We start from the raw sequence: 56,431 nt of genomic DNA on the forward strand, positions 1-56,431 counted from the left end.
TTTTAAATTTATATATATAATTATTCCAAGCTAACGCTTAAATTCGTAATTTTGCGATTGAGATAGTTAATCTTTCATAATTAATTAACAGAACCTCCTTCGTTACTATATTTTTATCATAATTTGGCATAACTTTCAACGGCAAATTTTTACAAATATAAAAAAAGCGTCCTTTATTTGGATGCTTTTTTTAAAATAATCTTAATTTTAATTTAAATTCTTACATCAAAGAGTCTATATACTGCTTTGCTTCTATTAAATTTGCCCCTGAAAATTCTCTATAAGTTTTAATGGCCTGAACTTTTTTACCTGCTTTTATAAGTTCTCTTAATTCATCATCTATATTTTCAAATTCTACATCTAGTTTTTCTGCAATTTTATCTATTTTTGAATTCATACGCTTAATTTGTTTTGAAAAAGTACTAATAGCACTATTTACAGTAAAGTAAATACTTAAATTCATTAAAATTAAAATAGCTATATAAATATACATGTTGTCCATCTCATTTTCCCCTTATGATAATTAATATTGTAATTTGATAAAATAAGCTATGTATTTTTTACTTATTTATAAAATTATTTCCTTCATAGTATATATTACTTTTAACTATTTCTCAATATTTTCTTTATAATGACTCTTTTTAAATTTTAGTTTCTTTATAAACCTTTTATTTTCATTTTCTCGATTATTTTTCTTGACCTTTCTTCTACAAAGTTATCCATTTCTTCCTTACTTAGATATACAAAATTATCTTTATTTTCATTATTTTCTCCTAAATAAAATTCTGTTATGTATTTTACTTGTCTAGTAAATGCACCTTTAGGAAAATAGTCTAGATAATCTGGAACTTCTTTTACATGTTGAAATACTTTATAAAATAAAGATTGGTACACCAGAATCAGGGCCAACATTTCCAAGTAAAAATGATTCAACTTCAAAGTCCTTTCTAGTATTCAATATCTTTTCTGCTACTCTCATATGAGCAATCCATGTAGCCATATTTATATCCCCCTAAAGTTATAAAATTATTTTTGGAATTTTCTAAATTTTATATACTATACATATAAAGTATTCAACAAAAATTAAAGAGCACTTAAGTAACCTAAGCACTCTTTATTACTATAAAATATTTACTTTTTAATACATCTATATAAATAAATCCTTTTTCTAATAAAATTAATCATAGTCATAAAAATCTTCATCATAATAAAAATATTGCTCTTGATTTATGTTACATGACTCTTCACATCTTCTAACCAAAACTTGAATTATTGAGCTATTATCCAAAGTACCATTTAAATATTTACTTTTTTCAGTTTCATTCAAATTTTCCAATAACTTTCCTTCTTCATATACCTTAACCTCTTCATTTTTAATGCAACTTTCATATTCTTTTAATACATCATTTAATTTTTGATCCTTACTATCTAAAATCCCTTTTATATTATTATTTTGTACTATAATATATTTTTCCATATTTTTGCTGCACCTCTCGTTGTTAAAATATTATTTATATTAATATTATCATAAATTTTCTAAAAACAATACAATTTTTATAGTATTTCTTTATATCAATATAAAATTCTTAACAAAATTAATACTTTTAATATTTCCTAAAAATCTACTATTATTAATTTTTTTCTTCCTTTTATCCTTTATTTATATTTAATGATTTATGAATACGTCTTATTTTTCTTTCAATTAACTTTTAAAACTGTTTTAAAAGTTTTTATAATACTAAAAAGAGACTATCTCTAAATAAAAACTTTATTTTTATTTAAGATAATCTCTTTTATATGAATTCTATTATTTTTTAATTTCTTATTTAACTTATATTTACATAATTCTTAATAAGCCAATTCTTATTAAATGTTTTCCTATATGTAAAATCGCACTACTAAATACTCTAAATTAATCTCATTATGATTTACTATATGTTTTAAAATACTATTTTTGCCCTATCAAGAAAACCTTTTCTTTTTGTTGTAAAACTTTATCCCCTATAAACACAATTTTATCCTTTTTATTAATTATATATTATAACTGATCTTTTAATTGCTTACACATATTCATTAGCTGATATATTATTAATTTTACTGTATTGCTATTAAATATTAACTGTATATATTTTTTAAATTCTCTTTCATTTTCTACACTTATATAGTTAAATGTTTTATATTGTATATAATTGAATTGAGGATCTATTGTTAATATCTCATTGAGTAATACATTTTTCATTGTTATTTTTAATGGGTAAATGGAAGTACCATAACTTATTGAAAAAAGCCAGTATGCACAATCCTTAAAATCCCGACTAGTTACCTTAAAAGAATAAGCACATTCAGTATTATTACAAAATGGATTTATTATGTCATTTTCAGATTTATAATCATATTCAGGCAAAACTTTTGCATATAATAAATTATTAGTTAATTTAGGTAAGAAAGCAGCTTGATTTTCTAGTATAACATTAGGAAATTTTTTTCCATCACAGCTACATTCAAAATTTTGAGGCCATAAACTGTCCATATCATTTCCTCCAACATACTTCATTCAATCTAATTTATTATATATATTTATACCTCTCCCTAAAATATTGTACACTTATTTAAGTTTTTGTCAAATATTGTACATTGCATTTTGAATTTGTAAAATATCTCAATTTATTTTTAACTTCATTTACTTCTTCATTATACTTATTAATATTTACTTATAAATGTACACTTTTTAAATGATTTTATTATTGCATGTAAAAAATCTACACTACATTAAATTCGTATAATAAACTAAAAACTGTATCCATATTCTTGAAGTTTTACCCTATTTGAAATATTTTTAATAATTATATTCAAAAATATTTTTATCAATTTTGTATTTTTAAAAATACGCAGATTTATTCCTCAAAATTTATATAACAAAATAAAGAGATTCAAAACTATTAAAATACTTATACATATAATCCATATGCTTCTTCATAACTCTATAAATAAACTTAAAAAGTACTATATTGGACTGGTTCCACACTTTTTTAATATAGCCACTCTTTAAAACTTAAATCCCTCTTTTAACTATTGCTATCCATTCATGGTAACCTGAAATATCATTATAATAAATTACTTTTTTAGCATATTTCATAGCAATCTCTACAGACCAATTGGGTTTCAGATTAAAAAGAATATAGTATGATATAAGATAACAAATATGTACTATTTCCTTTCTTGCATTTAGATTTTTAAGATAATTATATTCATGTAGTAAATCAAAAAATATATTTACTCTTTCATTATCAGAACTTTCATCATATAAATTTTCTAAATGGTCTTCTCTTAATTCCATAAACCTTTCTATTGGTATCTCAGAAATAGTATCATCTTTAAAATAATCTTTTATATCCATATTTATATTTAGTTATAAAGTTTATTAATTTAATAAACTCCTACTAAATCCTCCTTTTTAAATATATAATATATTTCACGTTACCATTTTTTGAATATTCTATTATTTATAGACTTGTTATATTTTAAATTTCTTTGTGTTTTTTAATAGACGTTTAACATTTTTGATTCACTTAAATCATCTTCTAAAAACAAGTAAAAATTTTAAGTGAACATTAATATTTTCTAGTTATTTTTTACTTAAAAAATTTATAAAAACTTGTTTTTTAAAATTTTATGTAACGAAATAAAGGTGTTCAAAATAATTTATTAGTATAGTATTTATTGGAGGAAAACATATGAGTTTTGAACCCTTTACTTGTATAGATGCTGGTAGTGAGTTTTGTCCTTGCCATTTGGCCGAAACTGGGGATTGTATTCTTTGTAATAACTTAAATAAATCATGTAATCAATGTCATTGTCCACATTGGAAAGGGGTTTGCATCTATCAGGAATTCGCTTGGAATGGTTATAAAGCTAAAGAAGGTAGAAAATATTTTAAAGGCACCGTAGTTGATAAAATTAGACATAATGAAAATTTATTTGTACTTGTTATAAAGACAGATGATTATTTAGTTAGAAATCTTACTTCTATAGGAAGTTATGTGTTTTTAAGAAGACCAGAGGATAAACCTATGTTTGGTTCACCTATTTCTATAATGGATGTTAATACAAAAGAAAATCAAATCATTGTTGCTATAGAAAAAAAAGGTGTTAAAACTGAGAAACTTTTCATGCTAGAAAAGGATGATGAAATATTAGTTAAAGGTCCTTTCTGGAATGGTGTTTTAGGTTTAAGACATTATGATAATTTGAAAAACGAGACTTGTATATTAATTTGTAGAGGTATTGGCGCCGCTCCTTTAATTCCAATTTTAAAAAGACTTCACAATCAAAATAATGATGTAATTGCGGTTATAGATAATGGTCACTATGATCACTGTTTTATTAAGGAATATTTAAATAGGTATGCAAAGGAAGCTTATTTTATTAATACTTTTGATAAAGGAAATCTGCCTAAGGAGTTTCAACAATTTTTAATTAATACTATCTTAGAAAGAAAACCTGCCCTTGTTCATTGTTCTTGTTTAGATGTAGTTAATTATAAGACTATGAGAGTTGTAGATAAAATAAATGCTGAAAATACTATGCCAGAGATTAAATTTACTTGCTGTAATAATGCAAAGATGTGTTGTGGTGAAGGAGTTTGTGGTTGTTGTACATTAAGAAATAATGATGACTTGGTAAGAAGAATGTGTAAAATGCAAACTGATCCTAAATATATTTTTGAAGGAAGGCGATTATATTGAAGATAATAATAGTAGGAGCTGGTTGGAGTGGATGCGCTGCTGCTCTTACTGCAAAAAAAGCAGGAGCAGAAGTTCATTTGTATGAGAAAACTGATATGGTTTTAGGTCTGGGTAACGTTGGTGGAATAATGAGAAATAATGGTAGATTCACTGCATCAGAGGAGCTTATGGCCCTAGGTGCTGGAGATCTTATAAAGTTAACCGATGCAAATTCTCTTCATAAAAATGTGAATTTCCCTGGTCATGAACATGCATGCTACATAGAATTGCAACCATTCCTAAACACATTACTTTTCTGTTGAAGAAGTAATAATCCATTTTAGGTAAACCTTTTTCAATTTTCAACAGTAATTATATATTTTTAATTTAAGTATTATCTAACCTCTTTGGAAAATCCAAAAATCCGAGCATATAACTAATTGCCCGGATTTTTACTTACAAATTATTGTTTTATCTGATTTCTTATCTTAACATACTATATAAATCCTTAGGATTTTCTAATATAGGTACAAGACTTTGAGGTTCACCTATATTTTCATCTTTAGCAATATCATACATTAAACGTAACATTGAATAATCCTCTAAAGCAAAACCTACTGAGTCGAAAATAGTGATTTCATCAGGTTTTCTATCTATAGGTTTTCCAGTTTTAATTATATTCCAAATTTCAGTTACTTTAAAGTTTTCATCCATATGTTGAATTTCTCCTTCTATACGACTTTGAGGTTCAAACTCAACATATACATTTCCCATATGAAGAACTTCTGAATCTAGTTCTGTTTTTCCTGGACAATCTCCACCAACACCATTTATGTGCATACCTGGTTCAACCATGTCAGGAGTAATAATTATAGCATTTTTCTTATCTGCAGTAATAGTTGTTATAATATCAACACCCTTACATGCTTCTTTTACACTATTACATTTTATTAACTTAAGATTTTTTACATCTTTTAGGTTGTCCATTAATTTATCAGTAGCAGCTGGATCTACATCATAACAATAAATTTCTTCTATACCTAATACGTGATGAAAACCAAGTGCTTGGAATTCACTTTGACATCCATTTCCGATTAGAGCCATTTTCTTAGGATTAGGTTTAGCCAAATATTTTGCAGCCATTACTGAATTAGCAGCTGTACGAATTGCAGTTGTTAAAGTCAATTCGCTTAAAAGCAATGGGAATCCAGTTGATACTTCTGCTAAAAGACCGATAGCCATTACTGTTAAAAAGTTACGTTTAGGATTTTCAGGATGTCCATTTACATATTTAAATGAATAAGTCTCTGAGTCACCTATAGGCATTAATTCTAGAACACCTATATCTGTGTGATGTGCTGTTCTTGGAATCTTATGAAAATCATTCCAACGTCTATAGTCATCCTCCAAATATGGGATAAGACGCTCTATAATTTTTTCAGAACCAACTGACTTTAAATATTTTGCCATAGTAGGTAGATCAATATACCTTGTTTTTAAAGTTTCCATATTTAACACCCCTTATATAATATTTTAATACTAACTATTCGGCTGAATAATTATAAAAACATTAAATAAAGAATATTCCTTATTTAATGTTATTTTTAGAATATTCTTGATACTTCCATTAACAATATATCAGAATGTTAAACTTATGTCAATGATTGTTAGGATAAATATTATCGACATAAAAAGCTAAATATTTCAAGAGATCTAGAATCTTTTTATAACATCTAAAAACATCTATAGTATACTATGCCTTTAATAATTATTTTATTACTAATTTTATATAATCATTTTTTATTATCTACAATACATGTGTATCCATTTTTACTTTTAATTACAAAAATAAAGGTATAGCTTAGAATTAATTTCTAATCCATACCTTTTAATTTAAAACATATTTATTTAATATTTAATATACTTTGCAGATACATATCCGCCATGATTTGGGTAATATATGTGTATCCAGTCGCCTTCCTTCCTATATAGCTTAACTTTATCTCCTTTGTTTAAGTAACTTAAAATGTTAGTACTTATGTTGGTGTTTTTTGAACTTCTTATTCTTACTTCATTTCCTATACATATTCCAGTTTTACCATCTAGGTTTAACCAATTACTTGTATTTAATGATGTCGTATTATTAGAAGTTAAAACTGTTTTACCAGTAATACCTTTTAATATTGCATTAGCTATTCCTTCACCACCAACACGTTTATATATTTTGATATCTTCAGTAGCTTCAACGAAAAAAGGTTCAATAATTACACAAGGGCAATTTGTATTTTTAAGTTCACTTAAGTTTCTTACATCTGCTTTTGCTCCTCTGCTTTTAAAACCTAAAGCTGATAATTGTTCTTCAATCTTAATAGCAAAATCTTTGCCCTTAGAACTATTTTTGTAATATAGAACCTCACATCCTAATGCTCCACTGAAGCTATTATATGCATTATTTACATGACAACTAATGAATAAATCAGCTTTCCATTTGTTAGCTTTTTCTATACCATACCACAAACTATTACTTAAGGTTCTATTTGCCTCAGGTGGTGTTACATCTAAAACTTCATGACCTAAAGCATTTAATTTACAAATTAATCTATTGTGATAATCTTCAGCAACTATAATTTCATTAACTAATCCAGAAGCACAACCATCTTGTCCAGTTTTTTGGTGTCCTCTTCTTACTGCAATTTTCATATATTTAATCTCTCCTTTGTTTTAAAGTTAATTATTTTATTTTTTATAAATATTTTTTTTATTCCCATTTTTAAGTTGAATAAGTGCATTTTTTAAAGATTCAGGTATAGGAGCATTTAATCTAGCTCCATTCTCTAAAATAGAAATTCCTTCAATTCCTATATAAAAATAGATTACTAATGTACGGAAAGTCCAGGATTGTCCTAAAAGTCTGTCTAACATAACTGCCAATATTAATATTATTAGTATTGTAAATTTTTTCTTTAAACCTTTAAATCCTACTTCAGAACTAAGCTGATTTTCTTTAGTTGCACACATTAAACCAGTTATATAATCTAAAATCATACATATAATTAATACCTGTAATCCAATTTCCCAATTTCCAAAACACCAAGTAAAAAAAGTTCCTCCACTAGCTATAATAGTGTTAAAAATATTTTCTTTAGTCATTTTATATTCTCCTAGTTAATTATAATAGTTACTTTTGATTCCCTGATTTCTAAGATTAAAAGGCAATAAAAAAAGACTATTCCTAGTCCTATCTATTGCCTTATAAATTATTCTTCTATATATTCTTGACCTGTAATTTTTTTAAAATCCTCTTTACTCAATACATTCCATTTGGTAGCATCTTTTAATTCCTCTAATGTTAAATATTTTGCATCGTAACCCATTTTATAAAAATCGTACATATTAATTACCTTCCTTTTTTAGTTTATTCATTTCTATATTTAAAGTATTTATTTGTTTAAATAACATCGTTTCGCTTTTTTTAGAACTTATTAACACTCGTGATAATTGTTGTGTCAATGATTTATTTTGTTCTTGTAAAGTTTCAACAGGTGTCTTTGGAAGTTGTTCTTTTTCTTTATAAACATACCAACATTCTTTTTTTACAGGATTAAAATGCAATTCAGATATTTTGTCTTTTTCAACTTCTACAGGTAAATTATCAATTAAATACCCTTTTTGTAATGTTTTTTCATCTAAACCATACTCGTGATCGTTAGGTTTATAATGAATGAAATTAACTATAAAATCAAATTCATTTACTTTTTTAAAATCTCCTAAATATATCATAAAAAACCTCCATTCATATTATTTTAATGCCCTTATCTTGTGATACTTTAAAATTATAATGATACATAGTTTTATTTTTGCTATCAAATCGATAACAATGAGTTAATTTAGTATAACTATCACACGTAACACTCAATATTTCATTTAACCTTGAATAAAAATTACTTACTTGCATTGTTGGATACACTGTTAATAAACTTATATTATAATTATCAGATCGGTATGGATCAGAAAAATATAAATAGTTATTACTATCGTACTTGAGTAATTTAGAAAAATTTGAACTAGATTTTCTCATATTAATTGTGTGTCCGTCAGAATCAAGTTTACAAATTAATCCATTCTCATATTGAGTATATAAAATAAATTTACCATCAGCGTCGTATACAACATCATTTGAATCAGGACACGTAGTAGCAGCATGTTTTTTAAGATTAGTACCATCATCATTAAAAGTTACAACAAGTTTATTAGCATCAAACCCAATCCAACCATCGTTCGTTTTTCCAATTATAAAATTGACGTCACGTAAATCAAAAGAATATAATTTATTATCTAAATCATATGCGTGAAGTTTATTATCATATTTTACAAAGTATTTTCCACCCCACTCAATACTATGACTAGGATTAAATGCAAGTTCTAACGGCGTAGAAGTTGAGATTAACTGCTTTGAAGAATTGTTACCATATATTAAATGCATTGATTTAAAACCAGAATATCTACCACTTTCAATACATATTATTTTGTCATTAAAATATGTTATTATTTCTTTGACATCCACCTCAACGTTAATAGTTTTTATTTGCTCAAATGTGTGAACATTGAAAACTTTCAAAGATTTTCCCGAAAGAATTACTGCATTTTTAAAGTCATTACTTATAAATGCACTTTCTTCAAAAAAACCTCTTAAAATATTAATTTTATCATTTGGAATTACATCACCAGTAGAATAACCAGTTTTAATTTTTCCTATGGAATTTTTTAAATCATTAAAACTCGGGTTCGTGCATACACTAACTTTATTATCTTTGTCGATAATAGCTTGACGCAATAACTTTTTACCATTATCGACACTTGTAAAAACCTCTTTTAACGCCCCCTCAACATCATTCGAACTAAACAAGTTGTCAGCATCTTTTATAGTAACTTTTGCCGCAGTTAGTTCAATTTTATCTATTTTTTTATCAGTATTTTCAATGCTCACTTTTAGATTATCAATTTCTTTTTTATTATCTTTAACTTCTTCTTTTGTTGCTGAAATTTCATTTAATAAATTAGTGGCAACATCACCCTTTAACTTTTCTTTAAGAGCATTAAACCATTTTTTAAATTCTTTATTATTAGTATCATAAAAGTTGTTTAACTTATCTAAAAAGCTTTGCGTATTTTGTGTTATCCATGTTTCAAATTCCTTCTTTTTTTTATCTGTCCAAGTGTCTATATTTTTATCAAATTCACTTTGTTTATTAGAGTACCAACTTTGAAATTGATTAAAAATAACAGTAGAATCTATCTGATCTACTGTAGTATGCACTAATCCACATAGTTCTTTGTTAAATCTTAAATCTGTAATATCTGTTTGAGTAATTTTTATTGTTCCAGCATTTACTTGTATATCAGCTAATGCTAATTCGTACATATCTGAATTTCTAGTTAAACTTGGTGAATTAGCTTTACTATTATATTCACCTTTTTTTATATATGATCTTATTTCTCTCTTTAAAAAATCTAATCTTAATACAAGTCTATCTATTCTATTAAGTACACCATCTGCAGGTTCTAAAATAAATATACGATCATTTGTATTTTCGTATTTATATCCATTTATCCATGCTTTACCTTCTTTAATTCTAACTTGCATATCGTTATCTATAGCTACTACTTGTAGCTTAGTTGTTGGATTTGGGAATATACCATTTCCAATGAAAGTAGAAAAATAGTCTGCAAAATCTTCAGCTAAATAAGACCTATCTGGTACACCTTCGTTGCTTATTACCGCATTGAAAAATCCACTCTTCTCCATATATTTACCTCGTTTTCTGTTTGATTTTATCTATTAAATTAGGAATATTATTTCCAAATATTATATTGATTTCTAATCCTTTTTCTTCATAAATTTCCTCTATTTCTGTTATCATTGCATTTAACTGTATTTCCCATTTTTTATCTACTACTGTCACTATATCTCCTAAGTCAAAATCTTTTTTATACTTATTATTTCCATCAATATTTATCTTAGAATCAAATGTTTGTATTTCTTTATATTCCTCTAATCTCTCTTTACCTCTTTGCTTTAAAATATGTAGATACTCATCTACTGGTATAGGAATTTCTTCTGTTGTATCACCTTTTTTTATTTCCTTAGTAGCTTGTATATCTCTAGCATCTACATATAACTCATATCTGTTAAGTCCTTTTCCTTCTTCTATAGATGTTAGTGTCCTATCTTTCCCCTCGCCTCCTCCTGCGATCAAGCAAGTATTTCTATAATTATTTAAACTATCATAGTAATTTTGTTCTAATATATTTTCAAAATCTCTACTAAAAATACAAGGTTCTGCACCAGTATTTATAGTTCTATCAATGCCTTTATACACATCAAATATTATTTTCCTATTTTTTATATCCAATAAATTTCTATAACCTAATACACTTGTATTACTTATATTCTCTAGTTGTTCTAATATATTTCCAAAAGAGTTTTGATACTTAATATTCTCTGTAAAATTTTTTAAATCTCCTAAAATTAAATTAGGTATTTTTCTATTCTCATTATCTGGATTTATAGCATTATCGTGAATAAGTTTTCGCATCAATTTTTCAGTTGTACCAGTAAAATCAATTCTATTCCAACTAATACGCCTATCTAAATAATTAGTTAGAAATTTACCTGTTAGTTGTAAATACTCTTGTCCATTATTATCTATTCTTAATTGTCTAGTTTCTATATAAGCAGCCTCAAGATCATCTTTTTTAAATATTATATTTTCTCTTTGTAAAAGTTTTAAAGTATTAGAATTTAAAGAGCAATGCAACTCAAACTGTCCTGTTTTATTATATTTTTTAATCCATATTAGAGATTTAAACGTATCTAATATACCTTTTAATTCTAAATTTCTATTTAGTATGTATAATTCCATACTTCTACACTCCCAAATAATTATTATTATAGTAAATAGTAGCTTCTAAATTATTTAAATTTTCATCGGCATTGTATCTAAATAAATTATCTCCTACATTTAATTGCAGAAAAGTATCTCCACCACCTACAATATCTAAATAATTTACTATATTTGTTTCAATTCCATTATTAATACTTAATATTTTCTTTTTTCCAAAATTGGTATTGATAATAATTTTTTCACCTGCAATCATAGATTTATTTATTTTTATAAATTCTCTAGTATTTACATTAAACAAAGAAGGGTTTTTTAATGTTCCTCGTGCATAAAATTCTATTACAATACCTGTTCTAACTTGTCCTTTATTTTCTATATTAACAATTAAAGAAGGCTCTCTGTGGCCCATGATAATACCAGCTTTAGGCATTACTAAAGGAAAATGAAAATCTCCCTTCCATAGTGCTATATTTACCTTAGAATCAATATAGTCTTTCCAATAAGGATTAGGACATAATAAACTTATTTGAAACTTAGGTTTATTTTCTTTAGTTATTGTTGGTGCATTTTCTACAACACACTCTATATATTTCTTTATGTTTCCGTTATCGTATATTAATTTAGCTCTTAATTTAGGATTAACTATACTTAATAACTTTTCCCTATTAATTTCTCTATTCTCTGTTATAGCACCTTGAATAACTACATTTCTATTATCCAATGTACTTCCTGTATAAGTAGAACCGTCTTGCTCCATACCTTTATTGCTATAGATTATATTTTTTAATCCACTTATTCCATCTATATTCTGCAAGAAAAAAGGACTCCAAATAGAAAACTCAATTTGTGGCCCTCTCTCATTTTCAAATATAAACTTTTCTTTTTTATTCAATTACCACCACCTCAATCTTTTAAAAACTTAGAGATAATTCTCTTAAATTATTTTTAGTTTGTCTTGCAATTTCGCTTGGACTAGGCGTTGGAGCATAAATATTTTGAGTAACATTTATTCCATTAGTACCTCCATTAAATCCTTTTAATATAGAATTTGCAACTTTAGTAGCTACATTTTCTGCTGTTTGTTTAACTAAATCAACGCTTGCATCATGGTTAAACATTCTAGTACCACGTGGTAAATCATATAGTTCATAATTACTATTTCTGCCTGGTGCATCATGTAAATAAGTTAGTCCGCCTTCCCAAAACTTATTACCTGTCCAGTTATGCCCTACATTCCTAGTTGTAGCGGGTTCTTCAACTTTGGATTTAATCCATCTAACTATAGGATTATTAGTAAACCAACTTTTTAACTTATCCCAATTCGTTTTAATTTCCCCATTACTAGTATTAATATCTTTTAAAATTTCACTATTCTGTTCTCGCATTTTCCCAACAACCCCATCTTTTAATTGATTTGCTTTATCTATACTTTCCTGTTTTTGTCTATCTGCTTCCTTAATCATCTTTTCAGCTTGATCTTTAGTTATAGACTTATCTTCATCACACATCTTTCTTATTTGTGCAACTGTTTTACTGTGTTGTTGCTCTGCATTTTTTACAGATTCTTTTCTTTGTTTTTCTGCATTTTTTATTACTTCACTTGCCTGTTCAGCCGTTATCCTACTACCATAACTCTTAATTCTGCTTAATATAACTTTGCTTTCTTCTTCTGTTTTAGAAAGTTTTTTAATACCTTCAACTTTCATTTTTTCTTGAATTTCATTTATTTTTTTTTGTTCATCTAAAGTTAAAGCACGTTTTTCCTTACTAGCTTTATTTAGAATATCTTGTATTTGTTTCGTATATTTATAAGTTTGTTTTTGCTGATTTAAATGAGCTTTTTCCATGCTTTCTAATGCTTGTTTTTTGTCTTTATCGCTCATATTTTTATTATTATCTAAGAATTTTTTAAAACTTTCTAATCTTTCTTGATATTTCTTATCTTCTCCAGCTTTTATTTGTTCTCCCATTTGTTTATATTTAGAAGTTAATTCTTTAGCTGTTTTATCTGTTATTGTAGTAGAGTTTACATATAAATTAGTTAACTGTTTTTTTGCTCCATTATTTAACGATATAAAGCCACCAACTGCTTTCTTCGTACTATTTGCAAAGTTTATAGTTCTAGTAGTAGCTACTTGTATTTTGTTACCATATCTATCAAAAGTTGTTTGTGTTGTTTTTACTTTATTATTAAATAAATCAACACTTGGTACCGTTTCTTTAGACAAATGTTTATGTAATGCATAAGCACTTACTCCTACTGCTGCTATACCAATTGTCCAAGGATTTAATAATAATGCACCAGCTTTTGTTACTAACCCCATAGCACTTATTCCTTTTGTAGCAATCGTTGTTGCTCCATTCACCGCAGTTGTAGCAGTTTTAGTTTTCCCTAAAAACCCAGTTAATTTAGATAAACCACCTGCTAAATTTCCAACGCCTTTAATTGTTTTGCCTATTCCACCAATAAGTGGTCCAGTTGCAATTCCAAGTGCAGCCATTTTTACAATTGTTTCTTGTGTTTTTGGACTTAATTTACTAAACTTATCAGCCATATTACTAACTTGCTTAGCTAAGTTAGTAATACTAGGTGCTACTACTTCAAATATTTTTATACCTGCACCTTCTAATGCACTTTTCATTTCAGTAATGCTACCTTTTGCATTGTTACTCATAGTTTTAGCCATTTTATCAGTAGCACCTTTAGATGTGTCTATAGCTTTAGTAAGTTTATCAACATCCTGTGGGCTTGCATTTATAATACTTAACCAACCACTCATAGCTTCTTTACCAAATATAGTTGACACTACATTTGCTTGAGTTGCTTTATCTAATTTTCCTAATTTCCCCCTAAGTTCTCCTATAAGTTGCCGAAATGGTTTCATCTTGCCATTTGTATTTTTAACAGTTATACCATATTTATCCATAGCAATAGCCATAGAATCTGTTGGTTTAACTAAGTTAGTAAGTCCAGTTCTAATAGCTGTTCCAGCCTTATCTGCTTTAATACCAGCATTAGCCATTAACCCTATAGCAATTGCAGTGTCTTGTACACTATAGCCTAAGGCTCCCGCAACTGGTGCTGCATATTGGAATGTTGCTCCCATCATACCAACGTTAGTATTTGCATTACTACTTGCTGATGCTAAAACATCAGAAAACACTCCCGCATCTTTAGCTTTTAAACCAAAAGCAGTTAAGGCATCTGTTACAATATCACTTGTAGTTCCAAGTTGTTCCCCAGAAGCTATAGCTAAATTTAATATAGGAGGTAGTCCATCTAACATATCTTGTGTTTTCCATCCCATGTGTTATCCTAAAGGCTTTTTATCCTATAGTTCTTATAGTTTCCTATAAGGTCGGCGTACATTTTCACCCTCGTTATTACGTTAGGTTTTCAGATTAATCTATAACTAATCGTGTTCGGCACTCTTGGGAGAATTATATTTATTCATCTCCTACGCTCTACGGTGCTTAATAGCCTTTCGCAATCTATTAAGTTACCTCGGTGTTGACATATTTACATAAAGAAAAAAGCACGTTATTTAAAGGTTCTTAAATAATTTATTATTTTATTTTCTCTTTCCTTGGAATAGAATTTTTGTTCTTTGTACCAAGTGTAAAAATCTTTATTGTGCTTTTGACAATTACAATTTCTACATACTGGAATTATATTATCTTTTGTATAATTGCCACCCTTAGATAAAGGAATAAAATGGTCTTGTGTTAGATTTTTAAGTTTTCTTCCACAATAAGCACATTCACTGTTAAAAAATTTTTTGCATATCTTCCAATCAATATTAGTAAAGTTGGAAACAACATCTTTGGATCTTTCTCTTCTTCTTTGCTCTGATATAGCATGATTTGCTTTATAAACATCTGGATTTTCTTTTCTGTAATTTTTATTATATTTATTTTCGCATTCTCTACATACTGTAAAAAATCCCCCATTAGGTCTTTGCCTAAATTTCTTTATTTCCAATTTATTATTACATTTGCTACATATCTTAAAACCTAGTGTTAATTCTTTTTTAGTTCTTTCCTCTATCATGTTCTTAGTATCTGAGTACCATTCTTTTTTTCTTCTCAAATCATCCTCATGATTTTCCTTCCTGTAGATCTTTCCCTTTTTACTTGCACACTCTTTACAGTAAGGTTTAAATCCATCCCATGAAGGTTTATTTTTTGAAAAATTACTAAGTTCTAATATTCTTTTACATGTTGAACATTCTTTATATTCTATTCCATTTTTAAATACGTGTTCTTTCTTCATATTTTCCACCTCGCCATTTCTTAATACTGTTATATCAAGTAGCGAAATATTTGTAAACTTAGTGTTCACCGATTTTGCCGAATTTTAGATGACCCGATGTTTTAAGCCATCGCCATATACTCAAGTCCTTCAGCACTTTCAGTAGCACTAAATTTAGTTTTACTTCCCATTTCTTCTGCTTTAGCTTTTAACTTTTTAAAATCTTCCCCTGTTGTTCCACTAATAGCTTGTACTTTAGACATTTCAGCTTCAAAATCCATTCCTACTTTAGCACTAGCTATCCCAACTGCTGCTAATGGTGCCGAAACATGAGTTGTTAGTTTACTTCCTATACCTTCAATTTTTCCACCAACATTTTTAAGCCTATCCGAATGTTTTTTAAGCTCTTCACTAGCTTTTAACCATTTATTATTGCTCTTATCTAATTCAGTATTAATTTTATTTAATTCTGCTTCTGCTTTAGTCATTGTAGTTTTAGCTTTTGCTAAGTTAGTTTCATATCCTTGTATTTGTTTAGCATTTGTTTCTATTGCTTTTTCATTTTTTTCATATTCTTTTGTTGTTTTTTCAACTTCTTGTTTTGCTTTCTCATATGCTTTTACTTCTTTTTCTTTACCTACAACAAGCTTTTTTTGTTCATTTTCAAGTTTATTTATTTGCTCTTTTAATTTTTTAGCTTCTACACTATTTTCACCATACTTCTTTTTTGCAACTTCATATTCTTTATTTAATTTGCTTAATTCTTCTCTATTTTTTATATAGCTTTGTAATTCTTTGCCATGTGTATCTATCACTTTTTTTAGTTCACTTTGTGCTTTGGATAAACTTTCTTTTAATTTATCTCTAGTTTTAATATTCTCTTGCATTTTAGTATTAGATTTTTCTATACTTTGTTTATATAAATCTACTTTTTTACTATGCAATTCAACTTGTTTAGATAAACTTTCTTGTACAGATTTAAGTTTTTCAGAATTTTTGCCAAAGCTCTTAATACCTTCACTAGCTAATTTAAGTTCAGCCTGATGTTTTTTCATTTCTGCATTAAGACCTTTTAATTTATCATTATAGCCAGTAGAATCTAAGACCATTTTTGCTGTTATACGTTTCTCTGTATTACTAGCCAATTAGCTTACCTCCTTTCTATAAGAATGATATATCTTCAATGTTTACTTTTTTATAATTCGTATCGCTTAAAGTGTTATTTTCATCATCACTTTTTACTTTCCAGCCATTAAATTTTATATGGGCCTTCCACATATTATATATTTCTGCATGTGTACTATCCCAAAATTCTTCTTTTGTATAATTTAAATGTACTTTAGATATATAAAATAACCAGTCAAAGTCTATTTCATAATCCTTAATAGTCCTTGGCTGGTCATTTAGTTTTTTTCAGTTTCTTCTTTATTATCATCATCATTAACACCCATATAATTCAAATATAGTTCAATTGCTATTTTTGTAATTTCTTGATATTGCTCACCTGTTATTATTTCTTCTAATTCTTCAATATCCCACTCCTTTATAACTTCTTCATATTTATTATTTTCTTTATCTATACATTTTCTTTCTTTATCTATACAACTCTTACTTAATAATCTTAAAGCATTTGTATAAAATTGTTTTCCTTCCATAAGTCCATAAATTACTGAACCATAATTTCCATATGCTTCATCAATTTTACGAATAGTTTTATTAGTCATTTTAAAATTATAGTCTTTATTGCCTATTTTTTGTTTTATTATTTTATCTATCATATTTATACATCCTTTCCTTTATTGAAATAGAAAAAGGTAGAATTTAATCTACCTTTTAAAATTAATGGTGTTCTTCAACAGATTGTTTAACCGTAGGAATCATAACAGATTTAAAGAATTTTTCATCTGTTATATTATCTTCTTCATCAACTTTATAATTCCACATTTCATTATTGTGAAGTGGTGCAAAAGTTGCTTTTAACTTTTTCGCTTGAAAATTCGTTTTACCTTCTTTGCCTTTGTAATCTTCATCACTTATTGTAAATGTACCTTTGTACAATATTCCATATCTAGCTTTTCCATTTCCTTTTATAGCTTTATAAAGCAAAGCTACCTCTGGAGCTTTGTCATTAGCACTTCTTATAATTCCACCTTCTACAGCTAATTTATGTCCTAATAAAAATGCTTCTTCTTCTTTCCTTAAATCTGTTATATTAACTTCTACGTCTATGTTTGCTAAAGTTGTTTCACTTAACCACAACATTCCTTCTGCATAATATTCATCAGAATTCACTTTAGGCTTTAAAGCTAATTCTTTAATTCCTTCATAATATTTTGGTTCTCCAAACTTAACACCTTTTTCATCATCTTGAATTACTTCCGCTACATATAACTTTTTTAGGTCCACTATAGGAACTACTTTTTCATTATCCATCTAATCAAATCCTTTCATTTTTTAATTTTTGCATAAAAATAACTAGCTTTCGCTAGTTGGTAAACTTATATTAAATCTCATTGCCTTATGATATAAGCCTGTATCCTTTTCGTAAAGATCAACTGCTGTATCTCTACTAAATCCATTTTGTATCATTACTTTCTTAACTGTTTCCTCACACTCTGTATAATCTCCTATACTAAATATATCAACTTGCACTAAATACGTTGTATATTCTTCTTCCCCTTCACTATACTGGGTACCAAATTCATTAACTATTTCATATTCTAAATATAATTTTTTGTTTGGATTATTAGCATGAAGAAAATAAACTCTTTTGTCTGGTAATAAATTTAATATTTCTTTATTCTTTAATGTTTTAAGTAAATATTGTTTTATATTCACATATAATCACCTACTTTGCTTTATCTAACAATTCTTTTGCTAATATACTCAATGCTTCATCTTCCTTATTTTTAACACTTCTATCAAAATAACCTACATTTTTCTTTTGTTCACTTGTGCCAAACTCCTGAAATATATCATAAAAAGCTTTTGTTCTAACAATACCAACAGTTGCTAAACCTTCCTTTTTAACTGTTTTAGATATTTTTTTTAGTTTACCAGTTGAACCTATTGGTGTATTCTTTTCAATTTCTTCCGCAATTGGTCTAATGGCATTTCTTATAGCCTTCTTTTCATCTGCTTCATCTATAGTCATGCCTTCTAGCATATCTGTAAATTCTTCCATACCTTCAATTTCTATACCATCCATATTTATACCTCTGTAGCTTTTATATCTATCCATTCGTGTCTATTTTGAAAGTCGTTTACATATTCAATATTAAAAATCTTGTCTTTATATTTAATTCTAAATTTTTTAGTGGCATCTTTTTCTAACAATGCTTTTATTTTATTGCAATATCTAACTGTAAAGGTAACTATATTTTGTGCTTGTGTGGCTTTTGCTGCTTCATATTCTTTGCCATTTACTGTTTTATAATTACACCAGCATGAATAATACTCTGGCCATTTTTCTATATCAAAGCCATTTTCATTTTGATTATTAGAAATATATTCTTCTATAATTATTCTTTCAGTTAATCTACATTTAGCCATCTTCATCACCTACATTTGATAATATATCTAATATAGTATTTGAAATTCTATCATATCCTTTTGACTTTTTACTATCTAAATATAATCCTTTATCATCATATAAGTCTTTTACTATTTTTCTTAATAATATATCTGCTAATTTCTCTTTATCTGTACCTTTGTATCTTTTTCCAACACAAGAATCTATATATATTTCAGTTTCTTTTATTAAGTCCTGTATTAATTTATCATCATCTTCATAGTCAACTTTTAGATGATCTTTCATATCTTTTAAATCAACCATTTAATCACTTCCCATAATAAAAAAAGAAGGGACTTAACCCCCTCTTAAAACTCTATTTTCTTTATACTTCTTGTTGATCCCTTTGTTACTCCAAATCTTTCAAGTATCCTAATTTTAACTGTATCATCTTCAAAACCTGCTTCTGTGCTTCTAGCTATTGTAACAGCTTTTCTATCTAAATATTTAACTGCTTCCTTCCAATTTAAACTATAAAATATATGTTTTCCTTCTGAAGCTGGTAATAATGTATCATCCGCTGGTACTAATTCCTTACCATTAAAATAAAACTTACCGTTTATTTCTGTCACTAAATTTAATGGTCTACCATTTTTATCTTTTAAATTCTTTAAATATGCAAATCCTTTTGTATTAGTTAATGTAATTAAACCAGTTTTAATAGCTGGTAATGCTGTATCCATTACAGTTTCAATATCCTCATAACTTGTTGCCCCTACTACCTCAGTTGCATTATTTTTAATTATATCTAATATTTTTGTATTTTCACATACAGTTACTATTTCAATAAAATTCTTTTTAGCTAATCCTTCGATTTCAATTTCTGCATCATCTACAGTTTCAGAAGACAATGATTGAATTAAACCATATTTTGCACATTTAAATGATAAATCTTTAGTAACAAGCTTACCATCAACGATATTATCTCCTTCTTTCACTTCTAGTAATTCATTTTGATCTACATCTACAATTGGAATTGTACCATCATTCTTAATAACTGGAATAACATCACAATAATCTTTCAAAGAACCAAAACCTTTTTTTATCTCCTGTAACTTATTTACAAACTGCTTAGGAATTATAGCTGAATTATCAGATGTTTTTATTGTTGCTCTTTCCTCTGGAGTTATTTCTTCACCCATGATATTTTTTATTATTGCTCTAAATTCGTCTACTTCTTCTGTTCTTTTAGTCTTGTTTTTCTTTTGATTTTCTAAATCCCTTTTTTCTTCTTCCTGTTCTTCTTCTACTATCTTAATTAACTTTTCTAACTCTCTTTTTTCTTCAACTGCTTTTTCGGCCTTATCAGCTTCTTTCTTTTTAATAAACTCCCTGATTTCTACCTTCTTATCTTCTAATTGTGCTCTTAATTCTTCTAATCCCATTCTTTTTTCACCTTTCTTTTAATAATTTTTTATATAAAAAAAAGAACTGTTATAATTACAGCTCTAATTCTAATTCTAATAATTTAAGTTTTAATTCTTTTTCTTGATCTTCTTTGTCTTTTTCTATGTAAATCTCAACATTATCAGAAAAACTTCTTTGTTCTATACTTATCTCTTCATTATTTCTATTTTCTATAGATGTTCCATAATAAGCTGGTGTTCTAGTATCATCTAATACTGATACTTCGCTCACGTCTATTTCTTCTAAATACCTTCTATCTACTCCATTGTCAGTTTTACCCCAACTATCCTTTAACTTAGAAAACCCAAAACTCCAGCCTACTAATTTATTGTTTTTAGCCTTATCTATTACTTCTTTATCATATACCCTAGCTTCAGCATAAAGTCCTATATTATCCTCTGTAAGTCTTAGAGTTCCCTCTTTCGTAGTTGCTAATTTTCTCATTTTATTATGATTTAATAATAGAGGTATATCTTCTTTTTTTGATATTGCATTTTTCCATGTACCACTTCTAACCTGTTCTACAAAATTACCTTTGGCTGTTGGCATTTCCCTACTATCTCTTTCAACTGCATTTATATAGCCTCTTATAATTGCATAGTTATTCCTTATCTCTACTCTCACTTTTATCAACTCCTTTCTTATTTAAATAACTTACATTACCTTCTAATAAATCCTTTAATAAAACTTGTCCTGAAGGTAATGTTATTATAACTTCTCCTCCTATTTTTTCTACTCCTAAAATATCTCTAGCATAGTCCAAATCATAAACTCCATTTTTCACAAATGTACTTATTACTTCTGCTTGTGTTTTGCTATCTGTTCTAAGCAATACATTTACATTAAATCTTATTTTATAACCTTTTGCTCTTTCAGTTGGTGTTAGTAGCTTCCAATCCATTTCTTGCTCTATTTGTTCAAATATAACAAGTAAGCATTCGGTTAGATATTTTATACTGTCTTGTTCTTCAGAGCTAGCATTTTCTTTTATGAATCCTAGTTTTGTCAAAGGTACTCTAAAAGACATAGCTATTTCTTCTTTAGAGAGTTTTCTCAACTCAGTATATTGTGCATCACTTAAAGATAGGTTGAGAGGTTGTATATTATATCCTGCTGGAATAGTAAATATACTACCATTATTCGAATAAATTCTGTCAAACTTTCCTTGTACTTTTTTTAGTTCTTTTTCATCTTTAATATCTGATGTTAGCTGAACTACTATTTTATTAGTTAATCCATTAGTAAAAAGCTTATTTAAATAATTTTGGCTTTTTAAACTACTATCTAAACTTTCAGATAGTATACTTCTATTTGCTTTACCTTTTATTCCATCAAGTGTAAAATCTCTTAGAATAACTATATCTTTATCAAAGCAAGAACCTATTTCACCATCTACACTCTCAAAATCCCATAAAATTTTATTACTCTTACAGCTTTTAATTAGTCCAACATTATCAATTGTACAATTAGTTATTTTTACTGGATATAATGCTTTAACCTTACCGCCTTGTCTCTCTATAAATAATCCTGCATATCCCCGATGCTTAGATAATGCGACAAATGCTTTATAACAATCTATAGCACTCATATATGGATTAGGTCTTAATCTTAATAAATCATATAAATAGTGTTCTTTTGCTAATGTTTCTCCTTTTGAGGTTTCTTTTTTTATTTGTAACGTACATTTAGCAATATCTTGAGATATATCATTTATACAACTAAAATAGGTACTTTCTTTCATTTCCATTTCAAAAGGTGTAATATCAAATCCATTTTCAAAAGAATATACTTGTTTCCACTCATTTACATCAGTGTCTCTTCTTTCGATTAATTTATCAAAGATCATTTATTTTTATTTCACCTCTTTTCCGTAACTTTATATAAAAATATACTAAAGCTTATTAAGCTAATTCCTAAAAAGTATAAACCAAAATATAAACTTATCTTGAAATTGGTATAAATAATAATAATAAGTCCAATAAAAAAGACTATTTCCATAACAAAAATGTCATTTAAAATAGTCTTTTTAAGTAAATTATTAAATTTCTTTTTTATTTTACTCACCTCTACCAATCTGTTTTATCTAATTCATCTGCTGCATTATACCTTGTATCTTCTCCTAATAACTGAGTATATGCAAAAATCAACACTACTACCATGTCTATTCTTTGCTTATTTTTATTTTCTTTATTAAGCATTTCGTCGTCTGCCTTACCTTTTGTTGTACTAGCATTGTTCATGTTCCAATCTAATAGCTCATTTTTTACATATCTAACTTCATAATCATAAACTTTTTTTCTAAATTCCTTTGTTGCTGGACTTAAATTAGTATAAGTTTGTTTTAATAATATAACATCATAATCTTCTGCTAGGCGTTCCATCATTTCCTTTGCATTCATTGGGTCTGAAATAATACATTCTATAGTACATTCATATTCCTCTTCAATTCCTCTTATATATTCTTCTACAAGCGTGTAATTGACTGTCATTCCTTCATGAATATCACAATATCCCAACTTTTCATACTTTCTGTAATCTATATGTTTTTCTCTTCTCTTTGCTAAACTTTCATCTGGTAAAAAACCATGAGAATTACAATAAATTATATTATCTTCTTCAAATTCCATCCCTACAGCAGTTAAGTCTGTTGTAACTGAAAGATCTACACTTACTTTAATCTTTTTCCCTTTTACCTTTTTTCTAAACTCTTTCTCAGTAATCTCACATTTTTTCCAATACTTAATATCTAAATATTTGTTAAGTTCATTAGATTGTAAAAAGATATTTAGATTTTTAGTTAAAAATTCTTCTTGTTCGCTCGTTTTTATTTTGGCTATTTCCCTATCACTTTTTATTTCTGCATAGTTCTCTTCAACTCTTAAAGGATTAGCCTTATAAATAGCTTCATCTGTCCATGCTTCTTCCATTGTTGCATAATAAAGTAAGGTAAATAATCTCTTATTATCTATAACATCATTTAATACTGCTCTATTATATTCTAATTCTTCAAGCATTATAGAATCACTTTCTGCATAAGCAGTTGTAGTTTTAATACACAAAGGATTAAGTACACTTAATTGTCCTTTTCTCATTGCCTGTATGTTAGTATTACTTGTAAATGCTCCGACTTCATCTGCAATAAAACATGATGGTCTTATTGAGTTATTTTTATTAGCTTTTGCAGTTCTTGGAACATAATAACTATTAGTTATCAAACATTTAATAATTCCTATTTCAGAATCTGATACAAAAAAATGTTTTTTAATTGCTGGACTTGCTGAAATCAACTGTGCCATAGCTTTTCGTGTTTCTTTTGCTAAATCTCTGTCTATACAAATTGAATAAAATTCGCTAAATTGTTGTTCTGTCAACATAAGCAATAATAATATTAATGCCGCTATAAAACTTTTAGCATTTTTTCTAGGTATAAATAAAACTAAATCCCTATATCTAAATTTCTTTTTATTATTCTTATATCTCCAACCAAATAAAGCTGAAATAAGTAATGCTTGAAATCCACTTAAACCCTTTAAAACCTGTTTGCCAGCAATAAATCCTGTTGCATAATTAAATAACTTTAATAAATTATTTATTTTTTTCAACTTGTTTTTATCAAAATAAAACTCAAATGTATCTAGGTATTGATTAGTATTATAATCATCTAAAAATATTCTACATTGTTGTTTAACTTCATATGTTGTAACTTCTTTTCCTTCTATAACATCATTACAATATTTTAAGGCCTTATCTAAAAGTATCATTCTTCATCATCTTCTCTTAAAATCTGTAATAAAGGATCTTCTTTATCTTGCTTTGCTTGTAAATTAATATTTGCAAGTTTTGCCCTACTTTGAGGACTTAATGATAATTCATTACAACATCTATACAAATCTTTAGTGTACTTATCTTTTGCACTCATAATTTGATTTTGCATTAATAACCTTGGACTATTATTAATTTTATCTTCTATGAATTGTAATCTGTCTATAGCAATTACACATGTTGATAAAATATAAATATCTAAGTTGTTTAGAAGTTTACTTTCTTCAAGTTCATCCTTAATATAGTTAAATAACATTCTTTGATTTTTACTTAAATAGTTAGGAGGATTTATATTATCTGATCTACCTTTTAAAGATTCTTCGGCTTCTTCCCTTTTCTGTTTTTCTTCTTTTGTTAAATGCTTACTCATTAAATTTATATTTTTGCAAGGTCTAGCCAAATTTTCACCTCCTTTTGTCTTTTAAATTCAAACTTTCATTTTGGGAATTTTATGCGATTGAGAGGACACCATGGACTTTTCTGTCTTGTCCAAAAACTTTTAGCACTCCCCCCCAGTTACTTATAAAATTCTTTATTGAATTCATGTATTAAATTTTTTAAAGTATTTTGGATTTCAACTTTATCTTTATAACTCATTTCCATTTTTCTATGAACTTTCTTATGACAACAATCACATAAAGGTATTAGGTTATCTTCTCTCAACCTTAAGTCTGGTCTATCCTTAACTGTTTCAATATGATGTGTAAATTGATTTTCTTCTTCTAATCCTTGCTTCCAACATAACACACATAAACCAAGATAATGTTTCTTTATAACCTCGGATAAATTTAACCATGTACTATTACTATAAAACCTTTGTCTTAGTCTTTCTTCTTTATCTTGTAACCTTCTATGCTTATATTCTCTATATTTTTCTTTTCTTCTTTTATCCTCACAGCTGCATAATGTTCCTGCTAATACCCTTTTACCACACTCAGTACATATTCTATATATAGGCATTATATTGTTATGGTCTTTGATTCTATTTCTTTTTCTTTAAGCTTAGTAAGCTTCTTATCGTTTGCAACCTTATGAGGATCTTCTTTCCAATGTAACTTATCTTTATTATTTAACCAATATTTTTGTGCTGCTAAATCTGGATGTTTATACTTTTTTATCTTACTTATCTTAACATCTTCTTTTACTAATACTATTCCATCTTCACCGATCTCCTCGCATTTAATTTTAGTGGCTATCTCTTCGGTGTAATGATAACCAACAGCATTATTAAATAAAGCCTGTTCAACATTTTGATTCTTTTTATCTTTTCCTTGTGCGATTACTTCTTTTAATGTATTATTACTGCTCTTATATCTTCTGTATGTAGAATATCCTATACCTATTTTTTCAGCAATTTGTTTATCTGTTTTTCCTTGTTCAACCATACTTTCTATAATACTTAAACTACTTTTTATTACTTCTTCTGCTGATACCATATTACACCTCCTACTTCTTAAAACATTGAGCACTCACTTTATACCCTGTGCTCAATGTAGTTATTTTATAAAATTTTATATTTTCTTTTCAAGGAACTCTTTAACCATTGAAAACACTGATATTACAATATATTTTATACTTTATTTTGAATGTGCTATTTATATATAGAATCACACATTCATTTTCAAAAATCTCTACTACTATATATGCTTATTTTTTATAGTTGAATGTTCATAGTACTTAAAATAGAACATTCAAACGTAAAAAATAAAAAAATTACCTTATAAGGCTATTTAGTGAATCAGAGTATTTATCATATAACTCTCTATCTAATCCTAAATATCTTTTGGTAATTTCTGTACTACTATGACCTAACATTTCTTTTACAATAAGCAATTCTTTATCACTTTCCAGGTAAATAGTATAAGCATAGGTTTTCCTCATGGAGTGTGCTGTTATATTAGTTAATCCAAATTGTTCTCCAGCTTCCCTTAGAACCCTACTTACATGACTAACACTTATATATTTATTTTTACCCTTTCTAGATGGAAACATATACTCATAATCTTTCTTATTTTTAATATAATTCCTAAGGATTTTATCTAGTTTAATTACTATTTTAACTATTCTAGGTTTTATATTCTCTTTTCTTATATTTTTAGTATTTACTTTTTTACTTTCTAATATTTCAAAATATCCACACTGTAGTGCATTCCTTACATCTCTAATTTTTAACTTAACTAGATCTCCTGCCCTATATCCCGTAGATATTCCTAGTAAAAATAATATATAATTTCTTTCATTTTTTTCTTTTAAATAATCCTGAATATCTAAAATTAACTCTAAATCTTTTATTGGTTTAGCTGGTCTTTTTTTACTCATTTTACATCACCCACACCTTCTTTCTTATTTTAACGTTCTACTTTTTTGTCTTATTACTCCATGAACTTTTCTATAAGTTCTATGAACCATCAGTTCTCTTAAATCATTTGCCTCTTGTTCTTTATCTACTTTCTTACTATTACAGTAAGGACATGCTATATATCTATCCTTACTTATTTGCTGAACTTCTTCTGTTAGAAGTATAAATTCTTTTTTACAAACCTTACACTCATAATTACTATAGAAATTTAGCATATCTTCACCTTCCTTTTAAATAAAAAGGACACCAGTTACGGCGTCCTTAGATAATTTTGTTAGGGGATAAGTATTTAATTCTTCATACTAGCATTATATATTAATTTACTTTAAAAGTCAGAGATTTTATAAGTAAATTTCATGTAATTTTCATGTAAGTTTTAGGAATAAATAATATTTATTATCCTGAAACTCTATACTGACTATAAAATGGTTCTAATATATCAGTTAATCTTTTTAAAATATTTCTATTATTCTTTTTTAAGGTTTCATAAGTTACATAATTTCTTTGTCTAAACTCTGAATTATAATTAAACTCTACATCCTTCCAATACATACCTTCAAGGTATTTAACTTTTCCTGTTCATTTAAGCATCCATTAATAGCCTTATCAATTTGTTCAATTTCTAGCTTTTTAAAAAAGATTCTTGATTGATCTTCTCTAATCCACTCCTCAATAATATGTTTATTTAATTCTTTATCAATCATATATTCTTCTGATACACTTCCAACATAACTTCCTTTTGGTCTTCCTGGCATACCTAATGGACTAGATTTAGGCACATAATCCTTGTACCACTCCTCTGGATGAGCTATTGCATATTTATATTGTTCTATTCTTGCTAATGTTGTATCTACATAAGCCTTTTTAGTTTTATATTCTTTTAAAATCTTTTCTATATTCATTTTCATGCCTCCATTTAATAAAAAAAGCTATATAAGATATTTCTATCCTACATAGCTCCTCTTAGCTTTTAACTGTTCCACTTAACAGTCTTACTTAATAATTTTAACATTTAATGATTGTACTCTTATTCCATCCTTACACTTCTTTATCATTATATCTTTTCCTTTTTGTAATTCTCTAACTATATTCAACTTATGTTTTTCTATCTGTTCTATTAAACTCTCTCCTATTCTTCCATCTACTTCTATCTTTTCTAGTTTACCTTTTTCACTCTTTACATACTGTTTCCAATCCTTATTAGCAAAATGTAATTCTACTGCTCTAATAGTTATCTTTTGTTCTTGTTCAGTTATCACTTTTATCTCTCCTAAATAATATTATAAAATTTATTTAAATCTATTTTTGTACTTGACTTTTAATGTTTTAATGATACAGTTTTTAGATTTCTAAGCAATTGATATAGTTTGTCCTTAAAAAGAACATTTAAAAAAATTCTTTTTAAAGACAAATTTTATACAGTTTTTGAGTTTCTGAAGTTTCTTTTAATACTGTCATTGTTATATATGCTTTAATACATGAACAACTGCCCTCATATACCCTTATAGGCTACATACATAGTCGATATTGCTACCCAGTTGACCTACCTATCTAATTTATGAAACGGTTAGATACATCCGTTTGACGGGCAAATAATACAATAACAGAAATATTACTTGTCCGAATAGACTTTTTTGCATTGGCTCTATTACACCTCGTTACGGTTTCGGCGTCCGTTTCCTAATTTTGAGTATAGGAAATACAGCCTTTATACTTGCATTTTTTTACATCTTGTACTATGATATATATAAAGACTATAACTCTTATTTAATTGTTAGATTATAACTCTTACTTAGTTGTAGTGTTATAGTTTGGTTATTGTTTAAAGGAGAATGTTTCACACAAAGCATTCTTCTTTTTCGTTAATGTGTAACCCTCTTAACATCTGACATGTGCTATACAAGACAGATAAGCCACATTTAATAAATATGTTGTAATTTACCTTGTATCCATATATACAAGACAAATTACAGCATATTAGTACTGTTCTTTTTTATTTACATAATTTCTTTGAATACATTTAAGGTTATGTTGACTAATACACTTCTCTATATCTGTAAATTTATTAAAAGCAACTTTTAAACATTGAATATTATGTTCTAAATCTAAAAATTCGTGGAGTGCTTGTACTACTTGATGCCACTCCTCTTCTAAAAAATCTTCTCTTAATGTTTTGTTTCTAATTATTTTAATTAATCTAGGTAGTGCCTCTTCCGCTTCTTTTAACTCCTGCTCTAAACTCATTAATACACTTTCTAAAGACAAATTTACATTATTTAATATTTCATAATTGAAAACTTTTCCTATTGGACAATATCTCTTACAATAAATTAATGTCATATTAGGATTGTTATAAACCCTATTCATCTCTAAAACAACTTCAGGTGGTGGAAGTGTTTGATAGTTCTCGTAGTTACTCAATGTTCTATTTGCTATATGTAGTTTATAGGCTGCTTCCTCTATGCTAAGTTCTTTCTTTTTTCTTGCACTTTTGTACATGATTTTCCCTACTTTCTGTTAAATAATTTCCTTGTATAATTTTTTTTATAATTTAAACTATAATTAATAAGATCTTTTCTAATGTTCATATCGTGTTACATAACCAGGGCATTCTCCAAGAAGCCACTTCCAACACTTCTGTTTAAATAAAGTACATTCTGCTTCATTGTGAGATGCCCTACAAAATACACATTGTTTAGCAATTTCTAAATCCTTGTTTTTATCCATAAGTTTTTCCCTAACTTTCTTTTAAAGCAGATATAAGCTGATCTATTACATCAAGTGGATAACATTCACATAATATTTTAGCTACTGCTTCTGCCGTTCTTCTTTCATATTCTTCTTGATTTTCAGGCGTAGGATAATTTATAATAACTTTTTTGATTTTTGCACCTCGTACCATTTATCCCTCTCCTTTTTCTAATATCATTATTAGATTATGTTTTATCCTTTGTTTTGGTTACCCTTACTAACTATCTAATAGATCAATTACTTCAACCTGTAAAGCTTTTGCAATTTTGCTAAGTGTTTTTATTGTAGGATTTAATGCTTTACCATTTTCTAAATCAGCAATATATCCTATAGCAACTCCACTTTTATTAGATAATGATTGTACGGTTAAACCTTTAAAAAGTCTGATTTTCTTTATTTTGTTCATAATTCATAACCTCCCTATATTTATATAGTAATCGTTACAACCGAATTTATCAATCTTATTACATTCGTTTAAATCGAACATGGTTTTATTTATCTTTCTTTTTCTCTTATTTTCTTGCAATTTCTTAGAACTTGAATTATTATTAAATTAAATTAATTTCGTTTTGAACGAATTTCCTGAGGTGTACTATGAATGATTTAAATTTTATAGGTAACAGAATTAGTAAGTTAAGAAAAAAATTAAATTTAACAATGAGACAATTTTCAGAATTAACTGGTTGTTCTCAGGGATATATTAGTGATATTGAACACTCTAAAAATATTCCTTCTATACCTAAATTAATTGAAATATGTCAAGTTTTAAATATAACTCTTTCTGAATTCTTTAATGATGGTACTGAACCACTAGCATTAACTCCTGAACTTAAAGAACTAGTAAACCAAGCTAGAAATCTAAATCCTGAACAACTAAAATCATTATCTAATTTTATAGGCACTCTTAAATAGGTGTCTTTTTTTGTTGTTCTTTCATATTCTTATTGATTTTGAAGTGTAGATGAATTATAGTTGATTTTGGTTACCTATTGTTCTTTTTAGACACTATAAATCTAAAAAAATATCATCTTTTTGATAATTAAAAACTGATTTTATTCTCATAGCTAATTTAAATGATGGATTTTTAGTTCCATTTTCTATATTTGTATATGTGCATCTACTTATATTTAACTTATCTGCAATTTCTTTTTGCGTTAAATTGAATTTTTCTCTTGTATTTCTTAAAATTTTTCTCATCTAATCGCCTCCATGTGTCTTTTAGGAACTTAAGTAAAGTATAGTGTCTTTTAGAAACATTGTCAATATCTTTTTATTTTTTTAGTTCATTTTAGACACTACAAGTTTATTTTAGGAACGTTTATATGTAGAATTAAGTTAGGAGGTGTAAATATGACCTTTGGAAATAAATTAAAGTTATTACGAGAACATAATAACTTAACCCAACAAGATTTAGCAGAAATCCTTAAGGTTGGACGTCCAACAATAGCTGGATATGAAACTAAAGGTAAACAACCTGATTATGATAAGCTAATAATACTTTCTAATTATTTTAATGTTTCTATAGATTATCTTTTAGGTAAAACTGATATTAAAGAAACTGCCGAAAAAATATTAGAAAAAACTAAATCTGAAACTATAGCTCTACATAGAAATAATGGTTATGATGATGATCTACCTGATGAAGCTAGAAAAGAAATCGAAAACTTTAAGGAATTTATAAGAAATAAATATAGTAAAAAATAAAATAAAAAACTAAATTAAAGTTTATAAGAAAATCATATAAAAAAATATATAAATCATGAAAAATGAAAATAAAATAACTTATTATTAAAAAAATCATAGAAATATCTATATATTAACCAATGAATTGATTGTCTTTTATTAATTTATTGATATAAATCATTAATAATATGTAATTTTCTTATAAAACAAGTTAAGTTTTATAAAAAATACTATAAAATACTCATATATAAATCATAAATACGTAAAAAGTGAAAATAAAATAAATTATTATTTTAAAAATGATAGAAATATCTATATATTAACCATTAAATTCATTATTTTTTATTAATTTATTAATATAAATCATTAATAATATATATTTTTCTTATAAAATAAGTTAAGTTTTATAAAAAATACCACAAAATACCTATATATCAATCATAAATACGTAAAAAGTGAAAATAAAATAAATTATTATTTTAAAAATGATAGAAATATCTATATATTAACCATTAAATTGATTATTTTTTATTAATTCATTGATATAAATAATTAATAATATATAATTTTCTTATAAAATAAGTTAAGTTTTATAAAAAACGCGATAAAATGCCTATATATCAATCATAAATACGTAAAACATAAAAATAAAATAAATTATTCTTTAAAAAATGATAGAAATATCTATATATTAACCATTAAATTCATTATTTTTTATTAATTTATTAATATAAATCATTAATAATATATATTTTTCTTATAAAATAAGTTAAGTTTTATAAAAAATACTATAAAATACTCATATATAAATCATAAATACGTAAAAAGTGAAAATAAAATAAATTATTATTTAAAACTTTATTTAAAGGAGATTTTCTATGAATAATAAAGAAATGATCTTAAATCTACTAAATGAAATGAAAAAACAAATTACTCAACTTAACTCTAAGAGATATGATAATCATAAAGAAATGCTTTCTAAGTTCGTAAATTCAATAAAGTAGTAAATAGGCATTAATAAGTCTTGAAAGGATGATTATAATGGAAAACGTATTTAAACAAATACTTGAAAAACTAGATTCAATTCAATCTGATATGAAAGAACTTAAATGTAATGTCTCAGAACTTAAATCTGATGTGACAAATATTCAATCACAACTTACTGATTTTGAAGCTAAAACTGCAAACTATCACCTTGAAACTATTAATAACTTTAACGAAGTTAATGAAAATATTGATTTCTTAACTCATAAGGGAAATCAAACTGAAAAAGAAGTATACAGTATTAAAAAGAAACTTCAAATTATTAAGTAATTTATTCTATTAACATTAATCATAAATATGTACAAAATAAATTATTATTTTAAAAATTCTACAAGTATCTATGTATTAATTTATTGGTATAAATCATGAATAATATATATTTTTCTTATAAAATAAGTTAAGTTTTATAAAAAATACTATAAAATACTCATATATAAATCATAAATACGTAAAAAGTGAAAATAAAATAAATTATTATTTAAAAAATGATAGAAATATCTATATATTAACCATTAAATTGATTATTTTTTATTAATTTATTGATATAAATCATTAATAATATAATTAATAGAAAGTGATGGTGAACTTTATGCTGAGCAATAGACTTAAAAATCTAAAATTAGAAAAAGATGTTCTTCAAAAAGATGTAGCTCAATATTTAAATATTATCACTAGTGCATATGGCTTTTATAAACAAGGTAAAAGAATCCCAGATATAGAAATAATAACTGAATTAGGAGATTAATTTAATGTTTCTATAGATTATCTTTTAGGTAAAACTAATATTAGAGAACCTGCTGAAAAAATATTAGAAAAACTAAATCTGAAACTATAGCTCTACATAGAAATGATGGTTATGATGATGCCCTACCTGATGAATCTAAAAAAGAAATAGAAAACTTTAAGGAATTTATAAGACATAAATATAGCAGAAAATAAAATAAGAAATACTTTACTAAAATATTTCTTATTTAAATTAATATATTAACTACTAATTTATGTTCTTAACCTAAATAAAGATATAAAAGACTTATGAAACAATATATTACTATTGCTTCATAAGTCTTCTTTTTAAATATCTACCTCGTATATCTTCTAATTTTAAAATTTCTTCTTCGGTAGCTATATTACTTAGCACTTTTTTATTTACATAGCTTATTATATCATTTATATCTTTATTATTTCTAAACATCTCATCTAAACATTTAATTTCTTCTTTATTAATTTCTATGTAAGGAATTGTTACTTTTTTAAACTCATTTGGAGTTAATTCACAAACTCCTCCTGCATAAAATCTGCCCATATATTCACACATAACTAAAGTTAAAACATTATAAAAACAAAATGCTAAACTATTTTTATCATATTTGTCACTTAAAATAATATTATACGCTATATCAGTAGTATATATATTAGACTCATTAATTACTAACTTAGGGTATTTTCCATATCTTTTAAAGAAAAATAAATTTCCTATATTAGACTTAGGAATTATATACCATGGCTTTCTCCTGGAACACTTAAACCTAAGATTTATTTTATTCTCTTCTCCTTCATTTAAATATTCCTTTATTCCTTTAGGTAATTTGTTATAATTAAAATCATTTAACTTTAATAAATTAACTAACTTATTATCTTCATTTAATCTTTTAAAATCTTCTTTGTTAAAAATTAACTTTTGCCCAATGTATGAACTTTTGGGTATTATTGGTACCACATAATTCTTTATTCTTTTTGAACTAACAAACTCCTTTGTTAATATAAAAAAGTTATTTGCTCCTGTAACTATTCCTGGAGTAATTTTTCCAAAGGTATCAATGGTTTTGCATTTATCACTTAGCCTTTTTATAAGTTCTATTTCCTCATCATCGATAATAGAATTAGTCCACTTATCTAATGGCATATTTCTCATTATTTTATTAAAACCAATTGGATTTTTTAAATCTACATCTTTAACTATATTATATTTTATATAATTTTTTATATCATTCTCTCTATTAGATATATATATTAAACATACATCCTGTTGTATAGTTTCAAATATACTTTTTTTAAAAACAAAAATTTCAATAGCCTTAAACTTTTTTTCTAAAAATATTCTAATTGGTTTTGAATGATTAACTTGTAAAAATTCTAAAGGAAGTACAAAAAATATTGTTCCATCAGATTTTAATAATTTTATGGATGCTAATATAAATGAAACCCATAAATTACTGAAAGTTGCTTCTCTTAGTCCAAATTCTTTATATAACTTTTTTGATAAATTTCTTTCCTCTTCATTTAAATATTTCTTATTTATATAAGGTGGATTTCCTATTATATAATCATATTTTTTCTTACAAGTAAAACTATATCTAATAAAATCGCTATTAATTGAGTTGACTCTTTGATTTTTAAATTTAGATCTTATAAATTCTGCCTTTTCGTTTATCAATTCAACAGCATCTATCTCACAATTATTTTTTAATAATTTTTCTATGAATCTTCCATCGCCAGCTGATGGTTCTAAAATATGTGTTCTGTTTAAATCTTCTTCGATAAACTCAACCATTGAATTTACTAATTTAATTGGGGTGTAATAAGAACCCGTCAGCTTACTATCCAAATACTCTAACCTCTCTCTTCTACGATCTCTTTTAATATATTATCAATTTCGATATCAATTTCAATATATATCTTTGCAAATTCTTCTAAAGCATTATGTTTTTCTATCTTCTGTCTCAACTCTTGTTTCTGCCTATATAATTTCATAACCTTCCAAAGCATACTCATAGGCCTTATATTGAAATTCAATTCCCTACACATATATTCACCTACTTTAGTAGCTCCATATAACCTTCCATCTTTATCCCTTTTTACATGTTCATCATACTCTTCACTTGCTGGATCGACAAATCCAACCTTATCATCATGATTTATTTTTTTATCTTCTGTGGGCCACTTATTCCATTTTGCTCTATTACACTTTTTACAGCTAAAAACTAAATTTGAATAATCATTTATTCTCGATTCATCTTTAACTTTTGGAACAAAATGGTCTATTTCAAATGGTCCGTTAACTATATTTTTATCTTTACCACAATAGCCACACATAGAATAAAAATCTTCTTCCAAGCTTTGTCTATATCTATGAAAATCAGCATATACTTTTTTTATTTGTTTTCTTCGTATTATTTTTTCCCCATGTACTCTTTCCATTTCCCCCTAGATTCCCCCATGTAATATTTATTTATTTAATAATTCATCTATTTTATTTATTAAATTATCTACCTTATCTTCTACCTGTTTGTTTATGCTTACAACAGAAACATCATCAATGATATCATAGGATCTTAAAGCCTTAAATAAATCTTCTAATTGTTCTTTTTCCTTAAAATTCAGGACATCTTTTTGAGCTTTTTGTAATAAAGCCTCGTACCTTTCTTTTTTTAGTTGAAATCTTTTTCTAAAAACTTCTATGGCATGGATAATCATAGCAATAAACTCTTGTAGCTCAGAAGATGTTCTTTCTTTCCCAATAAGTTCTTTATCAAATATTAATAGTTTTAAAACTAACTTTTCATCTTCTGCATCTTCCTTATGAGATGTTAAAATAACACAAGGTAAATCTCCTATTTTATTATTTATACAATTTATTAATTCAGCCCCTGTAAATGAAAACTTATTAACTAATTTATAATCTACCAACAAACATTCAATCCTATTATTAAGAATCCATTGTACAACATCTTCACAAGTATGACATCCTTCTACAGAAGAAATCACAATATCTTTATTTATACTTTTAAATCTTTTTTGATATCTTTTAAGCTGTTCATATTCATCATCTATAAGTCCTATATTATACATATACTTAACCTCCTATTAGTTTATTCTATTTTCGAAAATTATTCTTATTTTAAATCCACTTTTTAATGAGATATTTTCTTTTAAATCAATAGATCCATTATATTTCTTAACAATTTCATCTATTATCCACATCCCCATTCCAGTGCCTATTTTTTCACCGTTTTCATCTCTCTTTCCTGTTTCAAGTGAATTTAGTATTTTATATGGATCTTCTTTATATGATTCCACTAACCCTTTACCATTATCCTTATATTCGATAATAAACCCTTTATTATATTCATCTAAAACTATATCTATTTTCTTTTCGCAACTATTAAGAACACTTTCAAAAGCACTTACACTATTAGTAATTAAATTATGAATAATGCTCTCCATTTCACAGGCAAAACATTTTCTTTCTATATTTTCTCTTTCGTCAAAATTTATACTTATCTTCTTTTCTGACAATACCTTTTCCCATGATAATGTTAAATTTCTAATAATCTCCCCTATATCCCATTTTTTCATTTTTCTTCTGTCGCCTCTAACTGAATCTATAGTAACTTTAAACCATGAATTAAATTTATTTTTATATCTATATGCAGATTCTATACTATCAAATACCTCTAATAGATCTTCACTTATATTTCTTTCGTCCAAATTTTTAGGTTGTATAATATCTTCTAGTGACTCTTTTGATGTCACTATATCCATGAATAAGTTATCTGATAGTGCCCTTAATTCATGAATATATTTATTAGTTACAATACCAGTAGTAGCTAATGCTATAAGTAATGAATTCTCCTCTTCTAAATCCCTTATTTTTTCATCTTTCTCATCTATAACCGCTTTTACCTTATGAACCTCTACAACATAATCTTTAACTTTATCATAACTTGCATTCGGATCTTTCTTATAATCCTCTAAGATATCTTTTATATCTTTATTAAAGATTGTATTCTTAAGAGAACTTTTAAAATTATCCTTCCTATAGTACTTTCCAATCTTTTCATTTATCTCAATTTTAAATTTTTCAATATCATTTTGACTATTGTACATATCACTTAATTTACGTATAACATATTGTCTATCTTGTTCAAATATATTTATTATAGATGTCAATGCTTCCTTAAACAACTGAAATTCCTTTGTTTCAACAATTCCTTCACGATTGGCTTGATCAGGTAAATTTACATTTAATCTAGATATATTTACCTTTCCTATAATTTGTGCCTCTCTTACCTTCCAATGGCCACTTTTAGATGAAATAGCTGCTGGGGATTTAGTTTTTCTTTCAGATAACATCAACCAGTCAAAATTTGATGTCCCAGATTCTCCATATGGCCTAACTCTAAATCCATCTCTATATATTTTTATACCCCCAAATTGTTTAGCGTAATTTTTTCTTCCAACACATGACTTATAGTAATATTTGTCTTCTTCATTTTTTTGAGAACTAATCTTATAGAAATAAATTTCTCCTGAAAATTTTCCTATATTTAAAATAAGCTCTTCATCTATGCCAGGTAATAATTCTAGTAACGTCTTATTATAAATAATAGGTGTACCCATAAAATAGTTTCTATCTTTAATTGAGAATTTAGCATTTTCCATAATTTCATCAAATTTATCTCTAAACTCAAACTCATTTCTATATAATTTTATATTAATATTTCCTTTTTCATTACATTGAAATAATATTTTGTAATCATAAATATTAATAAATTTAGATTGTATATAAGCCTCGTTTAATAAAGTACTTTCTTCAAATAAATAAATTTTAAAAATTTCTTCTATATCAGGAGGTATTAGTGTAGATAAGTTATTACTAAGTTTATTTATAAACTTATCATTCCAAACATCCCTTAAATTAGTTAATTTAAAAATAGTTCCCGTATTTTGAAAAGTTTTATTAATCAACTTAATAACATTTAAATTAGTTACATTACTTAAAAATTCATCAAAAGTTAAATTATTTTCCTCAATTTCAGCATATGTATCTGTTATTTTTTTTCTTTCATCAAAATCTTCCCAATTAACTATCCACCTTAAAGTATTTTTCTCGTTTTTAGTAAGCATTATGCAATTACTAGATATTCTATCAAGTGCAAATCTTCCAATTCCCTTTGATCCAGTTTGTATTCTTCCTTTTCGTGAAATATATTTTTCTACCTTTGAAGAAAGTCCTATTGTCATCCAATGCTTTTCTATAATATTCTTTGTCATACCTGATCCATTATCACCAATATATAATGTTCCCGTGGACTCCTCATAATAGATAAAACAAATTCCTGCATCTGCGTCATAAGTATTTTTTACTAATTCAATAATAGCACTTTCTACCTTAGAAAGGTTTTCTCTCCCTATCAATCTTGCAGTATAAGCATCTACATTAAAAGGTATTTTTTCCACTAAAAATCTCCCCCTACCGTATTAACATATTTATATATTATCATAAATATATATGTCTTTTCATATTTTTTTATATTTTTGTTTACTTTTAGTATTTCATAGAACATATGTTCTTTTTTATGCTATACTAATATCACCAATATTCTAAAAAGAAAGAGTAATATTTTATGAAAAACCTTGAAATGCTTTTTAATGTAATTTACAATAAAAATATACAAGTCAATTACATTCTTTTACCCTCTTATGAATTATCCCAATATTTTAATTTAACAGAAGAATTCATCATTTGGAAACTTTATTTTATAAAACTAAATCAATCTTCATATACTTATTGTATGAATAACTTAGGAGGATCTTTTTATGATAGCTGCAATTTATAGTAGAAAATCTGTTTTTACAGGTAAAGGAGAAAGTATAGAAAACCAAATTTCTCTATGCAAAAATTATGCTAAAAATATGGACATAGATAAATTTTTAATATATGAAGATGAAGGTTATTCTGGTGGTAATACGAATAGACCTGAATTTCAAAAACTTTTAAATGACGCAAGAAAGAAAACCTTTGATGTTCTTATATGCTATAGACTTGATAGAATCTCTAGAAATGTTGCGGACTTTTCATCCACATTAGAATTACTTCAGGATCATGACATATCTTTTATAAGTATTAAAGAACAATTTGATACAAGTACTCCTATGGGTAAAGCAATGGTTTACATAGCTTCAGTATTTGCCCAATTAGAACGTGAAACTATTGCTGAACGTATACGTGACAATATGCTTGAACTTGCTAAGACTGGAAGATGGCTTGGTGGTCAATGCCCTTTAGGATTTAATAGTGAAAAAGTTATCTCTAGAGATAATGAATTAAAAGAACATTCTATGTACACATTAAGTCCTATTCCTGAAGAACTTAAAATTATTGAATTGATTTATACAAAATATCTGGAAACTGGATCTATTGCATCCACTTTAAAATATCTTTTATCTTGTAATATTAAAGGTAAAAATGGTGGTGATTTTTCAGTTAAAAGTTTAGAAACTATATTAAGAAATACTGTATATGTAAAATCCGATGAAAATGTATTTGAATATTTAAATTCCAAGAAAATTAATACCTGTGGAACTCCTAATGGTAATGGTCTTCTTATATACAATAAGAAAAATTCTAAATATAAAGTAAAAGATACATCCTTATGGATAGCAGCTGTAAGCAAACATAAAGGAATTATAAATTCTGACTCCTGGCTTAAAGTTCAAAAAACCCTGGATAAAAACTCAAAAAAAAGTAACCCAAGACAAGGAACTTCTAAAGTTTGTTTATTATCTGGAATATTAAAATGTGGTAAATGTGGAGCACCTATGAGAATAACCTATGGTAGACTTCGCAAGGATGGCGCTCGTAATTATTATTATACCTGCACCATGAAAGCTCATTCTGGTAAAACTAGATGTAATAATAAAAACGTAAATGGTCCTTATATAGAAAAGGTTATAATTGAAAATATAAAATCATTAAATAAAGATAAAATTCTTCAGGAGTTGGAAAAAAGTAAAACCTCTATTCTACTTAGGAATAATTCTTCCATTATTAAATCTATTGAAAAAGACATAGATTCTAAAGCAGTTGAAATGGATTCACTATTAAAACAATTAGCTAAATCTAAAAGTGATATTACTTCTGAATTCATTATGAAAAAAATAGACTCTCTTGGCCTAGAAATTAAAGAACTTCAACATAATAAAGAAAAGTTAGAAAATGAATCTTCAAGTAATAAGGATCTATTAAAAAATACAAAATTAATTATAGATGCACTTAATGAATTTAATAATTTCTTTACTGAAATTGACACTAAGGAAAATGATGAAACTATAGTAAAAAGAAAAAGATATTTACTTGAAATGATGATAGATAAGATCTATTGGAATGGTGATACTGAAGAAATTAAAATTGATTTATGGGGATGTAAAAAAAAATAGATTTTTATATAGGCAACTTAAATTCTATAAAGGAATGGTCGCAATTCAAAGAAGCATGCTCATGCATGGCTATATGATGTAAATAATATTGAACCTGTTGTTAGAAGATATTTAGAAGATAAAGGTATTCAAATTCACACTAGAAGTAGAGTTGTAGATATTGAATTAAAAGATAAAAAAATTCTTGGAATATATCTTGGAGATGGAACTTTCGTTAAAGGTGATGCATTTATTGAAACTACTGGAAGTACAGGACCTATGGGAAATTGTTTAAAATACGGTAATGGATGTTCTATGTGTGTTTTAAGATGTCCTGCCTTTGGTCCTAGAGTAAGTTTAACTAAACAAGCAGGTCTTAATGAAATTATGGGTGAAAGAGCACCTGAAGTTTACGGAGCATTTAGTGGTTCTTGTAAACTTTGCAAAGAAAGTTTGTCTCCTAAAATTAGAAAAGAATTAGAAAAAACAGGTGTTTCCATATTAAAAGTCCCTCGTGAAGATGTTAATCTTGATAAATTAAAAATGAAAGTATGTCAACAATACGCCCTAAAAGAATTTGCAGAAAATGTAATTCTTCTGGATACCGGACATGCCAAATTAATGACATGCTTCTACCCGCTTGAAAAGCTTAGAAAAATAAAAGGATTAGAAAATGCTAAGTTTGTAGATCCTTATGCTGGAGGTAAAGGAAACTCTGTTAGATATTTATCTTGTGCAATTAGAAATAATAGTTTAAAAGTTACTGGCCTTGATAATCTTTTCTGTGCTGGAGAAAAATCCGGACTATTTGTAGGTCATACTGAAGCTATATGCACAGGCTCTCTAGCTGGACATAATGCAGCAAGATACTTGGCTAAACGTCATCTTTTAATACTTCCAAAAGACTGTTGTGTCGGTGATATTATTTCTTATTCAAACTATAGAATGTTGCAAAAGAAAGATAGAAAGGGTAGATATACCTTTGCTGGATCCCTTTATTTTAATAGAATGAAAAAACTAGGTCTATACACCATTAATAAAGAAGAAATTAAAAATAGAATTGAAAAACTAGAATTAACTAATATATTTGAAGAAAAATTTCTTTAATAATTATTAACTTTATACATGCAAATAATTTTATTTCTCTTATAAATTATAAAGGACTATATCTAAATAACATGTTTATGTTATTTTAAATAGTCCTTTTTACCTTTATCTTATCTTTTAAACTACTTATCTATATTTGCTAATCCATCTGCTATAGAATAAAAATTACCTGACAATGCATTAGCCAAATCTTTATTAGGCTCTATACGCCATTTTCCATTTCTTTTTATTACCTTAATATCTACTATAGTTGTAACCTTAGGAGCACCTGATTCATTTATAGATTTATTTAAATTATCAAATATAGCTTGTTGTTGTGCCTCATCATCTATTCCCTTATCTGAAAAAGCTTGTTCCATTACTTTAGGAAGGGCATCTGCTAATACCTTTGTTGCTATCTTAGTTAAATCCACGGATGTAATAGAAGTTTTTACTATAGCTGAATCTTTTTCTTTAATTACTTTTCCTGTAGAATACTTTATTTTGGAAAAAACATTTTTAACACACTTATCCTCTGGTGTATCTTTAAGTTTTATTTCCTTTTCAATAGAATCATCGGTTATAAGTTTTGATGCTTTTTCTATATCCTGTTTTTTAATTGCTTCTAAATATTGCTTAACTACTTTTTCGGGTTTAAATTCAGATTTAGAGAATAATCTTTTTAATTGAGTTCCTTCATAAAAGAAATTTTTTAATTGATCTCCTCCACCTCCAGCAATCATACCTATCCCAAATGCTACTACTAATAAGATTACTGTTAAAATCCAAAACCATACCTTTTGATAAAATGGTTTCCTACGTTTATTTGCCATATAATCCCCTTCTTATTTAGCTAATTTGGTATCATTATAACAAAATTTTAGCTATTTCTCCAGTATTTATCTTTATTTTTGAAATTTTCAAAACAATCATGTTATAATAGATTAACTTTTAATACTTAAACATTTTTTAAATCTATATAATCTTAGGGGGATTTTATTATGCGTCTTATGCTTATTTCTGTAATATTAGGTTACTTAGGAATTGTTTTAGGTCGTTCGCTTGGCTCTGATTTTTACTCTATTTGTTTTGGATTAATAGGTTTTTTTCTTCCCGTATTTTATATATTAGAGAAAATTTATACAGACTATGATAGATAAACATATAATAAAAAAGAGCAAGGAAATATAATCTTTGCTCTTTTTTATTATATAAGTATATTAAATTTTATTATACTTTGTTTTAAATATATTTTAAAATAAACCTCAAAAAATCTTTTATATTTTAATACCTAATAAATTAACTTCTATTATTTTACCCTACCAACAGTAGTGTTATCACAAGTTCTATCTCTAAGTTCATCAATTGGATTTGGTGATTCTTCAAATCTATAATCTTCACCTTTTTGTTTAATATAATTATCTATAACTACATGACTTGCAACATCATCAACATTTTTATTTACAATATTTTGATACTTAAAGAAATCTGCATTATCTGAAAGCTTTGCAACATCAGTATAATCTTCTTTGTCTGCAGTTAATTTAGCTGTTTTTAAGACCTTTCTTAAATATTCCTTATTTGGTCCTAGATTAAGTAATTTAGGGAATGTTCCATTTGGTATAACTTGTTGCCATTCCTTACCCTCATATTTTTTCAAAAGTTCAGCTGCTTTATGTAAATGAGCAACCTCTTGAACAAAGCATTGTTCCCATATCTTCTTAACATTTTCATCTTTTTCGTCTTCATAACATGAATAATATAAGTAACATTCTGTGTATTCATGCATAAGTAATTCTTCAAGCCAAGTACATCTAGTATCTTTTAAACTTCCATATTGACTAACATGTTGTTCTTCAACCATTCCAATTTCTAAATAAAGTTTTCTTCCAATATCATTTTTATATAGAGAACTAACATTCATATAATAATTCATTGTTTGTTGTTCTGCCGCTGTTATAATCCCAATATTAAGATTTGTTAATAAGTCAGCTTCTTTAGACTTTGTAGATCTTTTAATTGAATCGTATGGATGACGATGATGTGATATTGTAGGGCGTCCAGGCATAATTTCAGTATAATGACCTACAAGATTTTCTGCCTTAACACCTTGCTCCATTTCAAGCAAATCTGCATATCTATACAAATGATCAAAATCTTCAAGTAAAGCAAAATCTAAGGCATTTTTTACATCCATATCAGTTTCACTTTTTGCAAGAGCGCAAGTTAGATCAACAGCAAGTTGTTCATAACTTATTGTTGTTTCTAATATAGTTTCATCAAGTGGTCTTAAATTACTAATTTTCTTTTGTTGTTGTTGCTCTACTCTTCTCATAAGAGCTAATTCACGTCTTATATCATTATTATCACAGTGACGTGAAAATTGATGTGAAAACCAAGTTGCCTCAAACTCAGTTCCATTCATTAAAATTATACGTGTTTTAGTATATGGATCTACCTCATTTTTATTATATTGCTTTGGATATAGTTGTTTCCAATCTTCAAGAGTAGATTCTATACTTGAAGGTTTTTCTTCAAATGGATTTAAATTCATAAAAATTACTCCTTTATATTTTTTTATATGTTTATCAATTATTATTTAATATTTCTCAAACCCTATTTTTTATTCAATTATCTTAATATGTAATATTACCATTTTTCAACTATATCTCTTCGATTTTTACCAGTTTTATATCTATTTAAAAATTCTAAAACAGATAAAAGGAGCTTAACATTTGCTAAACTCCCTTATCTCTTGTTTAAAAACCTATTTTTTGAATTCAAAATAACTTACTTTCTTTGTAAGTCTATCTACACCAACAACTACTTCATTATCCTTACCATAAGTAAATGTAACATCCATTCTATTTTTTAAATTTATTTCACTAGCATTTTTAAATGTAATTTTTTCATCTTTTTTAACTAATTCTTTTTCTTTTATAAAATTTTCTGTAGCTTTTTTAGCCTCTTCTTGAGAAATTTTTCCATCCTTCATATCACTACTTCTTTCAATTTCTAACATAGTAAGTTCATTGTTTTCAGTAGATACTCTTGAAGTTATAGCTTTTATTTCTCCTTCTTTTACTTGAGCCTTAGGTTTTATATGAACAGCTGCTCCTTTAAATAAAGATTTATCAGTTGCTTTTTCAATTACTTCTTCAGCTTTATTATATGTTATGTCATAATTTTGTTCTTTTAAATCAAAGTCAAAATATTTTTTTAGTCCTTTTTTAGTTGATTCTATAGCTTCCTTTGATTTTACATCACTTTCATTTGTTTGTTTTTTAGTTTCTTCTTTCTTCACTTCTTCCTTCTTGGTCTCTTCCTTTTTAGTTTGTTCTGTTGTTTTTGGTGCCTTTTCTGTATTTGGATTAGTTTCTTTAGTAGTTGTAGTACATCCTCCAAGTAATACAGCTGAACCTAAAACTAAAGCTATGATTCTTTTATTCATAATTCTTCCTCCTTTGTTTTATCAAACCTTACATTGTGACTCATTCCACATTTCTCTAACTGTACTATATATTTTTACCCCATTATAATAAAATATACGAATATATCCTTAACTTAAATATTGCCAATAGTTTATTTAAACATTTTCTTTAATTTATGCATTGTACCTTCTTTATTTAAAATATCCTTTGAATTATATATAGGTTTTTTGTATATTACCTTGTCATGGCTTAAAATCTTATAATATCCTATCATCGAACCCTTTTTAACATTACAATCTTTAAAATTATTTTTCTTTATATCTATAACCTCTTTATATTGTTCTCCTTTTTTAATAGGCACTAAAACATCTTCCTTTAAAGTTAATGGAATCTTATTTCCTCTTATATCCCACATATCGCCTACTACATCATTTTTCTTCTTTAAAGCTTCATAGTCATAAGTATCTTTCACATATTCGTATAATTTTTTACTTTCTCCCCATCTTTGAGGACAATTTAAGGTAACTACTATAATTTCTCTTTCTCCAATTTTAAATGAGGACACCAAACATTTTCCAGCCAACCCTGTGTATCCGGTTTTTACTCCTGTACAACTAGGAATGCTGTATAATAATTTATTAATGTTATTATAATCTCTTGTAAATTTATGTTTTTCTTTTTTTATTTCCTTACTACTGCAAATTTCACTAAATACTTTACTTTTCTTAGCCTCTGCTGTAATTAAAGCTAAATCATATGCATTTGTATAATGATGCTCCTTATCCAATCCATGAGGGGTTTCAAAATGAGAATTAGTTACTCCTATTCTTGCTGCCTCTTCGTTCATTAACTTTGCAAATTCTTCAACAGAACCGCCAATACCCTCTGCAATTGCTATGGCTGCATCATTTCCTGACTTAAACATTAAACCATATAATAATTCTCTAAGAGTAATTTCTTCTCCACTTCTATATTTTACTCTAGATCCTCTCACAGTAGCCGCTCTCTTAGATATAGTAAACTTTTCATCTAAGCTTCCATGTTTTAAGGCTACTATGGAAGTCATTATTTTAGTTGTACTAGCCATTGGTATAACTTCATAAGCATTTCTTTCATATAACACAACACCAGTATCCCTATCTATTGCAATAGCACTCCTAGCATTTATGTAAGGTGCTTTATTTAAAGCTAAAACATCTTTTACGTTATAAGAAAAAATACATATTAAAGTAAAAAACATAATTAAGCTCTTTTGTAAATGCGATTTTTTCATATAATTATTCATCCTTTCCATTTTTAATTATAAATTTCACAATTATGGGTATAATATTTAAAAGTTAAGATAATTATGGAGGAAAGCATGAGGTATACAATTGTTTTAGGAATAACTTTAATATTTATTGTGCTTTTATTTTTCCCAATACCTTTAAAAATATATGTAAAGTTTATAGAAAAAAATTTCAACTTCTACATATATTTATTTAACTTTCAGCTTAATAAAAAAAAACATGATAAAAACAAAGAAAAATCCAAAGAATTAAACGACTTTTCTTTTAAAAAATTATTAAAGAGAATATTTAGGAACGGTTCCAAAGAATTTAATTATATATTTAAAAAGAAACTTAAAGCTAAACTAAAAGCAAATATAGACTATGGTTTTGGCGATGCATGTGAAACTGGAATATCTTATGGATTATTTTGGGTAGGTATAGATACTTTATTAAATTATTTAACTCAGTATTTTAAATTTAAAGAATGTGATATAAACGTAAAACCTTATTTTAATGAAAAAAAACTAAATCTTGTAATAGAAAGTATAATTTATTTAAATTTAGTAAAAATAATATATATACTTATTAAATTCACAATTATAAAGAAAAAAACAAAAGAGGAGGAAAAATAATGAATAATAACTCTCATCCTATAGATAATCTACTAAAAAACACTATGCAAAGTTTAAAAGAATTAGTAGATGTAGATACTATCGTAGGTACCCCATTTAATACTGATGATGGAAGCACAATTATTCCTATATCAAAGGTTTCCTTAGGTTTCGCCTCTGGAGGCTCCGAATTCTCAAATAATTCTCAAAATCACACCGATGATTCTTCTTATCCATTTGGAGGAGGATCTGGTGCTGGAGTATCTGTAAAACCAGTAGCTTTTTTAATTTTAAAAGGTGAAACTTTTAGAATGTTACCTTTAAACTCTGAAAATACAGCTGATAGAATAATTGACTCTGTTCCTCAAATTTTAGACATAATAAAAAATATGTGTCCTAAATGTGATAAAAACTCTAAAGATAAAGACAAAAAAAATAAGGACAGAAAAGATAAAGAGACATGTAAACACGAAAATAACTCTTGTTATGACTATGAAGGTGAAGAATAACTTAATGTTAAAAACCCAATATATTATCCCTTTTAGGAACTATATTGGGTTTGTTTTTTCTCTATTCACTTAGTTCAAAAGTAAAATCTTTTAGATTAGGAAGTTCCTTTAAATCTTCTAATTGGAAATACTTTAAGAATTCTCTAGTAGTACTATAAAGAATAGGTCTACCAGGTATATCTTTTCTACCATTTTCCTTTATAAGTCGTTTTTCTACTAGGGTATATATAGCCCTATCACTTTTTACCCCTCTTATTTCTTCTATTTCAACTCTAGTTATTGGTTGTTTATATGCAATAATAGCCAAAACCTCTAAAGCAGCTTGTGATAATGATTGTCTTGAATTAGTTTTTAATAACCTTTGTACATAATCACTATTCTCAATTTTAGTTACAAATTGATAGGTATCCTCTAACTTTATAACTTTGATTCCTCTTTCTTCATCATTATATTGAGTTATAAATAGGTCCATTAATTCAATTGCAAATTCTTTACTACATTCTAAGGCATATGCAATTGAATTTATACTTAAAGGATCTCCACTAACAAACAATAAAGACTCAATTATTGAAAAATATCTTTTCTTATTACTAACTTCCTCAAATTCTAATTGTTCCTTATGTATACTCAAGGTTTAAACTCCCTCCATATATATTTCATTAAAATTCTCTTCTTGTACAATCTTAACCTTTTTTAATTTAATCAGTTCTAACATAGCTAGGAAAGTTACAATAACTTCAATTTTACTTTCACAGTTGAATATAACCTCTGAAAATGTACTCTTTGGTTTATATTTAAAATATTTAGTTAAACTATCCATTTTATCTTCTATTTTAAACTTATCTATACTAATTTGTTTTGGTATCTTTCCATTAGTGTTCTGTTTATTATAGTAATTAGTTAAAACCTTATTAAATAAGTTATATAAATCAAGTAAAGAAGTATTCTTTAAAAGTTCATTTAAATCTAAAGGTTTCTTTTTATCCTCTATAATCTCTGGTCTCTTACTATACATAACCCCTTCTTCGATTTCTCTCCTTCTTAAGAAAGTAGCAGCTTCTTTAAATCTTCTATACTGAACCAGCTTTTCTATTAATTCTTCCTTAGAAACTTCTTGTTCTTCATCATCTTTTTCTTTTATAGAAGTGTTTGGTAATAATTCCTTAGATTTTATCTCTAATAGTGTAGAGGCTAGTACAATAAATTCAGAAGTAACTTCCAAATCCATTTCTTGCATAGTATTTAAATACTCTATATATTGATTAGTTATTTCTGAAATTTTTATATCGTAAATTTCCATTTCATTTTTTTTTATAAGATGTAATAATAAATCAAATGGACCTTCAAAATTCTCTATTTTTATGCTAATAGACATGCACATCTCTCCAAAAATTTAATATAAAGACTAAGATTTATTATACCATATTTTTTCTTAATTTTAATATAGTCTAAAGATTTTGCATATATCAACTTAGCTTTTTTAAACATAAAAATAGGCTGTTCTTTTCAATTAGAACAACCTATTTTTCGGATACCCTTATACTGCATTATCAAACATTTTGATTAGGTTATCTTTTAATTCATTTAAGAAATTACCTACTCTTATATCTCTATCGGAATATACTTTAACACTTCCACAGACTTTGCCATTTAAAAGGATATCACAACGTCCGATTTCTTCACCTTTTTTATATTGTTTTTTCTTGTTTAGAATTGTTTTCTTTTCTATTTTATTGTCTTTTCCTCTTTCTAATGCAATTGAAAATTCATCCTTAGCTTTAGCTATTAAATATTTGTCACCTTTTTTATTAAACACTACTTTTTCTATTTCGCTATCTTTTTTAATTACGTTTTTATATTCAAATTTAGAAAATCCGTAATTCATTAAAGCTGATGCATCTCTATTTCTTATTTTATATGTAGGTGCACCCATAATTACACATAACATTCTTACATGGTTTTTAGTTGCTGTAGCTGATATACAGTATTTAGCTTCATTAGTAAAACCAGTTTTTAAACCATCACAACCCTTAAAAAATCTTACCAATTTATTATGATTTACAAGTTCAATTGGTGATTTTCTGCCTTCTGAAATAGTTTCCATATAAGTACCTGTGTATTTTAAAATTTGTGGATGCTTTAAAAGTTCCATAGACATTTTAGATATGTCATTTGCAGTAGACTTATGACCTTCTATTGGTAGTCCAGTACAATTTTTAAAAGTAGTATTTTTCATACCTAATTCATTAGCTCTTTTGTTCATTTTTTGTACAAAAGCATCTTCACTACCTGCTAGATATTCACCTAAGGCAACTGCTGCATCATTACCTGATGCTATACCAACGCCCTTAAGTAATTCCTCTACGGTTCTAACCTCTCCAGTATCCAATAGCATTGTGCTTCCACCCATTTTTTTTGCATTTTCGCTGACAGTAACTTTATCCTTTAATTTAATTTTGCCACTATCCACAGCTTCCATAGTTAAAAGCATAGTCATTACTTTTGTAACTGAAGCGGGAGCATACTGTTCATCTTTATTTTTTTCAAATAGAATTTTTCCAGTGCTAGGCTCAATAAGTAATGCAGATCTTGCTTCTACGTCAAGTCCTTTATTTTCTTTTACAGGTTCCTTTTTAATTTTTTCAGCATTTAGTGCTAATATTGATTTAGTAAAAATAGAAAAGGTAAAAAATATTGATAGCATAATTACTAATAAACTTCTCTTTTTCATATGCAATCCTCCCAACTTTAATTTACGTTTTTATTTTTACCAAAAGTCCTTAATATTATCACAAATACCCTAATATTCTCTATAAGAAGTTTTTAGCAAAAAAGGTATAGCCTTCTTGACTATACCTTTTAATATATTAAACTATTTTATTACTTCATATACTAGAGGAATATTTTCATTATACTCATCTTCTATTACATAAGCCTTATAGATTTCTTCCTCTGCATTTTTAATTTTAGATTCATCATTAGAATGAACGTATGCAATAACTTCTCCAGACTTAACTTGGTCTCCTCTTTTTTTGTTTAGGACTATACCTACACTTAAGTCTATTTCACTTTCTTTAGTAAGTCTTCCTGCTCCTAAGTTCATAGCTGCAACTCCTATTTGTTCACTATGAATCTTTGTTACATAACCATCTTTATTGCTTTTTACTTCATATACATATTTAGCCTTTGGAAGAAGTTCTGGATTATCTACGATTTCTCCTTTTCCACCTTGTGCTACAATAAATTCTTTAAATTTCTCTAAAGCTTTTCCGTTTTCTATAACAGCAAGAAGTTTTTCACGTGCTTCTTGTTCATCCTTAGCTCCTCCACCTAAAACAACCATGTAGCTTCCTAATGCAAGACATAATTCAAATAAATCTTCAGGTCCTTTTCCTTTTAAAGTATCAATAGCCTCTTTAACTTCTAATGCATTACCTACTGCTAATCCTAGTGGTTGATCCATGTCAGAAATTACAGCAACAGTTTTTCTATCTACACTCTTCCCTATAGAAACCATTTCTTCTGCTAACTTTCTAGCATCTTCAGGAGTTTTCATAAACGCTCCTTCTCCAACCTTTACATCAAGTACAATAGCATCTGCTCCTGATGCAATTTTTTTACCCATAATACTAGATGCTATTAATGACATATTATCAACAGTACCTGTAACATCTCTTAATGCATATATTTTTTTATCAGCAGGTGCTAAATCTCCTGTTTGTCCTGCTAATGCAATTTTAATTCTATTTACATTTTCGATAAACTTTTCTTCTTCAATAGCTATATTAAATCCTTCAATACTTTCAAGTTTATCTATAGTACCACCTGTATGACCAAGTCCTCTTCCAGACATCTTTGCAACTGGAATTCCTAATGCAGCGACCATTGGTGCTAAAATTAGAGTTGTTGTATCACCAACACCACCAGTACTATGCTTATCTACTTTAATACCTTCTATTCTAGATAAATCAAGCATATCTCCTGATTGTGCCATAGCCATAGTTAAATCAGCTGTTTCTCTTTTTGTCATTTTATTTATGAAAATAGCCATTAACAATGCTGAAGCTTGATAATCTGGAATTGTCCCATTTGTATAATTTTCAACAAAGAAATTAATTTCTTCAGTACTTAATTCCATTCCATTTCTCTTTTTTACGATTATGTCATACATTCTCATATTTTTTCACCTCAAAATTTATTTTAAGTCTTATCTTCGGTTTTATCTTAAGTTTGTTCAAAAGGTTTTAAAATACTATTTTAAAATTTCTTTTGTGAAACTATTACCAGCTAATTCATTTTTCACATCTAAAAGTTCTAAAACAGTTTTTCCTATATCAGTAAAACTTGTTCTTGTTCCTAGATTAACATTTGATTTAAGGTTTTTTCCATAAACTAATAATGGAGTATATTCTCTTGAGTGATCTGTACTTTCTGTTGTTGGATCACATCCATGATCTGCAGTAATAATAAGAACATCCTCATCATTCATAGTATCAATAATTTCTGGAAGACGATTATCAAATTCCACTAAAGAATTTGCATATCCTTCCGGATTATTTCTATGTCCAAATTTCATATCAAAATCAACTAGGTTTGTAAAGATTAATCCTTCTTTATCTGTTCTCATGTATTCTAAAGTTCTATCTACACCATCCATGTTGCTCTTAGTATGAACAGCATCTGTTACACCCTTTTTGTTGTAGATATCTTCTATTTTACCTACTGCCATAACACTTTTGTTATCTTCTTTTACATAATCAAGCATAGTTTTTGAAAATGGATCTAATGCATAGTCATGTCTATTTGCTGTTCTTACAAAATCTTCAGCATTTTTTCCTACAAATGGTCTTGCTATAACTCTTCCTACCATTCTATCTCCAACTAGCATCTTTCTAGCAATTTCACACATTTCATACAGTCTATCAAGACCTAGTGCTTCTTCATGTCCTGCTATTTGGAATACACTATCTGCTGATGTATAAACTATAGGGTTACCTGTTTTAACATGTTCTTCCCCTAATTCTTTTATTATTTCAGTACCTGAAGCTACTTTATTTCCTAAAACTTTAGCTCCTATTTTTTCTTCAAATTCCTTTATAATATCTTCTGAGAACCCATCTGGATAAGTTTTTAATGGTGATTCTAAAACAACTCCAGCAATTTCCCAATGTCCTGTTACCGTATCTTTTCCCTTAGATGCTTCCATACATCTTCCAAAATTACCTACAGGATTTGCAAAAGCTTTTATGCCTTGCATATGATCTATATTTCCAAACCCTAAACGTTCCATATTAGGTAGTGAAAGACCATTAACAAACTTTGATATATTGCCTACAGTATTGCTTCCCTTATCTCCATATAAGTTAGCATCAGGTAATTCACCTATACCAACACTATCTAAAACAATTAGAATAACCTTTCTTTTCATTTGTTTACTCCCTTCCCAAATTAAATATTTATAAAAAACATATGAAAAATAATATAAAAATTATTGATAAACTTTTCTTTTATACTAATATTATTATACACTAAAACCGTATTTCCTGCTAAATTTTTAATTCTTGCAAACTTTGCCCAATAAAAATTCAGAAAGTTAGGAATTAAAACTCCAAAAATGTATAAAATTGCAAAAGATTCGATAAATCTGATAATAAATAATTTCAAATCTCTTTTATCTATCATATGCCAATAACCCTCACTGCACTGTTTAAAAGATTTAATATGTAAGGACAAATAAATGCTTCTATAAAAAATCCTATACACATAAACAAGAAAACCACAAAAAATTTTAAAGAATAGGATAACATAGAAGAAAAAATACTATAAAATACACCTTCTTGTGATTTATTTCTTATAATATTTATAGAGAACTCCATAGAGTATACAGAAATTATTATTATACATGGTAAAAATATAAGGTTTTGCAATAATACAGCTCCCATTCCTACCCATAAACCTTTAGTTCCAAAACTATTTATTATAAAAGAAAAAGTAAATCCTAATGCATATCCTTTTAAAACATCTAGAATTAACACTAAAGGTATTCCTATAATTGTTAATCCCAAAAACCAAATTAACAAAATAATAGGAAGATAATTCTTCATACTAGTAAAAAACACTGCTACTTTAGATATATTTGATGAATTATATAGGTTTATTGAACCCTCTATCCATTGTATCATGGTGCCTTTATCTGCAGCAGACATATACTTAACATTGTAAATTCCTATAATTACTCCTACGCATACACAAATAAAGCATAAAATATATAATACAAAATTCTTTTGTACATGAAATAGTAGGTCATTAGAATTCACTTTCACATCTCTATTTATTCCAACCATTTATTTAATTCCCCCCTAAATCTTAATTCTATTTTAATATTTATGATGAAGGGGGAAATTATATTCTAAAAAATTAGTTTACAAATACATTAAAGATGCTACAGTTTTACCATCCTTTATAGTACCTTTTTTAATCATTTCTTTTATTTCCTCTAGAGAATAAGCTTCATTTTCTATAAATTCATCTTCATCTCCACCAATATTTCCTTTAATTAAATTAGTTGCCTTAAAAATATGGAGTACTTCATTACAAAAACCAGGAGAACTATAAATCTTACCTAAATATTCTATATTTCCTCCTATAAATCCAGTTTCCTCTTCTAACTCTCTTTGAGCACATTCTTTAATATCTTCATTTACCTCTAATTTTCCAGCTGGAATTTCCAAAAGTACCTCATCAAATGGTTTTCTAAATTGCTTTACCATTAAAACTTTATTTTCATCATTAAAAGCAAGTATTGCTACTGCACCTGGATGAGTTACAATTTCTCTTGTAGAGGTTTTACCATTAGGTAACTCTACAGTGTGAATGGAAACATCTATTATTCTTCCATTAAAGATTTCTTTTTTTTCTATGGTATTTTCATAAAGTTCCATATTATCATCTCCAATTTATTATGTTCATTTAATAATTATATTAATTCCTTAGAACATTCTTTTCCTGCTGTTAAACTAACATATTTAATCATATAATCAATTTCATGATTTTTAAGTTCTAAAGCCTCTTCTTTATTTTTAGTAAATATTATTTTATTATTATCTATTTCTTTAAAAAATTCATCATTACATTTAATAAACCAAAGCTTCTCTACATCTTTTTCTGATTCAATAGATGTAATATATTCTATATCTCCTGTTTTAAGAGTTATTTCTTTACCATTGTCTTTTGTTTTTACTAATTCACCATCAGCTTCATTTTCAACTTTTTTCTTTAAAAACATTTTCTATTACACCTCTTTAAGATTTCAGAATCTTTCATTTTCTGTAAAATAAATTATATCATTAATCATCATAAAGTAAAAGATTTTCATTAAATTAATTATATTCGGTATTTTTTTACACTATACTATAAAAAGTACATTCTCTAATACAAAACATTTTTTTATTAACAATTTCATCTGAATTATTTTTTATTTTAATTAATCTTTCACTCAATCTTACAATTTATTATATATCAATTCAATTTATAGCTATGAAATTTTTTATTAGTTAAAATAGGTTATATTTTAATATTGACTTTAAGATAAAGATAAAGTAAAATTTAAAACAATATTTGTCATTATATAGGAATATTATATAATATTTTCTTTACTTTTAAGCATTTACGCTCTAATAAAAGAAATAAAACATTTTCTAAACCAATATTTATATGGATTATGAAAATCAACTATATCAATATAAATATTAATGGTAACTATCTATGTAGTTTATATAAATAAAAAAATATGTTAATTTTAAAAATTAGATTTTTCAAGGTGATATTATGACTAAATACAATAATAAATTCATTAATAATATTAATTGTTATATATTAGGACGAGCTATATCTTCCTTTGGAACTCAAATATATAATTTTATATTAGCATTATATATTTTGAAGATAACAGGTACAGCTCTAACATTTGCAATTACATTAGTTCTTTCTATAATTCCTCGAATCATACTAGGTCCAATTGCCGGTATATTAGTAGATAGATTAGATCGAAAAAAGATAATAGTTATTACTGATATATTATGTGGAATTATAATGCTCTTATTATATCTATATATGTTAAATCATAATATAAATATAATTTTAACTTTAGTTTTGTCATCTAATAAGCATTTAAAAACTCTTTAATTATGTTCTAGAAGAAAAAATACCGTATATTCAATTTTGAATAATACGGTATTTTTATCATTATATTATTTATTTCATTAATTTATCATTTTCCATTATAATTGGAGCTGGAAGAGGCATATTACCTTCTGTAGTTATTAATCTATCAAACATATAACTTCTTAAATCCTTTTTATTTTTAAATTTAGTTACTTGGAATGGCATAGCGGGGCTATACTTTTCTATAAATAATATTTCATCTCCATTTTTAACTGAAATACCAGCATGTCCAACATATGTATCCTTAAGATCCTGATCTTTAATAAATCCATTAATTAAAGTTACATCTTTATTTTCACTAAATTTAATTCCTCTTTTTTTCCATGTATCACTTATTAATTTCACCATTTGATCATCATTTCCAAATTTCTCAACTTTAATAGTTGAAAATATTTTCTTAAATGTCTCAACGTTTGATTTAGTAAAATTACTCTTCTTAGCAATTGGATTTTCATCTATCATGGCAAGATCCATACCTAAATTAGATATATCTCCATTAAACTTTGTATCAGCAGATTTCACAAAATCTCTAAATAAACTAAAAGCTGATAATCTACAATTAATGTCTATGTATTTATGAGACTTT

The 56,431-nt window shown here is 26.6% G+C and carries 70 protein-coding genes and 2 pseudogenes (1 of these 72 cut by a window edge); 13 read left to right on the top strand and 59 right to left on the bottom strand.

Going from position 1 to position 56,431, the window contains the following annotated elements; all coding sequences use genetic code 11:
• Positions 1 to 220: 220 nt before the first annotated feature.
• From QOZ93_RS07165 to QOZ93_RS07190, 6 genes are all read right to left on the bottom strand, one after another.
• Positions 221 to 502, bottom strand: coding sequence for a 50S ribosomal protein L7/L12 (locus QOZ93_RS07165; protein WP_307355681.1), 282 nt, complete (start codon positions 500 to 502; stop codon positions 221 to 223).
• A gap of 155 nt (positions 503 to 657) precedes the next feature.
• Positions 658 to 894, bottom strand: coding sequence for a hypothetical protein (locus QOZ93_RS07170; protein ID WP_307355682.1), 237 nt, complete (start codon positions 892 to 894; stop codon positions 658 to 660).
• A complete protein-coding gene (locus QOZ93_RS07175; RefSeq protein WP_307355683.1) occupies positions 872 to 1,000 on the bottom strand; it encodes a hypothetical protein in 129 nt (42 codons plus the stop codon). The genes QOZ93_RS07170 and QOZ93_RS07175 overlap by 23 nt, the downstream gene beginning before the upstream one ends.
• Positions 1,001 to 1,177: 177 nt before the next feature.
• On the bottom strand, positions 1,178 to 1,477 hold the full coding sequence (locus tag QOZ93_RS07180) for a hypothetical protein (RefSeq protein WP_307355684.1): 300 nt from the start codon (positions 1,475 to 1,477) through the stop codon (positions 1,178 to 1,180).
• 561 nt (positions 1,478 to 2,038) lie between these two features.
• A complete protein-coding gene (locus QOZ93_RS07185) occupies positions 2,039 to 2,554 on the bottom strand; it encodes a hypothetical protein (RefSeq protein ID WP_307355685.1) in 516 nt (171 codons plus the stop codon).
• Positions 2,555 to 3,052: 498 nt separating this feature from the next.
• Positions 3,053 to 3,397, bottom strand: a complete 345-nt coding sequence (locus QOZ93_RS07190; protein WP_307355686.1) for a hypothetical protein — start codon at positions 3,395 to 3,397, stop codon at positions 3,053 to 3,055.
• A gap of 337 nt (positions 3,398 to 3,734) precedes the next feature.
• On the opposite strand from QOZ93_RS07190, the gene QOZ93_RS07195 reads away from it, so the two are divergent.
• Entirely contained in the window at positions 3,735 to 4,745 is a 1,011-nt protein-coding gene (locus tag QOZ93_RS07195; RefSeq protein ID WP_307355687.1) for a sulfide/dihydroorotate dehydrogenase-like FAD/NAD-binding protein, read from the top strand.
• Positions 4,742 to 4,999 (top strand): annotated as a pseudogene (locus QOZ93_RS07200) (FAD-dependent oxidoreductase); the annotation flags it as partial. The gene QOZ93_RS07195 and the pseudogene QOZ93_RS07200, both read left to right, overlap by 4 nt.
• A gap of 208 nt (positions 5,000 to 5,207) precedes the next feature.
• Here the strand turns inward: QOZ93_RS07200 and QOZ93_RS07205 are convergent.
• The 34 genes from QOZ93_RS07205 to QOZ93_RS07370 all read right to left on the bottom strand — a co-directional run bounded on the left by QOZ93_RS07205 (position 5,208) and on the right by QOZ93_RS07370 (position 30,194).
• The gene (locus QOZ93_RS07205) at positions 5,208 to 6,233 is read right to left on the bottom strand and encodes an ornithine cyclodeaminase (protein ID WP_111942002.1); all 1,026 of its coding nucleotides are present in this window, start codon (positions 6,231 to 6,233) and stop codon (positions 5,208 to 5,210) included.
• 399 nt (positions 6,234 to 6,632) lie between these two features.
• Positions 6,633 to 7,424: an N-acetylmuramoyl-L-alanine amidase gene (locus QOZ93_RS07210; protein ID WP_307355688.1), complete on the bottom strand. Its 792-nt coding sequence runs from the start codon at positions 7,422 to 7,424 to the stop codon at positions 6,633 to 6,635.
• 36 nt (positions 7,425 to 7,460) lie between these two features.
• Complete coding sequence (locus tag QOZ93_RS07215; protein WP_307355689.1) at positions 7,461 to 7,874, bottom strand: phage holin family protein; 414 nt, start codon at positions 7,872 to 7,874, stop codon at positions 7,461 to 7,463.
• Between the two features lie 107 nt (positions 7,875 to 7,981).
• A complete protein-coding gene (locus QOZ93_RS07220; RefSeq protein ID WP_111941996.1) occupies positions 7,982 to 8,116 on the bottom strand; it encodes an XkdX family protein in 135 nt (44 codons plus the stop codon).
• A gap of 1 nt (position 8,117) precedes the next feature.
• Complete coding sequence (locus QOZ93_RS07225) at positions 8,118 to 8,504, bottom strand: hypothetical protein (protein ID WP_111941994.1); 387 nt, start codon at positions 8,502 to 8,504, stop codon at positions 8,118 to 8,120.
• Between the two features lie 13 nt (positions 8,505 to 8,517).
• A complete protein-coding gene (locus tag QOZ93_RS07230; RefSeq protein ID WP_111941992.1) occupies positions 8,518 to 10,530 on the bottom strand; it encodes a hypothetical protein in 2,013 nt (670 codons plus the stop codon).
• A gap of 4 nt (positions 10,531 to 10,534) precedes the next feature.
• The gene (locus QOZ93_RS07235; RefSeq protein WP_307355690.1) at positions 10,535 to 11,647 is read right to left on the bottom strand and encodes a siphovirus ReqiPepy6 Gp37-like family protein; all 1,113 of its coding nucleotides are present in this window, start codon (positions 11,645 to 11,647) and stop codon (positions 10,535 to 10,537) included.
• A gap of 4 nt (positions 11,648 to 11,651) precedes the next feature.
• Positions 11,652 to 12,518 carry a phage tail family protein gene (locus QOZ93_RS07240; RefSeq protein WP_111941990.1) on the bottom strand — a complete coding sequence of 289 codons (867 nt, stop codon included), beginning with the start codon at positions 12,516 to 12,518 and terminating at the stop codon, positions 11,652 to 11,654.
• 19 nt (positions 12,519 to 12,537) lie between these two features.
• Positions 12,538 to 14,934: a phage tail tape measure protein gene (locus tag QOZ93_RS07245; protein ID WP_307355691.1), complete on the bottom strand. Its 2,397-nt coding sequence runs from the start codon at positions 14,932 to 14,934 to the stop codon at positions 12,538 to 12,540.
• Between the two features lie 233 nt (positions 14,935 to 15,167).
• Positions 15,168 to 15,899: an HNH endonuclease gene (locus tag QOZ93_RS07250; protein ID WP_111941986.1), complete on the bottom strand. Its 732-nt coding sequence runs from the start codon at positions 15,897 to 15,899 to the stop codon at positions 15,168 to 15,170.
• 101 nt (positions 15,900 to 16,000) lie between these two features.
• Positions 16,001 to 17,023 (bottom strand): phage tail tape measure protein, encoded by a 1,023-nt coding sequence (locus QOZ93_RS07255; RefSeq protein WP_307355692.1) that lies wholly within the window; start codon positions 17,021 to 17,023, stop codon positions 16,001 to 16,003.
• A gap of 16 nt (positions 17,024 to 17,039) precedes the next feature.
• Positions 17,040 to 17,156, bottom strand: a complete 117-nt coding sequence (locus tag QOZ93_RS07260; RefSeq protein WP_307355693.1) for a hemolysin — start codon at positions 17,154 to 17,156, stop codon at positions 17,040 to 17,042.
• Between the two features lie 125 nt (positions 17,157 to 17,281).
• Complete coding sequence (locus QOZ93_RS07265; protein WP_111941982.1) at positions 17,282 to 17,656, bottom strand: RNA polymerase subunit sigma; 375 nt, start codon at positions 17,654 to 17,656, stop codon at positions 17,282 to 17,284.
• Positions 17,657 to 17,717: 61 nt separating this feature from the next.
• Positions 17,718 to 18,311 carry a major tail protein gene (locus QOZ93_RS07270; protein WP_111941980.1) on the bottom strand — a complete coding sequence of 198 codons (594 nt, stop codon included), beginning with the start codon at positions 18,309 to 18,311 and terminating at the stop codon, positions 17,718 to 17,720.
• Between the two features lie 42 nt (positions 18,312 to 18,353).
• Positions 18,354 to 18,716 carry a prohead protease gene (locus QOZ93_RS07275; RefSeq protein WP_111941978.1) on the bottom strand — a complete coding sequence of 121 codons (363 nt, stop codon included), beginning with the start codon at positions 18,714 to 18,716 and terminating at the stop codon, positions 18,354 to 18,356.
• Positions 18,717 to 18,726: 10 nt separating this feature from the next.
• The gene (locus tag QOZ93_RS07280; RefSeq protein ID WP_111941976.1) at positions 18,727 to 19,086 is read right to left on the bottom strand and encodes an HK97-gp10 family putative phage morphogenesis protein; all 360 of its coding nucleotides are present in this window, start codon (positions 19,084 to 19,086) and stop codon (positions 18,727 to 18,729) included.
• 2 nt (positions 19,087 to 19,088) lie between these two features.
• Positions 19,089 to 19,430 carry a phage head closure protein gene (locus QOZ93_RS07285; protein WP_111941974.1) on the bottom strand — a complete coding sequence of 114 codons (342 nt, stop codon included), beginning with the start codon at positions 19,428 to 19,430 and terminating at the stop codon, positions 19,089 to 19,091.
• Positions 19,423 to 19,713 (bottom strand): head-tail connector protein, encoded by a 291-nt coding sequence (locus QOZ93_RS07290; RefSeq protein WP_111941972.1) that lies wholly within the window; start codon positions 19,711 to 19,713, stop codon positions 19,423 to 19,425. The genes QOZ93_RS07285 and QOZ93_RS07290 overlap by 8 nt, the downstream gene beginning before the upstream one ends.
• A 44-nt stretch (positions 19,714 to 19,757) precedes the next feature.
• Complete coding sequence (locus QOZ93_RS07295; RefSeq protein WP_111941970.1) at positions 19,758 to 20,834, bottom strand: phage major capsid protein; 1,077 nt, start codon at positions 20,832 to 20,834, stop codon at positions 19,758 to 19,760.
• A gap of 55 nt (positions 20,835 to 20,889) precedes the next feature.
• Positions 20,890 to 21,480 carry an HK97 family phage prohead protease gene (locus QOZ93_RS07300; protein WP_111941968.1) on the bottom strand — a complete coding sequence of 197 codons (591 nt, stop codon included), beginning with the start codon at positions 21,478 to 21,480 and terminating at the stop codon, positions 20,890 to 20,892.
• Complete coding sequence (locus tag QOZ93_RS07305; protein WP_307355694.1) at positions 21,458 to 22,702, bottom strand: phage portal protein; 1,245 nt, start codon at positions 22,700 to 22,702, stop codon at positions 21,458 to 21,460. The genes QOZ93_RS07300 and QOZ93_RS07305 overlap by 23 nt, the downstream gene beginning before the upstream one ends.
• 220 nt (positions 22,703 to 22,922) lie before the next feature.
• Entirely contained in the window at positions 22,923 to 24,617 is a 1,695-nt protein-coding gene (locus QOZ93_RS07310) for a terminase large subunit (protein ID WP_111941964.1), read from the bottom strand.
• The gene (locus QOZ93_RS07315) at positions 24,614 to 25,078 is read right to left on the bottom strand and encodes a phage terminase small subunit P27 family (protein WP_307355695.1); all 465 of its coding nucleotides are present in this window, start codon (positions 25,076 to 25,078) and stop codon (positions 24,614 to 24,616) included. The genes QOZ93_RS07310 and QOZ93_RS07315 overlap by 4 nt, the downstream gene beginning before the upstream one ends.
• A 116-nt stretch (positions 25,079 to 25,194) precedes the next feature.
• On the bottom strand, positions 25,195 to 25,638 hold the full coding sequence (locus tag QOZ93_RS07320; protein WP_111941962.1) for an HNH endonuclease: 444 nt from the start codon (positions 25,636 to 25,638) through the stop codon (positions 25,195 to 25,197).
• Positions 25,638 to 26,114, bottom strand: coding sequence for a helix-turn-helix domain-containing protein (locus tag QOZ93_RS07325; RefSeq protein ID WP_111941959.1), 477 nt, complete (start codon positions 26,112 to 26,114; stop codon positions 25,638 to 25,640). The genes QOZ93_RS07320 and QOZ93_RS07325 overlap by 1 nt, the downstream gene beginning before the upstream one ends.
• Before the next feature lie 277 nt (positions 26,115 to 26,391).
• Positions 26,392 to 26,997, bottom strand: coding sequence for a tyrosine-type recombinase/integrase (locus QOZ93_RS07330; RefSeq protein WP_111941956.1), 606 nt, complete (start codon positions 26,995 to 26,997; stop codon positions 26,392 to 26,394).
• 24 nt (positions 26,998 to 27,021) lie between these two features.
• Entirely contained in the window at positions 27,022 to 27,252 is a 231-nt protein-coding gene (locus tag QOZ93_RS07335) for an FmdB family zinc ribbon protein (RefSeq protein WP_307355696.1), read from the bottom strand.
• A 181-nt stretch (positions 27,253 to 27,433) separates the two neighbouring features.
• Positions 27,434 to 27,589, bottom strand: a complete 156-nt coding sequence (locus QOZ93_RS07340; RefSeq protein ID WP_307355697.1) for a hypothetical protein — start codon at positions 27,587 to 27,589, stop codon at positions 27,434 to 27,436.
• Positions 27,571 to 27,939: a hypothetical protein gene (locus QOZ93_RS07345; protein ID WP_307355698.1), complete on the bottom strand. Its 369-nt coding sequence runs from the start codon at positions 27,937 to 27,939 to the stop codon at positions 27,571 to 27,573. Before QOZ93_RS07345 ends, QOZ93_RS07340 begins: the two co-directional genes overlap by 19 nt.
• A 90-nt stretch (positions 27,940 to 28,029) precedes the next feature.
• A complete protein-coding gene (locus QOZ93_RS07350; protein WP_111941951.1) occupies positions 28,030 to 28,296 on the bottom strand; it encodes a hypothetical protein in 267 nt (88 codons plus the stop codon).
• 718 nt (positions 28,297 to 29,014) lie between these two features.
• Complete coding sequence (locus tag QOZ93_RS07355) at positions 29,015 to 29,536, bottom strand: helix-turn-helix domain-containing protein (RefSeq protein ID WP_111941948.1); 522 nt, start codon at positions 29,534 to 29,536, stop codon at positions 29,015 to 29,017.
• A gap of 78 nt (positions 29,537 to 29,614) precedes the next feature.
• Entirely contained in the window at positions 29,615 to 29,764 is a 150-nt protein-coding gene (locus tag QOZ93_RS07360; protein WP_162630368.1) for a hypothetical protein, read from the bottom strand.
• 10 nt (positions 29,765 to 29,774) lie between these two features.
• The gene (locus QOZ93_RS07365; protein WP_307355699.1) at positions 29,775 to 29,939 is read right to left on the bottom strand and encodes a hypothetical protein; all 165 of its coding nucleotides are present in this window, start codon (positions 29,937 to 29,939) and stop codon (positions 29,775 to 29,777) included.
• A 66-nt stretch (positions 29,940 to 30,005) separates the two neighbouring features.
• Complete coding sequence (locus QOZ93_RS07370; protein WP_111941945.1) at positions 30,006 to 30,194, bottom strand: helix-turn-helix domain-containing protein; 189 nt, start codon at positions 30,192 to 30,194, stop codon at positions 30,006 to 30,008.
• A 188-nt stretch (positions 30,195 to 30,382) separates the two neighbouring features.
• On the opposite strand from QOZ93_RS07370, the gene QOZ93_RS07375 reads away from it, so the two are divergent.
• Positions 30,383 to 30,700 carry a helix-turn-helix domain-containing protein gene (locus QOZ93_RS07375; protein ID WP_111941942.1) on the top strand — a complete coding sequence of 106 codons (318 nt, stop codon included), beginning with the start codon at positions 30,383 to 30,385 and terminating at the stop codon, positions 30,698 to 30,700.
• A gap of 93 nt (positions 30,701 to 30,793) precedes the next feature.
• Here the strand turns inward: QOZ93_RS07375 and QOZ93_RS07380 are convergent, their stop codons facing one another.
• Positions 30,794 to 30,985 (bottom strand): helix-turn-helix transcriptional regulator, encoded by a 192-nt coding sequence (locus QOZ93_RS07380; protein ID WP_111941940.1) that lies wholly within the window; start codon positions 30,983 to 30,985, stop codon positions 30,794 to 30,796.
• Positions 30,986 to 31,138: 153 nt separating this feature from the next.
• On the opposite strand from QOZ93_RS07380, the gene QOZ93_RS07385 reads away from it, so the two are divergent.
• From QOZ93_RS07385 to QOZ93_RS07400, 4 genes are all read left to right on the top strand, one after another.
• The gene (locus QOZ93_RS07385) at positions 31,139 to 31,492 is read left to right on the top strand and encodes a helix-turn-helix domain-containing protein (RefSeq protein WP_307355700.1); all 354 of its coding nucleotides are present in this window, start codon (positions 31,139 to 31,141) and stop codon (positions 31,490 to 31,492) included.
• 857 nt (positions 31,493 to 32,349) lie between these two features.
• Complete coding sequence (locus QOZ93_RS07390) at positions 32,350 to 32,475, top strand: hypothetical protein (protein ID WP_307355701.1); 126 nt, start codon at positions 32,350 to 32,352, stop codon at positions 32,473 to 32,475.
• Positions 32,476 to 32,512: 37 nt separating this feature from the next.
• Positions 32,513 to 32,785, top strand: coding sequence for a hypothetical protein (locus QOZ93_RS07395; RefSeq protein WP_111941936.1), 273 nt, complete (start codon positions 32,513 to 32,515; stop codon positions 32,783 to 32,785).
• 319 nt (positions 32,786 to 33,104) lie between these two features.
• Positions 33,105 to 33,260, top strand: coding sequence for a helix-turn-helix domain-containing protein (locus QOZ93_RS07400; RefSeq protein WP_307355702.1), 156 nt, complete (start codon positions 33,105 to 33,107; stop codon positions 33,258 to 33,260).
• Positions 33,261 to 33,563: 303 nt separating this feature from the next.
• Here the strand turns inward: QOZ93_RS07400 and QOZ93_RS07405 are convergent, their stop codons facing one another.
• Genes QOZ93_RS07405 through QOZ93_RS07420 form a run of 4 tightly spaced genes read right to left on the bottom strand, consistent with a single transcriptional unit; the run spans position 33,564 to position 38,755 of the window.
• Positions 33,564 to 35,120, bottom strand: a complete 1,557-nt coding sequence (locus QOZ93_RS07405; protein ID WP_307355703.1) for an Eco57I restriction-modification methylase domain-containing protein — start codon at positions 35,118 to 35,120, stop codon at positions 33,564 to 33,566.
• Positions 35,121 to 35,125: 5 nt separating this feature from the next.
• Positions 35,126 to 35,713 carry an HNH endonuclease gene (locus tag QOZ93_RS07410; protein WP_307355704.1) on the bottom strand — a complete coding sequence of 196 codons (588 nt, stop codon included), beginning with the start codon at positions 35,711 to 35,713 and terminating at the stop codon, positions 35,126 to 35,128.
• Positions 35,714 to 35,740: 27 nt separating this feature from the next.
• Entirely contained in the window at positions 35,741 to 36,364 is a 624-nt protein-coding gene (locus QOZ93_RS07415; RefSeq protein WP_307355705.1) for a DNA-binding transcriptional response regulator, read from the bottom strand.
• Positions 36,365 to 36,379: 15 nt separating this feature from the next.
• A complete protein-coding gene (locus QOZ93_RS07420; RefSeq protein WP_307355706.1) occupies positions 36,380 to 38,755 on the bottom strand; it encodes a sensor histidine kinase in 2,376 nt (791 codons plus the stop codon).
• A gap of 360 nt (positions 38,756 to 39,115) precedes the next feature.
• Between QOZ93_RS07420 and QOZ93_RS07425 the strand changes: the two genes are divergently transcribed.
• Positions 39,116 to 40,735, top strand: a complete 1,620-nt coding sequence (locus QOZ93_RS07425; RefSeq protein ID WP_307355707.1) for a recombinase family protein — start codon at positions 39,116 to 39,118, stop codon at positions 40,733 to 40,735.
• Between the two features lie 54 nt (positions 40,736 to 40,789).
• Positions 40,790 to 41,821, top strand: a pseudogene (locus tag QOZ93_RS07430) (FAD-dependent oxidoreductase); the annotation flags it as partial.
• 122 nt (positions 41,822 to 41,943) lie between these two features.
• On the opposite strand, the gene QOZ93_RS07435 reads toward QOZ93_RS07430, so the two are convergent.
• Complete coding sequence (locus QOZ93_RS07435) at positions 41,944 to 42,633, bottom strand: DUF4878 domain-containing protein (protein WP_307355708.1); 690 nt, start codon at positions 42,631 to 42,633, stop codon at positions 41,944 to 41,946.
• A 168-nt stretch (positions 42,634 to 42,801) separates the two neighbouring features.
• Between QOZ93_RS07435 and QOZ93_RS07440 the strand changes: the two genes are divergently transcribed.
• Entirely contained in the window at positions 42,802 to 42,960 is a 159-nt protein-coding gene (locus tag QOZ93_RS07440; protein WP_307355709.1) for a hypothetical protein, read from the top strand.
• A gap of 149 nt (positions 42,961 to 43,109) precedes the next feature.
• Here QOZ93_RS07440 and QOZ93_RS07445 read toward each other — a convergent pair whose 3' ends face one another.
• The 3 genes from QOZ93_RS07445 to QOZ93_RS07455 form a co-directional block, all read right to left on the bottom strand.
• Positions 43,110 to 44,354, bottom strand: coding sequence for a hypothetical protein (locus tag QOZ93_RS07445; protein WP_307355710.1), 1,245 nt, complete (start codon positions 44,352 to 44,354; stop codon positions 43,110 to 43,112).
• Positions 44,355 to 44,567: 213 nt separating this feature from the next.
• Positions 44,568 to 45,251: a hypothetical protein gene (locus QOZ93_RS07450; protein WP_307355711.1), complete on the bottom strand. Its 684-nt coding sequence runs from the start codon at positions 45,249 to 45,251 to the stop codon at positions 44,568 to 44,570.
• A gap of 131 nt (positions 45,252 to 45,382) precedes the next feature.
• Positions 45,383 to 46,504, bottom strand: coding sequence for a D-alanyl-D-alanine carboxypeptidase family protein (locus QOZ93_RS07455; RefSeq protein ID WP_307355712.1), 1,122 nt, complete (start codon positions 46,502 to 46,504; stop codon positions 45,383 to 45,385).
• Positions 46,505 to 46,591: 87 nt separating this feature from the next.
• Here QOZ93_RS07455 and QOZ93_RS07460 point away from each other — a divergent pair, with 87 nt between their 5' ends.
• Together QOZ93_RS07460 and ytfJ are read left to right on the top strand one after the other, a co-directional pair.
• Entirely contained in the window at positions 46,592 to 47,134 is a 543-nt protein-coding gene (locus tag QOZ93_RS07460) for a DUF2953 domain-containing protein (protein ID WP_307355713.1), read from the top strand.
• Entirely contained in the window at positions 47,134 to 47,622 is a 489-nt protein-coding gene (gene ytfJ / locus QOZ93_RS07465; protein WP_307355714.1) for a GerW family sporulation protein, read from the top strand. Before QOZ93_RS07460 ends, ytfJ begins: the two co-directional genes overlap by 1 nt.
• Positions 47,623 to 47,683: 61 nt before the next feature.
• Here ytfJ and scpB read toward each other — a convergent pair whose 3' ends face one another.
• The 9 genes from scpB to QOZ93_RS07510 all read right to left on the bottom strand — a co-directional run bounded on the left by scpB (position 47,684) and on the right by QOZ93_RS07510 (position 54,907).
• Positions 47,684 to 48,253 carry an SMC-Scp complex subunit ScpB gene (scpB, locus tag QOZ93_RS07470; RefSeq protein WP_111941910.1) on the bottom strand — a complete coding sequence of 190 codons (570 nt, stop codon included), beginning with the start codon at positions 48,251 to 48,253 and terminating at the stop codon, positions 47,684 to 47,686.
• A gap of 3 nt (positions 48,254 to 48,256) precedes the next feature.
• On the bottom strand, positions 48,257 to 48,997 hold the full coding sequence (locus QOZ93_RS07475; RefSeq protein ID WP_111941908.1) for a segregation/condensation protein A: 741 nt from the start codon (positions 48,995 to 48,997) through the stop codon (positions 48,257 to 48,259).
• 162 nt (positions 48,998 to 49,159) lie between these two features.
• Entirely contained in the window at positions 49,160 to 50,353 is a 1,194-nt protein-coding gene (locus QOZ93_RS07480; protein ID WP_307355715.1) for a D-alanyl-D-alanine carboxypeptidase family protein, read from the bottom strand.
• A gap of 141 nt (positions 50,354 to 50,494) precedes the next feature.
• On the bottom strand, positions 50,495 to 51,799 hold the full coding sequence (locus QOZ93_RS07485; RefSeq protein ID WP_307355716.1) for a pyrimidine-nucleoside phosphorylase: 1,305 nt from the start codon (positions 51,797 to 51,799) through the stop codon (positions 50,495 to 50,497).
• A 75-nt stretch (positions 51,800 to 51,874) separates the two neighbouring features.
• Positions 51,875 to 53,050, bottom strand: coding sequence for a phosphopentomutase (locus tag QOZ93_RS07490; protein ID WP_111941902.1), 1,176 nt, complete (start codon positions 53,048 to 53,050; stop codon positions 51,875 to 51,877).
• A 20-nt stretch (positions 53,051 to 53,070) separates the two neighbouring features.
• Complete coding sequence (locus QOZ93_RS07495) at positions 53,071 to 53,304, bottom strand: hypothetical protein (RefSeq protein WP_307355717.1); 234 nt, start codon at positions 53,302 to 53,304, stop codon at positions 53,071 to 53,073.
• Positions 53,301 to 53,966 (bottom strand): stage II sporulation protein M, encoded by a 666-nt coding sequence (gene spoIIM, locus QOZ93_RS07500; protein WP_111941898.1) that lies wholly within the window; start codon positions 53,964 to 53,966, stop codon positions 53,301 to 53,303. The genes QOZ93_RS07495 and spoIIM overlap by 4 nt, the downstream gene beginning before the upstream one ends.
• 78 nt (positions 53,967 to 54,044) lie before the next feature.
• A complete protein-coding gene (locus QOZ93_RS07505) occupies positions 54,045 to 54,563 on the bottom strand; it encodes an NUDIX hydrolase (RefSeq protein WP_111941894.1) in 519 nt (172 codons plus the stop codon).
• Positions 54,564 to 54,598: 35 nt separating this feature from the next.
• A complete protein-coding gene (locus QOZ93_RS07510) occupies positions 54,599 to 54,907 on the bottom strand; it encodes a hypothetical protein (RefSeq protein ID WP_307355718.1) in 309 nt (102 codons plus the stop codon).
• Positions 54,908 to 55,449: 542 nt separating this feature from the next.
• Between QOZ93_RS07510 and QOZ93_RS07515 the strand changes: the two genes are divergently transcribed.
• On the top strand, positions 55,450 to 55,806 hold the full coding sequence (locus QOZ93_RS07515) for an MFS transporter (RefSeq protein ID WP_307355719.1): 357 nt from the start codon (positions 55,450 to 55,452) through the stop codon (positions 55,804 to 55,806).
• Between the two features lie 69 nt (positions 55,807 to 55,875).
• On the opposite strand, the gene QOZ93_RS07520 is transcribed toward QOZ93_RS07515, so the two are convergent.
• Positions 55,876 to 56,431 carry the 3' portion of a DUF4300 family protein gene (locus QOZ93_RS07520; RefSeq protein ID WP_307355720.1) on the bottom strand. 425 nt of this gene lie beyond the right edge of the window, so only the last 556 of its 981 coding nucleotides appear in the window; its start codon lies beyond the right edge, outside the window; it ends in the stop codon at positions 55,876 to 55,878.

It is taken from the genome of Hathewaya limosa, assembly GCF_030815255.1.
Lineage (GTDB): Bacteria > Bacillota > Clostridia > Clostridiales > Clostridiaceae > Hathewaya > Hathewaya limosa.

What these genes read in the sequence shown, in the direction of transcription:
- QOZ93_RS07505 (WP_111941894.1), bottom strand. Translation starts at nt 54,563, where the DNA reads ATGGAACTTTATGAAAATACCATAGAAAAAAAAGAAATCTTTAATGGA.
- QOZ93_RS07455 (WP_307355712.1), bottom strand. Translation starts at nt 46,504, where the DNA reads ATGAAAAAATCGCATTTACAAAAGAGCTTAATTATGTTTTTTACTTTA.
- QOZ93_RS07180 (WP_307355684.1), bottom strand. Translation starts at nt 1,477, where the DNA reads ATGGAAAAATATATTATAGTACAAAATAATAATATAAAAGGGATTTTA.
- QOZ93_RS07425 (WP_307355707.1), top strand. Translation starts at nt 39,116, where the DNA reads ATGATAGCTGCAATTTATAGTAGAAAATCTGTTTTTACAGGTAAAGGA.
- QOZ93_RS07250 (WP_111941986.1), bottom strand. Translation starts at nt 15,899, where the DNA reads ATGAAGAAAGAACACGTATTTAAAAATGGAATAGAATATAAAGAATGT.
- QOZ93_RS07345 (WP_307355698.1), bottom strand. Translation starts at nt 27,939, where the DNA reads ATGAATATAGAAAAGATTTTAAAAGAATATAAAACTAAAAAGGCTTAT.
- QOZ93_RS07375 (WP_111941942.1), top strand. Translation starts at nt 30,383, where the DNA reads ATGAATGATTTAAATTTTATAGGTAACAGAATTAGTAAGTTAAGAAAA.
- QOZ93_RS07320 (WP_111941962.1), bottom strand. Translation starts at nt 25,638, where the DNA reads ATGCCTATATATAGAATATGTACTGAGTGTGGTAAAAGGGTATTAGCA.
- QOZ93_RS07385 (WP_307355700.1), top strand. Translation starts at nt 31,139, where the DNA reads ATGACCTTTGGAAATAAATTAAAGTTATTACGAGAACATAATAACTTA.
- QOZ93_RS07290 (WP_111941972.1), bottom strand. Translation starts at nt 19,713, where the DNA reads ATGGTTGATTTAAAAGATATGAAAGATCATCTAAAAGTTGACTATGAA.
- QOZ93_RS07245 (WP_307355691.1), bottom strand. Translation starts at nt 14,934, where the DNA reads ATGGGATGGAAAACACAAGATATGTTAGATGGACTACCTCCTATATTA.
- QOZ93_RS07210 (WP_307355688.1), bottom strand. Translation starts at nt 7,424, where the DNA reads ATGAAAATTGCAGTAAGAAGAGGACACCAAAAAACTGGACAAGATGGT.
- QOZ93_RS07225 (WP_111941994.1), bottom strand. Translation starts at nt 8,504, where the DNA reads ATGATATATTTAGGAGATTTTAAAAAAGTAAATGAATTTGATTTTATA.
- QOZ93_RS07450 (WP_307355711.1), bottom strand. Translation starts at nt 45,251, where the DNA reads ATGAATAAAAGAATCATAGCTTTAGTTTTAGGTTCAGCTGTATTACTT.
- spoIIM (WP_111941898.1), bottom strand. Translation starts at nt 53,966, where the DNA reads ATGGTTGGAATAAATAGAGATGTGAAAGTGAATTCTAATGACCTACTA.
- QOZ93_RS07185 (WP_307355685.1), bottom strand. Translation starts at nt 2,554, where the DNA reads ATGAAGTATGTTGGAGGAAATGATATGGACAGTTTATGGCCTCAAAAT.
- QOZ93_RS07410 (WP_307355704.1), bottom strand. Translation starts at nt 35,713, where the DNA reads ATGGAAAGAGTACATGGGGAAAAAATAATACGAAGAAAACAAATAAAA.
- QOZ93_RS07235 (WP_307355690.1), bottom strand. Translation starts at nt 11,647, where the DNA reads ATGGAATTATACATACTAAATAGAAATTTAGAATTAAAAGGTATATTA.
- QOZ93_RS07435 (WP_307355708.1), bottom strand. Translation starts at nt 42,633, where the DNA reads ATGGCAAATAAACGTAGGAAACCATTTTATCAAAAGGTATGGTTTTGG.
- QOZ93_RS07400 (WP_307355702.1), top strand. Translation starts at nt 33,105, where the DNA reads ATGCTGAGCAATAGACTTAAAAATCTAAAATTAGAAAAAGATGTTCTT.
- QOZ93_RS07270 (WP_111941980.1), bottom strand. Translation starts at nt 18,311, where the DNA reads ATGGATAATGAAAAAGTAGTTCCTATAGTGGACCTAAAAAAGTTATAT.
- QOZ93_RS07310 (WP_111941964.1), bottom strand. Translation starts at nt 24,617, where the DNA reads ATGATACTTTTAGATAAGGCCTTAAAATATTGTAATGATGTTATAGAA.
- QOZ93_RS07355 (WP_111941948.1), bottom strand. Translation starts at nt 29,536, where the DNA reads ATGTACAAAAGTGCAAGAAAAAAGAAAGAACTTAGCATAGAGGAAGCA.
- QOZ93_RS07360 (WP_162630368.1), bottom strand. Translation starts at nt 29,764, where the DNA reads ATGGATAAAAACAAGGATTTAGAAATTGCTAAACAATGTGTATTTTGT.
- QOZ93_RS07330 (WP_111941956.1), bottom strand. Translation starts at nt 26,997, where the DNA reads ATGAGTAAAAAAAGACCAGCTAAACCAATAAAAGATTTAGAGTTAATT.
- QOZ93_RS07295 (WP_111941970.1), bottom strand. Translation starts at nt 20,834, where the DNA reads ATGGGATTAGAAGAATTAAGAGCACAATTAGAAGATAAGAAGGTAGAA.
- QOZ93_RS07485 (WP_307355716.1), bottom strand. Translation starts at nt 51,799, where the DNA reads ATGAGAATGTATGACATAATCGTAAAAAAGAGAAATGGAATGGAATTA.
- QOZ93_RS07165 (WP_307355681.1), bottom strand. Translation starts at nt 502, where the DNA reads ATGGACAACATGTATATTTATATAGCTATTTTAATTTTAATGAATTTA.
- QOZ93_RS07415 (WP_307355705.1), bottom strand. Translation starts at nt 36,364, where the DNA reads ATGTATAATATAGGACTTATAGATGATGAATATGAACAGCTTAAAAGA.
- QOZ93_RS07305 (WP_307355694.1), bottom strand. Translation starts at nt 22,702, where the DNA reads ATGATCTTTGATAAATTAATCGAAAGAAGAGACACTGATGTAAATGAG.
- QOZ93_RS07190 (WP_307355686.1), bottom strand. Translation starts at nt 3,397, where the DNA reads ATGGATATAAAAGATTATTTTAAAGATGATACTATTTCTGAGATACCA.
- QOZ93_RS07445 (WP_307355710.1), bottom strand. Translation starts at nt 44,354, where the DNA reads ATGAATTTAAATCCATTTGAAGAAAAACCTTCAAGTATAGAATCTACT.
- QOZ93_RS07280 (WP_111941976.1), bottom strand. Translation starts at nt 19,086, where the DNA reads ATGGATGGTATAGAAATTGAAGGTATGGAAGAATTTACAGATATGCTA.
- QOZ93_RS07340 (WP_307355697.1), bottom strand. Translation starts at nt 27,589, where the DNA reads ATGTATTGGAAGGATGTAGAGTTTAATTATAATTCAGAGTTTAGACAA.
- QOZ93_RS07335 (WP_307355696.1), bottom strand. Translation starts at nt 27,252, where the DNA reads ATGCTAAATTTCTATAGTAATTATGAGTGTAAGGTTTGTAAAAAAGAA.
- QOZ93_RS07265 (WP_111941982.1), bottom strand. Translation starts at nt 17,656, where the DNA reads ATGATAGATAAAATAATAAAACAAAAAATAGGCAATAAAGACTATAAT.
- QOZ93_RS07440 (WP_307355709.1), top strand. Translation starts at nt 42,802, where the DNA reads ATGCGTCTTATGCTTATTTCTGTAATATTAGGTTACTTAGGAATTGTT.
- QOZ93_RS07510 (WP_307355718.1), bottom strand. Translation starts at nt 54,907, where the DNA reads ATGTTTTTAAAGAAAAAAGTTGAAAATGAAGCTGATGGTGAATTAGTA.
- QOZ93_RS07195 (WP_307355687.1), top strand. Translation starts at nt 3,735, where the DNA reads ATGAGTTTTGAACCCTTTACTTGTATAGATGCTGGTAGTGAGTTTTGT.
- QOZ93_RS07380 (WP_111941940.1), bottom strand. Translation starts at nt 30,985, where the DNA reads ATGAGAAAAATTTTAAGAAATACAAGAGAAAAATTCAATTTAACGCAA.
- QOZ93_RS07460 (WP_307355713.1), top strand. Translation starts at nt 46,592, where the DNA reads ATGAGGTATACAATTGTTTTAGGAATAACTTTAATATTTATTGTGCTT.
- QOZ93_RS07395 (WP_111941936.1), top strand. Translation starts at nt 32,513, where the DNA reads ATGGAAAACGTATTTAAACAAATACTTGAAAAACTAGATTCAATTCAA.
- QOZ93_RS07480 (WP_307355715.1), bottom strand. Translation starts at nt 50,353, where the DNA reads ATGAAAAAGAGAAGTTTATTAGTAATTATGCTATCAATATTTTTTACC.
- QOZ93_RS07230 (WP_111941992.1), bottom strand. Translation starts at nt 10,530, where the DNA reads ATGGAGAAGAGTGGATTTTTCAATGCGGTAATAAGCAACGAAGGTGTA.
- QOZ93_RS07220 (WP_111941996.1), bottom strand. Translation starts at nt 8,116, where the DNA reads ATGTACGATTTTTATAAAATGGGTTACGATGCAAAATATTTAACATTA.
- QOZ93_RS07370 (WP_111941945.1), bottom strand. Translation starts at nt 30,194, where the DNA reads ATGAACAAAATAAAGAAAATCAGACTTTTTAAAGGTTTAACCGTACAA.
- QOZ93_RS07205 (WP_111942002.1), bottom strand. Translation starts at nt 6,233, where the DNA reads ATGGAAACTTTAAAAACAAGGTATATTGATCTACCTACTATGGCAAAA.
- QOZ93_RS07215 (WP_307355689.1), bottom strand. Translation starts at nt 7,874, where the DNA reads ATGACTAAAGAAAATATTTTTAACACTATTATAGCTAGTGGAGGAACT.
- ytfJ (WP_307355714.1), top strand. Translation starts at nt 47,134, where the DNA reads ATGAATAATAACTCTCATCCTATAGATAATCTACTAAAAAACACTATG.
- QOZ93_RS07260 (WP_307355693.1), bottom strand. Translation starts at nt 17,156, where the DNA reads ATGTGGAAGGCCCATATAAAATTTAATGGCTGGAAAGTAAAAAGTGAT.
- QOZ93_RS07365 (WP_307355699.1), bottom strand. Translation starts at nt 29,939, where the DNA reads ATGGTACGAGGTGCAAAAATCAAAAAAGTTATTATAAATTATCCTACG.
- QOZ93_RS07325 (WP_111941959.1), bottom strand. Translation starts at nt 26,114, where the DNA reads ATGGTATCAGCAGAAGAAGTAATAAAAAGTAGTTTAAGTATTATAGAA.
- QOZ93_RS07285 (WP_111941974.1), bottom strand. Translation starts at nt 19,430, where the DNA reads ATGGCTAAATGTAGATTAACTGAAAGAATAATTATAGAAGAATATATT.
- QOZ93_RS07515 (WP_307355719.1), top strand. Translation starts at nt 55,450, where the DNA reads ATGACTAAATACAATAATAAATTCATTAATAATATTAATTGTTATATA.
- QOZ93_RS07495 (WP_307355717.1), bottom strand. Translation starts at nt 53,304, where the DNA reads ATGATAGATAAAAGAGATTTGAAATTATTTATTATCAGATTTATCGAA.
- QOZ93_RS07475 (WP_111941908.1), bottom strand. Translation starts at nt 48,997, where the DNA reads ATGTCTATTAGCATAAAAATAGAGAATTTTGAAGGTCCATTTGATTTA.
- QOZ93_RS07490 (WP_111941902.1), bottom strand. Translation starts at nt 53,050, where the DNA reads ATGAAAAGAAAGGTTATTCTAATTGTTTTAGATAGTGTTGGTATAGGT.
- QOZ93_RS07175 (WP_307355683.1), bottom strand. Translation starts at nt 1,000, where the DNA reads ATGGCTACATGGATTGCTCATATGAGAGTAGCAGAAAAGATATTGAAT.
- QOZ93_RS07390 (WP_307355701.1), top strand. Translation starts at nt 32,350, where the DNA reads ATGAATAATAAAGAAATGATCTTAAATCTACTAAATGAAATGAAAAAA.